This window comes from Vreelandella lionensis, assembly GCF_002087295.1.
GTDB lineage: Bacteria > Pseudomonadota > Gammaproteobacteria > Pseudomonadales > Halomonadaceae > Vreelandella > Vreelandella lionensis.
In genome coordinates this window covers 1-45116 of the sequence record NZ_MWVI01000064.1, presented here as the reverse complement: position 1 = coordinate 45116, position 45116 = coordinate 1, and the positions used below count along the sequence as shown (strand labels likewise).

Here is a 45116-nt window from a genome sequence, read left to right as displayed (position 1 = left end):
TTGGTGTCCGGCTTTATTGAACCACTACAAAGCGACTCGCGCAAAAAAATCTCTACTTCCCCCGGTTAAGTGTCAGTGGCTGCCCTATCTACCTGCGAGGCCCATTAAGGGCACCTATGAGAGAGCACCGCTGGGAGGCGGAATTGAGATGATGGCGATGCGAGGCAGCACGCTTATTGGCGTGGCCATATTAGTTTGGGTCGCATGGATTGTCCTGGCGACCGATTCAGAAGCTCGAATTGAGCGAACCTGTCAGCCCGTTCTTTGGTTTGGCAATGTGGCAACTTCACTGACGCAGCTAACCTTTCCTAAGCAACAGGAATCGGTGCATGAGGCGTTTGAATCAGCTGACTATGCTTGTCGCTTTACCGTGTGGCGCTTGCTGCACGAAGACGCCTGGATAGAAAGCCACCAAGGTAACGAATCTAGTGATCAGTCGGGGGAGAGCGACCAATGATTTCCCCTACCCGCCTGCTACACCCCATCCGTAGAATTCTCGGTGTCACCGTGGCCACCTTGGGGCTCGCTGCTGGCGCTCATGCCGGCAATGATCAGCCTCTGGCGCTGGTTGAGTTTGCCAGCTTCGATTGCCCGCACTGCCAGGCCATGGACAAACACCACTCTTCTATTCAGGCAGCCGTCGAAGCGGCGGGCCTGGAGTACCGCAACGCCCCCCTGCCTTCCCATACCGGCCTTGAACGCGCATGGCGTGAACGCGCCTTTTACGCATCTCGCTCTATTCCAGGGGTTGCCAATGACGTTCGGAAAGCCTTTCTCACGGCTGGCGAAACCGGGGTTCCCCTCAAGGACTATGACGATGTGCTGGCGCACCTCCAATTGCATGTTCCCCAAGTTCGGTGGAACGAGTTTGCGGACGACCATATCAGCGATCCCAGCTCTGTCGAGGCGATTGAGCGAGCAGCGAGGCTTGCTGGTCGGGCAGGTCTTCGTGAGTACCCTGCCTTTGTCGCTGTGTCTCGTTCTGAAGTGAAGCTATTGAGCCTGTCGGGAGACGTTGCCGAGAGGGCCGAGGCGGTAATCAAGTACCTGGAGAACCTTTGATGACACTGCGAAACCCTGTGCTTGCTGTCTCGCTGACAGCTGTTCTTGCTGGCTGTGCAGCACATCCTCCGGCTCTGGAGCACGCACGCACGTCAACGCTACCTGATTCGTATAACACGATGACCAGTCGGCATGTGGTGATCCCTGCCTATACGCTTCAAGGGGTCAACGCGACCCGTACCACCAACTGGTACCACGGGGCTGGCCAGGGGCTTGATCGCTACGCTTACGGCGGCACCGTTTACGACGAGTCCTATTGGCAGCAGCGCCATGCCTCAATGCCGGATGACTACAAGGACGCCATGGAGTCTGTGCCTCTGGCGCCCTTCCATTTCGAGTTCGACTCAACAACGCTGACGCCTACCTCTCAGCGTGAAATGGCTTCCTTCCTGGAAGGAGAAGACCTGGCTGGCCGTGTGCTCATTGTTGGGTACACCGACCATATCGGCCCTGAGTCCTACAACATTTCACTCTCACAGCGCCGCGCTGATGCGATCGCGGGACAGCTCCATTTGGCTTGGCCAAAGGCCCGGTTCCTGACGGAAGGGCATGGCATCTATCCCAAGTTGGTTGACGGCACGACTGAAGAAGCGCGGGCGGCAAACCGTCGCGCCGAGATTTTTTACCTGGAGGCAGACCAATGAACGTCTTTATCGCCCACGCCCAGATTCTACGAAAAGAGACGCCAAAGGAGCGCGGTCGTTCTGGCCTGATGGTGCTCAAGGTTGGTAAGAACAAGCGAAGCACAGAAGCCCTAATCCAATCTGTAAATCAGATCATTGTCCGAATTCCGAATCATCTATCTGATCGCGCAGCCAAGCTGGATGTTGATTCTTACATTGAAATTTTCGGCCATGTTGGCGGCATTGTGCGCCGTGCACACCACACGGGTGAGCAGCACCTGAGTGCCGAGTTGGTGGCCAACAACATCCAGCCGGCTGCCCCGATGATCGAGGGCAACATCGAAAAACATCTTTTCAATCGTTTCATTGCGATTGGCTTGCTGAGGGGGGTGAAAACTCCCGAGAAGGAGGGACCACCCTCCACAGCGTACCTGCAGATCGGCCCTGACCGACCGGACCTGGGGCGCTCCTTTCAGCATACCGGCGTGGTGTCCATGGCTGCTTTTGGGCGCGTTGTCGATCGACTTGTCGAGTACGAGGCCGGCACCGCCCTTCATGTTGAGGGACGAGTTACCGGCCTATTGCGAAAGATCCCCAAACCAGGAGCAGAAGGCGGCTTCGAGGAAAGTCTGGAGGTCGGGCTGGTGATGGATCGTGTCAGCCCCACTGCCATGGTCGCTGAGCGGATGATGACGCCGTTTGATGTGGCCAAGCCTGAAGCGCAGAACACCCCAGAAGAAACCAACGACGAAGCTGGCGCTGGGGAATCCGCGGCAGTGGCTGAAGAACAGCGCTAGGAGGTGGTCAATGATTGCCCTACCTGATTGTGTCCCTGAAATCGCTGATTACTACCAAGTACCCATCGAGATTGTCGCGGCAGTGCGTCTTCAAGAGAGCGGCAGCCGAGGGCAATTAGTGGGTCGCATAGGTCCGAACAAGAATGGCACTTACGACCTAGGCGCTATGCAAGTCAATACATGGTGGCTCGACCAGGAAACCAACCGGAATTACCTCCAGCAATGGGGAATTACCGAGCGTGAGTTGTTGGAAAATGAGTGTACGAATTTCGCTGTAGGGACGTGGATTCTCTACGACAACATCACGCGCTACGGCGAGTGGGAGGCGGCATTGGCCGCTTACAACGCTGGGTCGCCGAATAGTCCGGCAGGCCAGCAATACGCAAACGAAGTCCTCGCGACATTAGGAGAACAGTACCAATGACTACTTCCGTAGATACCCAGGCCACAACCAAGCAGGGCAAGCTCGCTCATCTAGTCGAATGCCTCCGCATGAACAAGAAGCGAGCAGCAGAGCGCTCACTGTTGGTTGCTACTACCGCTTTCCTGGCGATGCCAGCATGGGCACAGGAAGACTTTGAAGACTTCGCTGACAAGGTTGAAGAGCTGGCGCATGGGCCCTTCGGTATCGGCATTTCCATTCTGGCGCTGATCATCGGTTGCCTGGTGGGCCTTGGACGTCAATCTGCTGCCCCTGCGTTCCTGGGTCTAGGGATCGCCGGTGCCTTTGCGGTCGGCCCCTTCATGATCAAGGAAATCTTCAGCTGGTTCTCAGGCACCTGAGTTAGGAGTCGCGGGTCATGTCTAACGAGTCCTATCGGATACCGCAGGATGTTGATGCCCCTATCCCCATCTTCGCCTGGGAGATGACCGAGGTGGTTGTCGCCATCATGGTGATCGGCGTGGGCATCATCATGCGGTTTTTTATCCCAGGCCTATTTGCGGGGATCTTTCTCATGATGATGGCTAAGAAGATGCGTGCCGGCCAGAAGCGGGGACAAGTGCAGCATGTCTTGTGGCGGATGGGGCTCAAGTTAGACCCGCTGCTTGGCAAATACGCACCTAGGCCAATGCGATTGGAGTACATTCGCTGATGAAATACCTCAATGCATTGCGAAATCAGTGGGTCGCTGCCAGGGGCTGGATGTTCTGCACCCTGCTCCTGACTGGGTTGCTGATCTATGTCTTGCAGAGCTATGTCCAGCTCAGCGCCAATATGCCAACCCGGCTGGTTCCCTACAACCTGCACGTCGTGGATGGGCCGGTCGAGGTGGGCGCCAGCGCTGGTTATACCGATGCGAGCTACCTCACTGAGATAGCCATGGCGGATGCCCAGCTGCACAGCTCTTGGACCCCAAGGAACGTGAGAAGCCAATACGCTCGGTTCCAGAACCGGATGACGCCGGCCCTCTATGCCAAGGTCGGCAATGATCTACAAGCACGGATTCCAGACCTGGAGAAATCTGAGCGTACCCAGGCCTTGTTCATTGAAGGGACCCAAGTCCTAGACGGCACAGTGCGAGTTTATGGGCGCTTGCGGGCTTGGCATGGCACCGAACAGATCGAAGACGAACCGATTGCTTACCGTGTCCGCTATTCCTTCAGCGGTGGCGTTCCGTATGTCGCTGGTTTCTCTTTGGAGGACGAATGAAAAAGCCTAAGATGCAGGGGCTGGTCATGGTGGCGGCGCTTGCCGTCGCCACCTTTGTCAGCGCCAGCGATGATGTCCAGAAGGTGGTTGTATCCACCGATGCTTATAACCGGCTGGTATTCCCAGAGCCGTACTCTACGATTGTTATCCCCCCCGAGGCCGAGTTGCGTGACAACCCTGTGCCGACTGATGGCAAACGTGGTCTCCTCATCCGTCCTGCAGACGAAGCCGACCCGTTCTCTATCTTCATCCAGCTGCGAAGCGGCGAGGCCTTCACGGTGAAGCTAGCGCCGGAAAGCGGCATCGATGCCCAGGTGTTCCGGTATCGAAACGCCCCGGACCTATCCGCAGACCCGCAAGGGAAAGCCGGCCCAAGGATCGTTGGATTGCTGACACTATCCTGTCCGCTTTCCAGGGGGCTCGCCCTAGCGGGTTTGAGCCGGCTGGCGCCCCGCCTAGTGCCCGACTTGAAATGCCTAATGGCGGCACGCTCAAGCTCACAGCGGAAACCCAGTACCGTGGTTCCGGCCATGTCGTGAATATTTACCGGCTGTCTTCTGATACCTCCCTTGAAGTCGAGCCTCGTGACTTCTACCGCGATGGCGTCGTTGCTGTTTCCTTGGAAGGGGACACGGTAAGTGAGCGCGATCAGCCCCGAATGATCGTCGTGGAGGTTGACCGTGGCTGAAGATCAGAACAACCAGCAGCCGAATGAATCGGGCCAGGACAAGCCTTCTAGGGTGGCCAAGGCCCGAGCTAAGTCCAAGGTAGTCTCTCAGAGCCTGTTGGAGCGAGCGCAGGGAAGAAAGTGGCTTCTATATGGTGGTGGCGCCTGCCTAGTCATCTGGCTTGTGGCAAGTAACGCTATTAGCGCACGAGACAACAGTAGCAATAAAGCGCCCCCTCCCCCGGAATTTATGGACACCACGCCGGATACACGGCATGGGGAGGAAGTCACTATTTCCCGACTTCAACAACAGTTAAGGGAGGCTCATGAAGAATTGGCAGACCAGCGCGAGAGTCAAGAGCAGAGGGATGCACGACTTCAGGCGCAGCTCGAAGAAATGCAGGCTGGCATGGAATCCGAACGCGAGCAAACGCGGGAAACCATGGAGTCGCTGCGCACACGACTAGCCGATATTTCTAGCGGAGATGATGGCAGCAGTGAGGTTCGCATTGGCACATCTTCAAACAGAAGCACCGACGCCAACCGTGCCCCGTCTGACTATCTTCGCCCCCCCCGAGGCGACGACGCTAGCGCGGTACCTCCGCCCCCGGTAGCGCGTCGAGATGGTGACTCTGGCCGTGCCGGTTTACCCCCGAGGCAACAATCGTCGACACAGGGCGGCGTCATTCCTTCACAGTTTCCACAGCTCCAGAAGGAAGAAGGACCGGCTGACCCGATCGTACTCAATGGCTCAAGTGGTGAGTCCAGCGCTCGCATCTTACGTAATGAAGCGGCTCAGCAGGATGACGAAGAAGAGGATCTGGGGCCACCTAAAGCTGGGTTCCTCCCTATGGGGTCGTTCTCTGATGTGGCAATGTTGACTGGCGCTGACTTTGGCGCTGCCGAGCGTACCCGCAACAACCCTCAGCCGGTGCTATTCCGCATTCAAAACGATGCATTCCTACCTGGCAGTGCGCGGTATCGCCTCGCTGACTGCTTTGGTATGGGCGGTGGCTACGGTGATTTGTCGAGCGAGCGAGCGCATATCAACGTCTCTCGTATTTCCTGTGTCGATACACGGACTGGAATGATGCTTGAGTCTCCAATCAATGGCTACATCGTGGACTCGGATGGCCGTCTGGGGCTTCGCGGCAAAGTTGAGCGACGTGCTGGCGCCCTGCTGGGTAAGGCCATGCTTGCTGGCTTCGGAGAAGGCGCCAGCAGCATTGCTGCAACAGCAGCTCAAGGTGCTGAATCGGCTGTCACAGGCAGCGGCGGTGTCAACACCATCGGCCCGAACAGTGTCGCCGAGGTTGGCATGTACGGCGGTGCAGGCCGCGCGATGGAGATACTGGCAGGGCGTTACATCGAAGAGGCTGAATCCATGTTCCCGGTGATCGAGGTTCCATCAGGGCGCCGTGGCACTGTTGTAATCCAGGAAGGCCAGAAGCTCGAGTGGGAAGCCTACGAGCTGGCCGACAAGATGCCGAGCGAGGGCTAATACGATGAGCTTAAAGTTGATGATCCCCTTGACCGCCCTGCTGTTCCTCGGTGGGTGTGCCACTGTCCAGCATGATTGTGAGCTGGGAAGCGAGTGTGTCGGTACCGGCGATGTTTATGAAGCTGCGGTGGCAAATAGTGGTTCCTCTGAAACAGTGATGGAGGGCCGTAAGGATGGCTCAGAAGCTGAAGAAGAAAAGATCGAGCAATGGCGACCCTATAGCGGGGGAGGCCTAACCGATATGCCTGTCTACCAGCCAGGTAAACCGGTGCGTATCTGGGTGGCGCCATGGCGCGGTGATGACGGCATTCTACGATCGGGCGAGTACCTGTATGTGACTCTGCCCGATGACTGGAGTTATGGCCAGCTGCGTGACGATGGCATTGGGGCAGGCATGATCGGACCTTCTCCGGGTGTTCAACACATCGCGCCGAGAGGGCAAGACGCCAGCGTGAATCCTTATCGCATTCAGCCGCAAATGCAGATCGTCCCGGAGAATTGATATGAAGATAACCGCGATGACTCGTATGCGGCACCAAGTGCGCCGCATGATCCAGCAGGGCGCTCCCGATTATGGCGATCGCGCCCTCCCCCTCCAGGCAGCCGAGGCGCTGACTGAGCGGGATGATCCCGCGAGCCTGCTCCCCTACATCGACTATGAAGATAACTACTGTGTCCGGGATGATGGTAAACATCCTCAGCTTGGCTTCGGCGTCCAGTTTGCGCCATTGATGGTGGCTGGCAAGGACATCGAGGAGCAAATCGAGTCGCTGATTACGCGAGCGCCAGCGGACACGGTTATCCAGTTCGTCGCCCATAGTTCGCCGGCCATTGAGGACCGGATAAATACCTGGCAGGCACGGCGGTTACGTTACTGCAAAGACCCTATGCTCCAAGAGCTGGTAGAGCGCCGTAGCAAGCACATGCTTGACGCCGCGGCCGGGAACAAAAGCCTCCTACCGAATGAGCGTCTATATCCCCGGGAGGTGCATTACTTCGCCTTTTTCACCATGACCTTTGGCGGTGACCCAGAGCATGCTGAAGAGATTCGTTCATGGCGGCACATGTGCGACGAATTCCGGCAGTCGGTGATGGGGACATTCAGCTCTATGGGCCTGTCCCCTGCCCTGATGAACGAATTGGGTACGCGACGTGTGCTGCGCCGCATAGCCAACCCACAAATGGTGCCAGGGGAGCTTCAACGCCTGGAGGAGGAAAGTGGTCACTTCATTGATTCCATTTTCGATAAGCGCACACGCATTCGAGTGAAGTCCTCGGGTGCAGTCCAGTTTAGCGACAATGAAAGGGAGGTGGATGTTGTCCCTTTGACCATCGACACCTACCCGGACTACCTGCGTCTCTACATGACCGGTGACATGCTTGGGGAGTTGAAGTCGGCGACCGATCGGATCGCGCCGGCCTACTGGATGTATACCACCATCTACAAGCCGAACACCGAAAAGGCTCGTGATGACATCACCATGCGAATGGGCATGATCTCAAAGCAGTGCATGAGTGATTCCGAGTGGTATAAGGGGATGATGCCGCATCTCTTCACGCGGCGTAGAGATACCCAGCAGCTGCTCAACGATACTCGCTCGAACTACTGCCCGGTACGTATGTGGTCGGGGATCAACATCATCACCGAGCCTGAGCGAGCAGCTTCGGACGCGGACTATGTTTCCTCGTTGTGGCGGAAAGCAGGCTTCAGAGCCTCGCGTGAACGCTATATCTCGCTGCCTATCTGGTTGTCGTCTTTGCCATGGGGCTACAACCCACGCATGGACAAGCCTACATCAGGCCTTCAGCGGGCACAGATGGTGTCCAGCCTAAACGGCGCTTGCGCCTCAATCTGCCAGGGCGATTGGGGCGGTAACGGGCCAGTAGTACGCAAAGACCCACAGGGGAACCCTTACCTCTACGCAAACCGACTGTTGCTGGTTTCTCGCCGCGGTCAAATGTCGTGTATCGACATTTTTGATTCGGCCACCTCATACAATTTTTCGGTGATCGCGACCTCGGGTGCGGGTAAGTCATTCCTTGCCAACGAATTCGTTACCGACATGCGCTGTCGTGATGGCGTGGTCCGTATCATTGACGTGGGCGGCTCTTATAAGGAGCTGTGTGAACTGCTGGGCGGTCAGGAACTGAGGTTTGATCCTAACCATCCGGTCTCACTTAACCCATTCTGGGGTATCAAAGGCAAGCAGCGTTACGACGATGATGAAGGCGGCAGCGAGATCGCAGAAATGATCCCGGTGCTGAAGGATGCCATATCTCAGATGGCGTTCCCCCTAGCTGAGCCCGACAACTACGAATACCAGTTGATCGAAAAAGGCATCCTTGAGGCGCGATAAACATGGCGAGGTCATGGAAACCAAGCATGTCTATCAGTGGCTTGAGTCCCGGGCAGACAGTGATCCGGTGGCCAAGAGTATTGCGTTGCAGTTGGAGCCGTATGCCGTAGGTCGGCATGCCGCATGGTTCAACGGTGAGCCCCAGCTGGATCTTTCCAATGAGTTCACCATACTCGAGCTGGAAGAGCTAAACGTCGATCGTGAGCTTCGGAATGTGGTCATGACACTCCTGATGGCTCGGACGACGCGGGACATGTATCTGCGCCCACTCAACATCCCGAAAATGATGCTGATCGATGAGGCATGGGATCTACTCGCGGACCCGAAAAGCGGGAAGTTTATCGAAACCGCCTTCCGGCGCATCCGTAAGTATTACGGCAGTGCCGGCTTCATTACTCAGGGCTTTAAGGATACCGACCTGTCGCCGGCCGCTCAGGCTGCCTTCGACAACGCGCCATGGACATTCGTACTCAAGCAGTCTGGTCCCTCGCTGGACTACGCCCAAAAGAACGGTAAATTGGGCGGTGAGGATGAATCCTGTTCGATATGCTGCGCGGTGTGAAGCCCGGTGCCGGCTATTCGGAGGTCTTCGTCAAGCACGAGAGCGGGGGTGGCCTTTTCCGCTTTGTGGTCGATCCTTACTCCTACTTCCTATATTCGACCAATCCCAAGGACCAGGCGCGTCTGATGAAGCTCACCGAGGAGGGCCACAGCACCCAGGAGGCCATCCGCATGCTGGCCGAGGGGAAAGGGTAGGCTTGGCCTATGCTAGCGCTTCTGTCTGCCTTTTCGGCCTGTTTCGCTGGGGCGCTTGGTTTTACTGTGATGGTGGTATTGCCGGTCGTGGTCTTCATTGGCTTGCCCCTGGAGTTGATGCGCCCCCCTGGCGAGCTGATGACTGTCACTTGGCTGGCCAAGGCCACCTTCCGCGCAGGTGGGGGCCTGACTGCCCTCGCCTGGCTAGGGCTTAGGCTGGCGCCAGCCAGTTACCGGATCGGCCGACTATTCCCAGGGGCTCGTGAGATTGCAGATCATGTCTGGGTTTACGAGACCCCTGCCCTTCAGGCCTATGCAATACCGAGCCTTACGGGTGGCGTTGTAATCGTTTCCCGGGGCGCCCTCAATCTGCCTCCTGATGAGCTGGAGTGGCTGCTGGCGCACGAGAGGTCACACCTTCGCCGCGGCGATGCGTCTGCGAGCCTATACTGGTGGGCGCAGCACAGCATTTTGCGGGTGGCGCTTTGGCTGGCGCGGTTGATCTATACAATTTTTCGTCCCATTCCCCTGATTGGCCTGTTGAGCGGCTTGTTACTTTTTTGTGGCGAGCTTGGGGATTCCCTTTGCATTAGGGGTTTTAAAAGTCATGGATCGCCACCTGGGACGCCTCATGGAATATCGTGCCGACCGTGATGCAGCCAGTGTGACCTCACCAATAGCAGGCTGCCGATTTCTCAGTAAGCTCTCCTCGGGTCTTGAGTCGAACTGGGGCTTTTCTCGACACTCCCGCCGACATATCGGCGTATCAAGCGCCTGGAGCGTATGACATGAGTTTGATGGGGTATCGCTCGACCCTGCTAAGTTCCGTTATTGCTCTAACTATCTTCTACAGTCTCGCCGCGGCTACTGCTTTTTACTTCATGGGGCCGGAAACGCTGCAGGAGTGGCTAGCTGGCGCTGGCTTTTGGTTAGAGGGTGACGAAGAGATAAACCCCGCGAACGCGGCATCAGCGGCCACTGAGGTCGTCCTAGCAAGGTTGCGTGTTGTCTGGCCATGGTTAGCCGGGGGAATGGCTGCAGGCTCTGTGATCGTTCTGCTCATAGTGGGAATGGGATTAATAACACGTCGACAGCGCGCTAAATCTCGCGGTGAGTTCCTGGGCATGGATCTCTCAATTACGTACATGCCTTATCCTGATCCGATTAACTTCAAGCCAGTGAAAGCGCAGCTGTCGGGTAACGTTCCGGCACATCACATGCCGCTAATTAACCAGTTGCTCGGCTACCTCCAGGCTCACCCTGATGCTTTTTGCGGTGACGGCCACAGTACGACACTGCTTGAGCACCATCTAGGCGTGATCGATGAGGCCTTCGAGTACGAAGGTGCCGATCCCCTCCTCCCTCTTGCCGCGGCAGCACATGATATTGGCAAGACTGTTTCGCATGCGAAACGGGACGGGCAGTGGGTCCGCCTGTCCTACCACGATAAACAGAGCGGGCGTCTGTTGGCAAAGTTCCCCGCGTGGCGGGAGCTGCCTGAGGATGAGCGAGCCATACTGTTGCTGGCAGTAAAATACGAGCATTCTCCCAACCTCATGCTAGTGGCTTTCCCTGGCCTCAGTAGCAAGGGGGTGCGCCGCGCAGTCACTCTCCTCCAGCAGCTGCGAGAGATAGACGGCCTCGCTACACGAGGCGAGAAACGCAAGGTGCTTGAGAATCTGAATGTCCAGGAGCTGGCGATCGAAACGTTCTTGCGAGTGGTTCCCCAAGTACCCTATCAGGTGAAAGGTTTAGCGAAGCGTGTCAAAGCGGCAGGCTTCCGCGTTGGTGAGCGGCTTTACCTCTCCGAACATCATGTTCGGGAGACAGCCCTTTCCAAGCTGGATGATGACGTTGCCGCGGCCTTTGGCGGTGACTTTCCAGCCCGAGGTAAATCAGGGGAGTTTACACAGGTGCTTTTGGCAGCATTTGCCGATCGCGGCTGGCTCATCACTGAAATCGAGGGAGTGCCAGAGGGGAGCGAAGCGGCGAAGACCTGGACGTTGCCATCTGACCAAGCGTTGTGGCGGGTACGTTCCGGCATAATCGAGTTCAGGGGAATGATCGCGGTGGAGCTGCCAGTAGAACACCAAGGCCTATACCCGCGAGAAACCGCTTATGAGGTAACCGTCCTCGGCCCCCAGGGCAAGCACAGTAGCAACGCTGCGTTGCGCCAACAAAAGACAGTGGTAAGCGGGAAGAGCGCATGACTAAGCCTAAAGGTATTCCAGCGTCAGACGTATGTGATGTCAGCCTGTTTGCTTCAGTGCCTACGGGTACGGGTGATGCAACGAAAACCAGTGGGAATGCTGCACAGAAGAGTTTAGGGGCAGCGAGCAAAACCTCTACATTCAGCCATGAATCACTCACGAATACCGACGTGGCTTCCGCCTGGCTGCTAGATGATTCCCAGGCTGGACGATTCTCATACGGCAGGTGAGAACACTACACAGGAAGGCACGGGCCAGCCAATACCTTGCGGTGGGAATGCTGGACAGAAAGGCAATGATGCCCAGAATCAGCAGGCCTCCGCAATGGTTGAAACAGGCGAAGAAAAAGGATATAGCCGGTGCCAAGCCGATGGATGATCTCCATGCGGCAGGTGGGAATACCTGCACAGGAAGAGACGCGACAGCCCACCCCTTGCGGTGGGAATGCTGGACAGAAAGGCAATGATGCCCAGAATCAGCAGGCCTCAGCCAAAGCTGAAACAGGCGACGAAAAGGCTATAGTTGGCGCTTGGCTGCTAGAGGATGTCCCCGGTGTCGGTGGGGATATTGCACATTATGAGCAGGATGGGATGAGTAATTCCATTCATACTAAGACTCCAGCAGGATTTAAAAGAAAATCAGAGGGAGCTTGGTTACTAAATGAGATTGTTGAGGCGGCCGGTGGGAACGTTGCACAGATAGCGACCAATGACCAAATTTCGCCCACAACAAGCGGGGGGGATGTTGAACTGATCGCTGAGCAAGCCGAACCCACGAATGACTTTTCAGAGATTAGTCAGCTGACGCTAGGGGCTGACGCAGATAACCATAGTGATGTTTCGGCTGAGCTGGGTGACTGGAGCCCAGAGGCCGATAACGCACCGAATGATACCCATATTCAACTTGGCCTGGGGGAGGCAATGCTGGCCACAGCTGAGCATGAGTCCCCAGTGACACAGCCGAGCCATCAGCCAGTCCCTACTGTCATGGTTGATAAAACGACGCAAGGTGCTACAGAACAGCAGAAATCGGCTGTGTCTGGGCAGAAAGATGTACGGACATCCTCACCTATCCAGCGACGCCTGAAGAAGCGAGGTGGGACCTCGGCTGGTCGCCAAAAGGCTTTAAACAACGAAGCGCCAGCGGATAAAAGCGAACAGACAGGCCAAGTGAAAGCGAGCAGAGGGTCATCCAAGCCTGCCGGTGCCAAGGCGGACGTAAAAGGAGTGCCTAAGCTGTTCAGTTGACCAAACATCACCTTGCGGAGATGGACTTCGAAGCGCTGAAGTTATATGATGCATTTATGTAGCAACATCGCTGCATTTTTGCAGGGAAAATAGGCTATGAGCGTTGAAGCAATCATCGAGCCGTCCGATTACGTTGCTCCCGACACTTTCAATCAATTCCTCGCTGACTTGAAAGCTCGGGCACGGCAAACCAAGAGCCCAATCATCAGCCCGAGGATGTTCTGCCTTGCCCTGGGCATGGATGTACAGACGCTGGCCTCGCGGGCGCATGTCCACCGCGTTACTGTAAACCGCGCCCAGGGGGCTGAGAAGCTGCAGACTTACTTACGGGATGCGGTGCGAGTCATGGGAGCAGCGGCTGACATAAATGGTAATTTTCAGGATGCCGCGTTCTGGTTTCGTAATGAACCGATCAGCGCATTCAATTTCAGGACACCAGAGCAGTTGGTCAGCGAGGGACGAGCTGAGGATCTATTGAACTATGTTCAATCACTTCACGCAGGCGCGGCTGGATGATCCTTACCAGCCTGGCAGATCAACCAGCCTATCGTGTCCATGTCCCCCGCTGGGCCATCGCCCCCCACAAGTGGCGCAGGCGCCGCCCAGCATGGCGGTCGCCTCAATCGTATCGGGGTTCCCGCACTCTACCTTGCTCTGGAAGAGCTGACCGCGCTTGGGGAGTGCCGGCAGCTCTCGACCCTGATGCCACCCGGTCTTATTGTGAGCTACGCGGTAGCGTTGGCCACAGTAGTGGACTTCAGCCATGGGTACACGGCTGACTGGGACTCACTCTGGCAGGAACTGGGTTGTGACTGGCGTAGAATTTTGTTTAATGATCGCGTTGAACCGCCCAGCTGGTTGCTCGCTGACCTAGCCTTGGAGGCTGGTGCTAGCGGCATACTGTTCCCGTCGTTGGCCAATCCACGGGGTGTAAACCTCGTAGTCTACACCGACGCCTTCATTTCACGTCACACCGCCCCTACCTCTCTTCGAGACCTGTCATACGGGAATGAGAAGAGAAGGATGCAAAATCATGATGATGTGCTGATTGTCCGAGGCGATGCTGATCTACGTTGCTACTGGCTAGCGATGGAGGGGCAGCCCTTTGCAGATGTCGAGCCAGCGGAGTTCGGGATCGAGCGGCAGAAAGCGCAGGTAAGGTTCCTTACTTGGGACTGATCCTACTCTGCCACAGTAAGGCTATCAATTGATGGCAAACAACCTGCCCGTTAAGCATGGGTTATACGGGCTTGTAGTTCGCCCAGACTGTTGATTTCACGCTTCCCCAGGCTGTCTGCTGAGGGAGGCATTTTCAAAACCGCTTGATCCATCCGGTCAGTCATGCTTTTTGAAAGCTCGAATAATGAGAAAAGCTATGAACAGCGCTAAGTGGAATAAGTTGCTAGCTCGGTGGTGCCTTCTTAAAAATCAGTATCAATTGGGTTCAGGGGACTGCAGCCAGTCCAAGTTCTTACTGGCCTATCCTTAAATGCTCCAAGTTTAATACTATTATGCTTAAACATATCGGCTGATTTTCTGCCATCTTTGATCATAAAGTCGATATAAAGCATCACTATTAGGCTAGAAGTGTCCGGAGAACACAGAGCAGTCCAGTTTTCTTTACACATGAAGCTTGCCCCTCCAGGTGTTATTTTCAGAAGACGATCGCACTGCGTGTCTGAAGTCGGTTGCACTGTGGTCTGGGGCTTCGGACTGGCTGGCCTCCAAAGCGGCGGAGACGGCCGTCTTGCTGACCTTGATGCGTGCGGCGGCCTCGCGGATGCTCAGCCCATTGGCGAGGTGCTCCCTTGCCCGCTTCAGCTTGTCGTCGGTGACAACGGGCTTGCATTCTCCTTTGCGCCCACGGGCGGCGGCAGCGGCCAGCCCCGCCTTGGTGCGATCACGGATCAGATCACGCTCGAACTGCCCCAAGGCGCCGAACACGTGGAAGATCAGCCGCCCACCCGGCGTGGTGGTATCGATGCTTTCGGTCAGCGACCGGAATCCGACGCCACGCGCGTCCAGAGTGCTGACCACTTCGATCAGATGCGGCAGTGAGCGTCCCAGTCGATCCAGTCGCCACACAACCAGCACATCCCCGTCGCGCAGGAACCCCAGCGCGGCTGTTAGGCCGGGTCGTTCTTCCTTGGCCCCGGAGACGGTGTCATCAAAGCTTCGCTCGCACTCCGCCTTGCGAAGCGCATCGGTCTACAAGGCGGTGTTCTGCTCTGCCGTCGGGACCCGCGCATAGCCAATCAGCGCCATTGACTGCCCCTTTTGTCCGCTAATCCGTCCGTTGATCTTATTGTCCCAAAATACATCAAACAAGCTGTTGTCGGACAATGTCCGGATTGGCCGCCTAATGATCGTTTCTCGGACAGGCTGCATTGTGCGCCGCCATGCTGAACCAATTCGAGGATCGTTTGACACGGCTCGTTCACAAGTCCGCTGCACACCGGGCGAACCGCCCAATGTATGGGTACAACCACCTTCTGACAACGACAGGCAATCAATGGGCTCAACACACGCGTTCGACGCGCTGATGAATATGGCGGGTTCATCGTTCCGTCACCATCGCTCGCTGCCCTGACTGCCGGCAGCCGCGGTGCCTCCAGCAGTGCTTCTCTATCCAGCGTTAAAGGGAGTGGTGGCCGATTACGGGTGAATAAAATACGCTTTCAGTGTAACTTCCTTACAGATAAGTTATGAGCTATATCACAGTCTGTTCGCACAAGCGCGACAAGCGACGGGCGACGAAGGCTCTTTGGCGAAAGAGCACGCGGATACTCTTCTTAAGGCTTCGACATGGACAACGTGTAAGTGCACGCCGGACAAGAACGCGGGGATAGCGCCCCTCAGGACGAATTGGCCTCCATCGAGTCCAGTGAACGGCTTATGAGAGCCCCGGGGCGCGGTCTCTTAATCAGCCTGGTCACGATCTTGATCGCCGTGGCCGGGGTCTTCGGGGTGGTGATCCTGTCGTCGCAGTCGCTCGATCGCTATGCCGAAGCGAAGTCGCGGGAGCAGGTGCAGCGACTGCTCGATCTCGAGCTCGAGGAACTGGCCAACCGCAGCCGAGATTATAGCTGGTGGAACGAGGCCGTCGAGCTGGTAATCTACCAGCGAGACACCGACTGGGCCATGGAAAACGTCAGCGGTTATCTGCAGAACCAGTACGGTACCGACTGGGTAGTGAGTCTGGATCGCGAGGCGACACTGATCCACGGCGTACACAAGGGTACGGAACTGGAGGCGCTGCCCGAGGGCCTGCTGACCGCCGAGTTCAAGCAGCTCATGGCCGATGCCATCGACACCGATTTCGCCGACCCCGAGCCCGCATCTGACATCCTGGATATCCAGGGAGCGCCTGCCCTGGTCGCCGTGTCGCCGTATGTGGCCTACGACCCGACCCCGTATGCCACCGATCAGGCGCATGGCTATCTGATCCTGGTCAACTACATCGACGAGGCCATTCTGGGCGCTTGGCGTCGTGATTTTCAGATCGAGGCCCTGCGTCTGCTGCCTGCAGCGGCAGCTCCCCCTCGGGAGACAGGCCAACTGGCGTCCCTCCCCCTGGCAACACCGAGGGGCGAGCCGCTGGGCACCCTTCAATGGCGTCCGGAGCATCCTGGCCAGAGCCTCCTCACACAGCTCCTACCCTGGGTGATTGGAGGCGTGCTACTGATCCTCGCGGGCAGCCTCTTCTTCTATCGACGGCTGGGAGCCTATGTCAGGCTGGCCCATGGTCACCTCATGGAATTGAGCACCAGTCGGGAACTGCTTTTTCGTCAGGCGAACTACGATTTTCTCACCGGATTGGCGAACCGGTCGCTGTTTATAGAGCACCGGCACCACGAGTTGGCGCGCTGCATCCGCCATAAGCTGAAGGCCGGAGTCCTCTACGTTGACCTGGACGGTTTCAAGGCCGTCAACGACACCCTGGGCCATACCGCCGGCGATGAGCTGCTGTGCTGGGTGGCCAAATCCATGGCGAAGCTCGTGCGCACCGAGGACGATGTGGCACGCTTCGGTGGTGATGAATTCTGTCTGTTGCTGACCGACGTCGCCTCTGAGGAAGATGTGTCACGGGTCGTCGACAAGATTCATGCCCTGCTGGCGGGCCCCGTTGAGGTGGGCGGCAAGCACATGCTGGTCGGGGCGAGTATCGGGATCGCGATGATTCCCGACGACACTCAGGATCTCTCCGATGTGTTCCGCTATGCCGATATCGCCATGTACCAAGCCAAGTCGAGGGGCACAAACCTGTTCTGCTTCTATGATGCAACGATGGAGTAGCGCTCGCAGTAACATGCAAGGCTGAAGGGTCTGTTGGCTCATTGCCTGACCCATGAAGAGCTGTACCTGCGCTATCAGCCTATCTATTCTCTGGTGAGCCGTGAGACACCGGCATGGAAGCACTGCTCCGGTGGCGCCACAAGGAACTGGGGGAGGTGTTGCCGGCCGAATTCACTCCCGTGGCGGAAGAAACGGGCCGGAATATCACGGTCTCGATCAATATCTCGGCCAAGCAGCTGCGCGACCTGACGTTTCCGTTCAAACTGAAACAGCTGCTGGAAAAACACGGCGTGGAGTCTTCCAGCATCAAGCTCGAGATCACCGAGAGCCTGTTGATCTTGGAAAGTGACAACTAGCACCGTGTACTGCTCGACCTGGCGAAGCGAGGATACCGCCTGGTGCTGGATGACTTCGGCACGGGGTATTACGGCCTTGGCGACCTGGGCCGCTATCCCCTGGAAACGGTCAAGATCGACAAGTCGTTCGTGTCCGGCCCGAAAGCCTCCTCGCTGAACGCCTCGCTGGTCAAGACCATCGTCTTCATGGCCAACCACTGTGGCATGAAGACCATCGCCGAGGGGATCGACACCCCCGAGCAGGAAGCGTTCGTGCGCGATACCGGCTGCACCCACGGCCAGGGCTTCCTCTTCAGCCGTCCGACCTCGGTGGCCGACATCATTGCCCTGATGGCCCCGCCCTCGCCTTCCCCAACGGCGTCCTGGAACGAGAGCGTCTCGGTCTCGGGGCATGCCCCATCAGGCGCCAGGGAGTCATCCCTGTGTCCGGCCATGCACTATCGTGGTGCATGGTCGAGCATTGTAGTTGCCCGTTGCCCGTTGCCCCGCCCAAGGCCCACTGGCGTGTCGGGCTGGCTGGCCTTCAAAACGGCGGAGACGGCCGTCTTGCTGACCTTGATGCGTGCGGCGGCCTCATGCCCCAATTCAAGTGTCACCAAGGCTCCGATGATGGACGTTCGGAACTGGGCCTGTGCTCAGGTCGGACAGGATGGTCACGCCTTGCTCTGCAATTGGTGATGTATCTGATGCCATGCCTCGACCCGCCCATGGTGCTTAGGAGGACTGAGCATAGTCGAGGTTGGTGAAGGCGATTGCTGAAACAATTCTTTCAGAAGACCACTGCACACCGGGCGGTCCGCTCGATGCGCTGGTGCAGCCGTCTTCTGAAAATGACACCAGGACTTCCTGGAGGGGCAATTTTGCGTAAATAAATTACGTTAAATTTTCTACGTAAAGAAAACGTACCTATTATTCGGATTTATAGAGCCATGGTCACTACTACGCGTCCGCGAATGCGGCCGGCGAGCAGATCATCGACCGCCTCGATGGCGTCGTCGAGGGCGATGGAGCTGGTGATAGCATCCAGCTGCTCGGGAACCAGCAGCTGCCCCAGACGCCGCCAGGACTCGACGCGATCCGCGTAGGCGCGCATCACGCTGTCGATCCCCGCCAGGGGCACGCCGCGCAGGAGAAGGGGCGCGAAGCTGGCGGACAGGTCCATGACCTGGGCCAGACCGCTGACGCCGTGACCACTAGTACAGCCGCTGCCGACTTTTGTCCCGACGCCGACCAATAGACCTGCCAGCAGCATCAGCCCGATATCTCCCGCCGGCTGACCGATGACCTCATCCGGTGCGCCGGAGACATTACCTAGCCCATCTCCCAGTAAAATAAGGATGAGTGGGCCGCTGAACAGACCCAGTAGGAAGGCCAGGCGCCAAGCCGAATCTCCTGCGGGTTGCTCCAGCAATAGTCCGGAGAGGATTCCGCTGACGCCGGAAATACGACCCAGCGTTGCCATCAGCCATACAGCTGCCAGGCCGATCAGCACACCGCCGATCAAACCGGAAAGACTTGCCGCTATGGCCACGTTGTGTCTCCTCTATGTCAGGTATTTGAAATAGGCCGGACAAGCCGTGTCGAAGCATCGTCATTGTCGGGATCGCTCAGCTCTGCAAAAGAATGAGCGTGCAAGGCATGTCAAGCATCGAACGTGTTCAGGAAGACATTACCGCTGAAATTGCGTAGGAATGCTGTCTTCAGCAGGCGGTTCATCTCTGGCCCCTTGACCTCGCAAAGGTGCAGTTGTAACCCCGCATCACTCAAACGCGGGTTGATCGACTGCAAACTATCCAGTGCCGAGGCATCGATCAAGTTGACGGCCTGGCAGCCACTGAGCGATGGGGAAATAGCGGCGCAAACTGGCCATGCCGGTCAGCGGTATTAGTTGTCATTGGCCTGGTTTTCGAGGCTCTCGCGAAGCGGCTCTAGGTCATAGCCGGCCGACTTGGCAGCACCGACGAGTTCCGAAATCGGACGATGCGAGACCTGTGAATAGGCCCAGAGATGAGCGACCCGTGTGCCGGTCCGGCAGAAACCGATCACGGGAGTCGGCGATAACTCCAGGGCATCGGCAAAGGCGGCAATGTCCTGCTGGGAATACTTGCCGGGCTTGACGGGAACTTCATGCCAGACCATACCCAGTGATTCTGCCTTAGCCTTGAGAGCATCGGGATCCGGCTGGTCATCACTTTCCCCACGCGGGCGATTGGAGATAATGGTGCGGAACCCTTGCTCGGCGAGCTGTTCAAGTTCGTCGAGGCGAGGTTGTGCTGTCACATAAAGACGATCATCGAGCGGTTTGATATCCATAGGTTACCTCCTTGGTCGCTTTAGGAGCGCGCCTCATCCCAGGCGGCCCCCGGTAGAGCATCGAGGGGAATCTTTAGGTAACGACGACCATTATCCTCTGGCTCTGGCAGGTCGCCGCCCCGGATATTGACTTGCAAGGCGTGCAGGATCAGTTTAGGCATGGGCAGCTTGGCGTCACGCTCGTTACGCAAGGCGATGAAGCTGTCCGCTGTCGGGCTGTCTCGGAGATGAATATTGGTTTCGCGCTGGACTCTCACCGTGCTTTCCCACTCTGGCTCGCGATCGCCGGGCATGTAGTCGTGACCAGTAAAGAGCCGAGTGTCGTCCGGCAGTGCCAGGATGGCCTGAATGGAATCCCACAGTTTGTGAGCATTGCCCCCGGGGAAATCGGCACGGGCCGTACCACCAACCGGCTGAAACAGTGTGTCGTGCACGCACGCCGCATCGCCGATGACGTAGGTGATCGACGCCTTGGTATGGCCGGGCGAGAACATAATCCGGCCTTCTATCTCGCCCACGTGGAAAGTATCGCCCTCTACAAAAAGGTGATCCCACTGGCGGCCGTCATCCGGAAAGTCGGGCCAGTTGTATATATCCTTCCATATCGCTTGCACTTGTGTAACGTAAGCTCCTATAGCCGTTGGTGCTCCTGTCTTTTCCTTTAGATACTGTGCTGCCGAAAAATGGTCCGCGTGCGGATGGGTATCCAGAATCCATTCGACCTTCAGCCCTTGGCTGGCAACGTAGCCCAGCAATTCATTCGCATGGTGCGTTGCGATAGCGCCGGACTTTTCATCGAAATCTAGGACTGGGTCGATGATTGCGCAGCGCCGAGTCACAGGATCGCTAACAACGTACTGCACGCTAGAGGTCCGCATGTCGTAGAAGCCGACAACATCTGGCTTGCCTGGCGAGTGTCGAAACGTTTGCATGGCATCCTCGGTTGTTGGTAAAAACGTTACTAGGTTAGAACAAAAAAACATATTGTCTAGCATCAGCAACCAAACCGCACAAATCATTTATCGCGGCAGCCTTCAAGGAGAAACACCTACTCTGTTTCGCTGGATTGACCCATTTCAGGGCTTCGTGGACTATAATGATGCGATAGAAATCCTGATGAGGATGAAGTTTGCCGACCTGTGCTAGATCATGCAGGGCCAAGTTGACGATACTTGCAATGGCAAAAATCCCCATTGGTAGGGAGGCTTGTTATAGCTGATCATGGCCGTGTACGGCGGGCTTTGGGTGCGTGCGTAGCTACAAGGGCATGCTCGACAAATACTTTGCCATCCATGGCTTCACGGTTCGCAGCCAACACGGCTGACACAATCAACCGCCAGTCTGGGTATGCGGCTCGACTAAACATGACTGATTTCCTAAGCATTCCTACGCAGGTTTCCGTCGGCCCAACGAACTGGACCGGGAGGAGATATCGAGCATGCACTGAAGCAAACGTCGCAAAGCTTAGATTGGCTGGGGTCTTCCTAGGAGAAACAGTGCTGACTTCTGCCACCTGTGACCATTAGATATCTAGCGTGATTTTTGTCCATTTACCCTTCTGCAGCGTGGAATTCGGGCTCAACGAGCTCGAGGAGTATGCGCTATAGGAGGGTCGGCAACGATTCTGACGAAATCCTCCAAAAAGCGCATTAACCATCTGTTTTACAAGCCTTAAATTAACTATTTCATCACGTGCAGACGATGCGTTACCTGCTGTATTCCCACACCCAGTAGCCAAAAGCCGTGGCACATAAAAGCCATGTGCCAATAACGACTGCGGCCGCAACGTGGCTGATCGGCTTGATTGCCACTTTAGCTGCTTTCGAGCGACTTGCTTCTATCACATTCGATGGCGTCAGCTTGATGACAAGGACGATGCCCCGCGGGACCAAGATAATGTCGTCAAGATAGCCCAGGATCGGCATGAAGTCCGGAATGAGATCAATTGGACTCATGGCGTACGCTGCGATTGCGAGCAGCCGAACGACTATGGGGGGTATTCGGGTCTCGCGCCACAAAATAACCGTCAGCGCATCATGCTGAATGCGTTTTGCCGCAGCTCGCAGCCTGCCAAAGATCACTGTAGACATCTAACTACTCCTTGCGCGATTGGCATCACTCGCAACTCTCAGGGATGATCAGGCCGAGACAATAGCGGGCTATTTAGCCAGGCTTGTTTGTAGTTGTTGCAACTGACCCTGGAGGACAGCTTTTTCCTGCAGTAATTCGCGATTCTGATCGTTGAGGAACTGGTTTCGGTCGTCAGCCGCTGCCACGCGCTCTCTGAGGTCGGAGATCCGCTGCTGGCAGGCCGCGAGATGTTTTTCAGAATCCGTTAGGGCCGCACCAAGTTTCTCCCTGTGTTCGGCGTCGCTATCTCGCTCCAGCTGGAGGCGGTCGACTGTCGCTTCCAGCGTTTCTGTTCGCGTTGCCCATTGTGTTATGACGGCCTGGCTCGCGTGCAATTTTTCTTTCAAGTTTTCAGCGTGATCCTGACTGGCCTCATAGCGCTGGTTTATTTGGTCGCGATGTTGTCTCAGCGTGTCGCGGTCCTGTTCGCTGGAACGGAGCTGCTGCGTCAGCTGATCCACCTGACCCTCCAGCCCTGACTGGGTCCTGTGGAACTGGTCCCGTTCATGACGGCGATCCTCGGCAATCTCCTGCTGGTAGTGCTCGAAATGGCTGCGGATATCGCGGTTTTCCTGCTTCATCTCTTGGACGGTTGCAGTGGTCTCACTGAGTTTCTCCTGACTTGCCTCCAGTTTGGACGTGAGTGAGGCCGCCCGGAGCTGTTCCTGTTGAAGAGCGTGGGCCTGGGCATCGCTTTCGTTGCGAAGCGCTTCATTGGCCTTCTCCAGCCCGCAGCGTTGCTCTTCCAGTGACTCGCACCGCTGCCGCACCTCTTCCAGCTCGCTGCGCCATTGCTGTTCCAGCGTCTGGTGCGCTTCGCGCTCCTGCGTAATACGTTCATCGGCCGCGTATTGAGCTCGCTCATGCAGGGCTTTCACGGCGGCCACCAAGTCAGCCGGGAGTCCGTTCAGATCCGCTGCGGCTTCGCTGCCTGATTTCCAACGTTTCAGCATTGGCCCGAGAGTGCTGCGACTGCCGGTACCGAGTTCCGATCGCACCCGGTCGACAGTGGGCTCGTCACCGCGTTGGCGGACGCGTTGCGCAGCGTTGGCGACATCCTGGTAAGTAATTCCGGCGCGGGCCATGACATGCCTCATTTTATCATATAACGTGATATGTAATATTACATTATTTATTCGATAATTAACAAAATTTATTTAAGATGCCTAACGCACGTTAAAGCGCGTTAACGTGCGTTAGTGTGTGGTCTGTTCTATCCTGCTCCTGTAACGCCGGTACATCAGCGGCTCTTGAAAGCACGCCTCGAATTGGAGCGGTCATGGATCCAAAACCCACCGTCAAGTCCACATTACGTAACGCGGAAAAGACCGTATTAGCCGATACGGCTAATCGGTACATCCACATGGCCACCACCGACAACACGCGGCGGACCTACCGTGCGGCCATTCGCAGCTTTGAGCGCTGGGGTGGACGTCTCCCGACACAGCCGGCGACCCTTGCGGCCTATCTGTCCGATCAGGCAGACGCGCTTAATCCTCGCACGCTGGATGTTTACCTGACGGCCCTGGGGCGCTGGCACCAGACTCAGGGATTGCGTGATCCCGCTCGAGACCCCGGCGTGCGCAAAACGTTGGAAGGGCTTCGGCGCGCCCATGGTCGGCCGAAACGGCAAGCCCGGGCGCTGCGCCTCGAACACATTGCGGCCTTCCTGGAAACACTCCAGCAACAGCCTGACTCGCTCAAGAAGCATCGTGACTGGGCCCTGCTGCAGGTCGGTTTTTTTGGGGCGTTTCGCCGCAGTGAATTGGTAGCGATTGAGGTGAAGCACTTGTCGTGGGAGCCGGAAGGGCTGGTGGTGACCCTGCCGCGCTCTAAAACAGACCCTCACGGTGAAGGCCTGAAGCGGGCCCTGCCTCGGGGCAACGAGCTGGTCTGCCCGGTCAGCGCCCTCGAAACCTGGCTAGAGCATGCCGGCATTCACGAAGGCCCCGTCTTCCGCGCCGTCAACCGCTGGGATCGGTTGCAATCCCAGGCCCTTTCAGGCGGGTCGGCGAACCGAATCCTGAAAGCGCTTGGGGAAACCTGCGGCCTGGACTTCGTGCCGACCCTGAGCAGTCACAGCTTCCGGCGCGGTCTATCCACCGCCGCCGCGCGGGAAAAGGTCGACTTTGCGCAGATCAAGCGCCAGGGTGGCTGGAAGCATGACGGGACGGTGCGGGGCTACATCGAGGAAGGACAGCAATTTACGGACAACGCCGCAAACACCTTACTGACCAAAGTCGCCAGGTTGATCCGGGAAACCGACTAATGGTGAGTGTGGTCGCGGCTGGCTACGCTGCCCGGAAGCACTCAGAATACGATGAACAGGTATCTGTAGTGGCTCACAAAGCTAATCTGTTGGGCCCGCAATTATCCTGAGCAGTGGGACCACATTGGGTGAGAAAGGGCGCCCGGTTGGGCCCAGATTAGCTACGAACCGACCAACCCCTGACCGTCATACTCGACGGTTCCGCAAGGCAGCTGTTCCCGCACCTGCACCACCTGGTCCGTCGTCCAGTTGAGCGACGCTGCAAGCCGCTTAAGAGTGACAGGACGACCCTGGACCAGCTCACGCAATAGCGCCACATGAAGCGTGGCCTCCGCTTCTCCGGTCAGGCCCAGCCGATTCACGATTTCTCGCATATCATTCACGGGGCCTTGCCTTATCCCGCGCAGCAGGATAGTTGTTTGACATCCTTGGTAAACGTTTGAGCGCACAGCTTCAACCCTTCTACCATCGTCAGGTACGGGAACAGCTCATCGGCAATCTCGTTGACGGTCATGCGGGCGCGGAGCGCCATCACCGCGGTCTGGATCGGTCGCCCGGCCTCACCCGCCACGGATTGCACACCCAGTAACCGCCCGCTTTCACGTTCCGCGACCATTTTAATGAAGCCTCCGGTATCAAAGTTGACCAGGGCCCGTGGCACATTGTCGAGGGTCAGGGTACGGCTGTCGGTGACGTAGCCACTTGCCTCGGCGTCGGCCTCGGATAAACCGACGGTTGCAATCTGTGGCTCGGTAAAGACCACCTCCGGCATGGCGCTGAGATCCAGGCGGGCATCGCCGCCGGTCATATTGATCGCGGCCCGGCTACCACCCGCTGCCGCCACATAAACAAACTGGGGCTGATTGGTACAGTCGCCGGAAGCGTAAATGCCCGGCACCCGGGTCTCGCGTTGCTCATTGACGATAACGGACCCGCGATCAGTCTCGACGCCGATAGACTCCAGGTTCAGCCTGTCTGTGTTCGGTGTGCGTCCCACGGCCACCAGCAGCTGATCGGCCCGCAGTTCCCCGGCGTTCGTGTCGAGCACGAATTCCTCGTTGGTATAACTGATCTGGCTCGCCTGGGTGTCATTCAGAACCTTGACCCCTCGGCTTTGAACGCGGTTTGAATGGCCTCGTCAACAGCCGGGTCCTGCCGGGATAACAGTCGACTGCGCGCCAGGATGGTCACCTCGCTGCCCAGTCGGGCAAACGCCTGTGCCAGCTCCACTGCCACGACGGATGCCCCAATGACAATTAGTCGATCCGGAATGGTGTCACTGGCCAGTGCCGTGGCGGACGTCCAGTACGGCGTATCGGACAGGCCCGGAACCGGGGGGATGGTAGGCCGCGCACCGGTACCAAGGAACGCTCTGTCAAAGCGTACCTCGCGTTCCGTACCATCAGGTGTAGTAACCTGCACTGTATTGGCATCGATAAAACGGGCCTCACCCCGCAGGACAGTAATCGCCGAATTGTCGTCGAGAATGCCCTCATACTTGTCGCGACGAAGCTCATCGACCCGGGCCTGTTGCTGGGCCAGCAACCGGGGCCGGTCAATGGCCGGCTCGACTTCCGCCATGCCCTCGTCGAACGGACTGCGGCGGCGCAGATGGGCCACGTGAGCGGCGCGGATCATGATCTTCGAGGGCACGCAGCCGACATTGACGCAAGTGCCACCGATGGTACCACGCTCGATCAGCGTCACTCGGGCTCCGCGTTCCGCCGACTTCAAAGCGGCGGCCATGGCACTGCCACCACTGCCAATCACGGCAATGTGCAGATCGTTATCACTCATAAACACTACTCCTGTTTCGCCCCGGACTGTATCAGTGTGGACGGGTAGCCCGCGTTGGTCGTGGCTTGAGTTATTTGCGTCGACAGAGGTTTTGTCATCGTAGGAAGTAACCGTCGCATCACGTTCCTCATAGCGGACCTGGACAGAACTCACCCCATCAACTCTCTTGAGAGCGGCTTTGACGGTAATCGGGCAAGCCGAACAGGTCATTCCGGGAACAGACAGGGTCACCGTCTTTTGCTCCGCCAAGGCAGGCATGCTGAACAGCGTAAACAGTACGGCAGTGATCAGGGACTTTCTCATGGTGTATGGACTCTCAGTAAAATAACGGTAAGACGAAAGGCAATGACAACGCGATCAGTACGAGCAACGCGACGATCCAGAAAGTGATCTTGTAAGCGGTGCGCACTTGCGGTACTGCGCAGACCTCGCCCGGCTCGCAATCCTGTGCAGGCCGGTATATCCGACGCCAGGCAAAGACCATCGCCACCAGAGCAGCACCAATAAACCACGGCCGGTAAGGCTCCAGAGCGGCAAGATTGCCGATCCAGGCACCGGAAACACCAAGGGCGATCAGGACCAGGGGGCCAAGACAGAAGGCCGATGCGAGCAATGCTGCGACCCCGCCTGCAATTAATGACCCGCGACCGGATTTGGACTCTGATTTCAACTCTGACATTGCGACGGTTCCTTTCATGACTTTGCTGGCTATCTTCAAAATACTTCCGTAGTCGGCTACGGAGTCAAGCCCCACACTCCTATAAAATGTTCAGCACTCTTGACCCCGTACCGTGGTACGGGCACTAATCTTATTATTCGGATCTACTGGGTGGGAGTTCTGCCATGACAGACATGACCATTGGCAAAGTGGCTGACGTGGTGGGTGTTGGTGTCGAGACGATTCGTTTTTACGAACGCCGCAAGCTCATTGAACAGCCGCCACGTCCCAGGGAAGGTGGCTATCGGATTTACTCGGACGCCACGGTAAGGCGACTGCATTTTATTCGTCGAGCGCAAGAGCTGGGCTTCTCACTGCGTGAGATCGCTGAGCTGCTCGCGTTGCGTGATGCCGAAAGCAACCAGGCAGACGCAAGTGATGTACGCCAGCGGGCGATGGCAAAGCTGCACGACGTAGACCAGAAAATTGAACAGTTACGGCGAATCCGCCAGGGGCTGGCGGCACTTGTGGACTGTTGTCCCGGACAGGGGCCGTTGCAGTGTTGTTCCATATTTGACGCCCTGGAGCAGAATGCGGGGCCTACAGGCGAGCCGATCATAAGTGAGGAGACAGACATGCAGACAATCAGGCTTTCAATCGGCGGCATGCACTGCGGTGGGTGCGAGGAAATTGTTCGTCATGTTCTCGAACAGCAAACCGGCGTCAAGGGGTGTTCCGTCTCCCATGAAAGCGGTGAAGCCCGGGTGGCAGTTGACGAATCAAGGATTTCGGACGAACAACTTGCGGAGGCTGTGCGTGGTGCGGGGTACTCCGCAAACATCATGAACACGACAGAATAACCCCTTGGAATTCTCGGCGGCCTTGCCCTTGGCCGCGAGCCTCGGGTTACTGGCCTTCGTTGAGCCTTGGTCCGCGGGTAGGGGGCCGGGCCGAAAGTTTCGGGAATAAATCCCGGCCCGGTGACGCCTTTGGCTTCACAGATCGTTTTCGACCGGTGCTTTGCTGGCAAGAGGTCTTGCCAGCACATGAGTCCGGCCGAACTTCTTTTAGCCTTTGGAGTTTGTAATATGCGTCCACCGATCCCCCATGCCATCACATCATTCGTCGCCGCAACCCTGCTCAGTGTCAGTGTGCCCGTGAGCGCGGCGGAAAACACCCGCTTTGAGCGCGGCAGCGAGGTGTACAACCAGCAGTGCGCTGCCTGCCATCAGGCTCAGGGTCAAGGCATACCGGGGTCGTTTCCCCCGCAAAAAAACCACACCGCTCAAATGTACAATGCCACTGACGGTATCGGTGGCCGCCGCTATCTGGGGCATGTGCTGCAGTACGGCCTGACCGGCCCCATCAAAGTCGACGGCACAAGCTACAACGGCAACATGCCGGCCTGGGGCGGTGCGCTCACTAACCAGCAAATGGCGGATGTGCTGAATTACGTGCTGACGGCGTTCGGCAATGAAAAGCGGGTTGCTGGTGAGTTTCAGCCCTACACCCCTGAAGAAATCGAAGCGATTGCGGGTAAGGACCTGTCCGGCAAGGATGTTTACCAGCTGCGGCAGACCCTGCTGGGCCAATCGCCTGAGCAGTCGCGGACCAAAGCCACTCCCGTGCGGTCGGCGCCCGAACTAAGCCTGGAAAAGTCCATTCGCGACCCTCTGTATGTGGCGGTCCAGAACAGCGGCATCGTGAAAGTCCTACCCTCAAAGCAGGCCTGGCCCGGCGTCGCGGGCGCTCACTACAATGCCCTGAGTCCTGATGGTTCCCGGCTGATGGTGTCCGGCTTCAAAACCGGCAATGTCTACGTTTTGAATACCGCCAGCGGTGAGGTGATGGCCAGCGTACCGATCGGTGAGGTGGCCCAGGGCGTAAAAATCTCACCGGATGGCCGTTACGGCCTCGCCGTGGCGCCGACCCAAGGCGACGTTGCGGTGATCGATATGAATACCCTTGAACTGGTCAGGAAAATTCCAGTGGGCAAGGTACCCCACATCCTCGTTTACAGCGCCGACGGCACACTCGCCTACGTCACGCTGCAGGGCGAAGGCGCGCTGGCGGTAGTGGATATGCGGGCCCTGGGAAAACAGCGTCAGATCCCCACTCCGGGTCTCAAGACGCCTCACAACATTGACATCAGCGCCAACGGTCAACGGCTATGGCTGCGCGACTTTACCGGCAACGTGGGGGTACTGGACCTGGCTAGCGAAACCATGCTGAAAACTTTTAAAGTGGGTAGTGGCCATGGCGGCATCGACGTGGTGCCCGGCGAGCAATACGTCGCAACCGGTGCGATTTCTGCGTCCGTGGTCACTATAATCGACTCCGAGAGCCTTAAAATTGTCAAAAATGTCGACGTGGGCGTTGGCCCCCACGGCGTTCGGGCAAGCCGCGATGGCCAGTTCATTTACGCGTCGGTCACGGCGGATAACCACATTGCCGTTATTGATACCCAGTCCCTCGAGGTGGTCCGCCGGGAGCCGGTTGGAGGCCAGTTCCCCTTCTTGGCTCGCGGTACCGGGCAATCCATAAAAAAGTCGGGAATAAAAGGCGACCCGGTGACGTCCTCCAGTGAAGTGACCATAAATAGGTAGCGGGCAGCCCCATGCGCAGCACCGGAAGCAGGCAGCAATTCGACACACTGGTACGGCCCTGGCGCTACCGCCTGTACGGTGTTGCGCAACGCCAGGCCCCCTCACAGGAAATGGCGGAGGACTGGACCCAGGAGACCTTGCTCCGGGCCTGGCGGGACTTTGACCAACTGGACGATCACGTGGCGGCCTACGCCTGGCTGCTAAGGATTCTCAACCGGGTGGTTGCCGATGACTATCGGCGGGATGGGCGCCGGCAGCAACTGGCTCCGGTGCTGACCACCGGTGACGCGGTGTTGAATGAGTATCCCTGCAGTGCCCCGGGCCCCTTCGATCAGCTCCTGAAAAACCAGAGCGATGCGCAGGTCATGGCTGCGGTTCACGCCCTGCCGGACAGCTTTCAGCAGGTCATTCTGTTGCGGGACTTTGAGGAGCTGAGCTATCAGGATATCGCACAAATTCTGGACCTGGCACCGGGGACGGTCATGAGTCGCCTGTCACGCGCGCGGCGCCTGCTCGCTAAGCGACTGATCAAGGCAAGCCCGAGGTCCCTGGCTGCCAGCCACACAAAATACACATCGGTGAATTCCCATGAGTGATCTCAAAAACACAGACGCCCACGAATGGTCCGACCTGCACGCCGAAATCCAGGATTGGCTGGCGGGCTATGCCGATGGTGAGTTGGATGAGCATCACACCGCCCTGGTCGAGGCCCATCTTGCTGGATGCGAGACCTGCCAACAGATGTTGAACGTCAGCGAATTCTTTCCGAACGACTGCAGATGATACCCCCCCCGGGACTGTCCGCCGATTTTGACGGGCGGCTCGATATCGCCCTTGCGACCGCCCCCGCCGGTGGCAAGCGCCCATCCGGTCGTCGCCGCATGACGAATCTGAAACGCTGGCTGAGCAGCCTTCGCCCGTCGGTTGTGATTGGCAGCGGCGGTTGGGCCGTTTCCCTGGTACTGGCAGCGGTACTGCTGATGCCCAGCCTGACGCCGGATAATATCAACAGGATTCCCATGGTCAGTGACGTGCTGAGCGATTATCAGCGTGTCGCCCTTGAGGAACTGCCTCGCCAGGCCGGCGGCTCGGAAGTGTCTCCGCCATCGCCGTGGGCAAACAGCCGGGTGCTGGCAACCTGGATGACCCGAGTGGGGGGCGAGCCTGCCCAGGCGTACGCCATGCGCCAGGGTAACAGCCTAGTCATCCAGTATCGTATCTCGGAGCGCGTATTCTTCCGGGATCCGGATGTGCGACAGGCGGTGGCCCGAGCCGGCGACTTTCGTACCCGGTGCCGATCAGTTGGAGGTGCTCGGGCTACCCATGGAGGACTCGGGATTGCTGGTGGTTGCGCCAGCCGGGAATATGCCGGCGGTAAGCGAAGCCACGACGGGGCCTCCTGACACGCTGTCAACGGTGATTATTTGACCATGACCTACTACACTGAATCAAAATCAGGTTTGTCACGAATTCATGGCACCGATGACCACCGTCGGCAAGTGCAGGTCGAGATGTCCTACCCGGTCGGCGCTATGGCGGATCGCCGTCGGCCATCTCCCCATGCTGGTCGGCGGGTATGTTCTGGGAACGCTCACGGCCGTTTTGACAGCACTGGCCTTCTGGCTTTCGGTAGACAGCGTGCCGCTGCTCGCCGTCATCTTCTTCGTCGCTGGCTTGTACGTCACTGTCGAGGAAGCGTTGGAGTCCACGGTGACAGCCGAAATGGTGCAGGCCGACACCCTGATGATCAGCTATGGTGCGCTGGGGACGGTCAACGGGACGGCCAAGTTCGTCTCCAGCGCCACGGTCGGTTTGGTGTGGACCGCAGTCTCGCCGACTCTCGGCTTTGGCTTGGCGGCCCTGCTGATGGCGGCCGGGACATTGGCTATGCTCCGCGTCCGTAATGCGTAGCGTACAGAGACACTTACTATGACAATAAAGCTGGTTTCGAACGCCAAGCAATGGGCACGAACCATCAAGCGTGACGTACACGCGGTCTGGCTTTCCGCTCGTGATCCCTGCACCCCGTGGTTCGCAAAGGCGCTTGCGGTGGTTGTCGCGGCCTATGCTGTCTCGCCCATCGACTTGATCCCCGACTTCATTCCCGTGCTCGGCTACGTGGATGACATCATCATCGCGCCGCTCGGAATCATGCTGGTCGTGAGGCTTATCCCGCCAGAGGTAATAAGCGAGCACCGAGAAACCGCCGCCAAAGCCACCGAGCGTCCGGTAAGCCGCATGGCAGCGGGGGTATTTATCACCCTATGGATCGTCTGTGCAGCCCTTCTAAGCGCCATCTACTTGTGATTAATTATAAACACCGTAGGGCGAGTTGTACTTGGCGGATGACGCTGGCCACTGCCCAATTCTGGGGGCCGCGCACGCTCTCCAAGAATTTACCCCGGAGAACATCATCCAGGCCAGCACATACAATGGTGACCGCATAATTGTTGCTCACCTTCGTCCTCCGTTACCCAGCATTGAAGTGTGAGCCATGATAAATTATCCGAGTGTCATACATGACGCTATTGCGCATCTCATTTGAGATACGGTCAAGCTGTCGCCATTAGAAAATGGGTATCCGGATTAATTGGTTGACGATCCCTGTAGGCCCACCGATATCTTAATTTTCCCAGAAGGTTGATAGATCGACACCGAAGTTCTTCTCGGGCTCGGGTAGACCCATGCCGTAGGTCATGGTGGCCTTGCCCAGGAAGGGGGATTCCTTGGTCTGCGGCACCTTCTTCTTGTGCTTGGTAGAGCATCCGGGCCCGCATCACCTCGAATGAGTAGCCCCGGCCATCGCGGTTCTTGTCCTTGGCCAGCCGGTTGATCGACTCCGTGAAGGCATTGGTGACTGGGATGTCGTCAATCCAGGCAGCCAGCGCCTGCTCAGCATCTCGCCGGCTGGCACAGTCCCAGATGTGGTAGAACCGCTCCTTGTGCTCGTAGGCTGCCAGGAGCTGGGGGAAGGCCCCCATTCAGGTTTCCATGATGAGACGTTCGCGGTCGGAGACGTCGTGAGCCCGCTTCAGCAAGGTCTTCCGGTCACCCTTGAGGGTTCGGCGTTGGTTGGCCTTCAGCTCCTTCCTGAGCCCCTTGCGGACCTTCTCCAGGGCTTCGTTGGCCATACGCACAACATGGAACTTATCGACCACGATGCGGGCCTGTGGCAGCGCCGCCTGGACGGCACGGCGATATGGCTTCCACATGTCCATGCTGACGATCTCGATCTTGTCGCGCTCGGTCATGCTCATGAGCCGCTTCGTCACTGCCTCCTGCTGACGACCGGGCAGCAGGTCTAACAAGGTACGCTCCTCCAGGTTGGTCAGGATGCAGAGGTAGCGGCGGTTCAGGTACAGCTCGTCGATACCTAGGTAGCGGGGTGTCTCGAAGCGGTGCGCACTTGCGGTACCTCGCAGACTTCGCCAGGTTGCCGATCCAGGCACCGGAACCCCCCAGGGCGATCAGGGCCAAGGTGCCCAGACAGCAGGCCGACGCGAGCAGGCTGCAACCCCGCCTGCGATTAACGACTCGCGACCGGATTGTGACTCGGAATTCAACTCTGATATTGCAATTACACCTTCTACGGCCTTGTTCGATAGGTTAAGCTTGAGGCCGTAGTCAACTACGGAGTCAAGGCAAATGCCGGATGAAATGAACTCATTGACCATCGGGGGGCTGGCTAAGGCGGCGAACGTCTCAGTTGAGACCATCCGCTACTACCAGCGACGTGGGTTAATACCTGAGCCCCAGCGTCCTCTCGGGGGTATTCGACGCTACGGTCCCAGCGATATCGGCAGGTTGAGCTTTGTGAAAACATCGCAGCAGTTAGGCTTCAGTCTCGATGAGGTTAGCGACCTGCTCCGACTCGAAGACGGCACCCACTGCCAGGAAGCCAGCACTCTCGCGGAGCGCAAAGTTGCACGACGTACGTGGGAAGATCGAAAAGCTACAGCAAATTGAGGTTTTACTGAGCGCCATGGTTGATCGGTGCTGCGCCCAAGAGGGCAATATCTCGTGCCCCTTAATTGCGTCATTACATGAAGGGGTTGGGCGAAAATTTTGTACCTACCCTAGCCAGAGTGGGCCCCCTGCCAAACCTCAGTGACAAAGGGCAACCCCGCAGGCCCTCAGAATGTCCAGTGTGACCAGCAGAGTACGGCGGGGAAGTTTTTGGGCAACAGCCCCAAACAGAGGTGCTATTAGGGCGTAGGCAATCATCTTCAGGGCCAGCGCAATGCCGAGCACCTGGCCCGCACTGCCGCCCGTCAGTCATGGGCCAGCGGCGCCAGCGCCACCGTCGTTAGCCCGGTCCCTGCCAGAGCGATTAGCTGGGCACTAGAAAGGCGTTGGTAGGTGTGAATGATCAGTGGGGGGGGAAAGATGCTCAATGGCCATAGCTCGAATCAGTCTGCGGTGTGGTGTAACGATTCAATAAATCGGGGAACCGGCGATCGATGACCGAATAATCCCGTAACGTAAAGCGAGCGTGGCGTTCACAAAATAACGGGCGGTTCCTTTGGTCTTGACGAATTGCTGCCTACTATAAGCAATGCCCCCCTCAAGAGCGAAAGTACTGTGGGCTAATGCCTTTCACTGGAACCCCATAGCGAAGGACTGCGTATGAGTAGCCTCCATGAAACCGCCTATCCGCGATTGAAGGCGGTGGTCTCGGATCAAGAACTGGCAGAAATTTATACACCCTCTACCCAGGAACGATCCTTTGCCCGAAAGCACGGTCGAACTCCGGCTGCTCGTGGCGCCCTACTCATTCTCCTGAAAACAGTGCAGCGTCTGGGCTACTTTGTCCATCTCAAAGCCGTTCCCCAATCCATTACAACGCACATTCTGGCGTGCGACGACCTTTCACATCTCGCATTGAGCCAGCTCAGGGTCTACGACCGCAATGGCGGCGCCCGTCAGCGGATGCTGGAGACGGTTCGTCAACAGGTGGGCATCAAGGCGTTCACCGTTGAAGGCAAGGCAATTGTACGGGAACTAGCGCGTGAAGCGGCCACCACCAAGCAGGACCTGGCGGACATCATCAATGTGGTGATTGAAGAGCTGGTGCGCCAGCGTTTTGAGTTACCGGGTTTTTCAACGTTGCAACGGACCGCGCGTCAGGCTCGCAGCACGGTCAATACCGGTTACTTTCGGACGCTCAATGTGGGTTTGACAGCGCATCAAAAAAACGAATTTGACCAGTTGCTGCAAGTGCCGGATGATTCCCCTCATACCAGTTGGCATAAGTTGAAACAGGAACCCAAAAAGCCGACCAATACGGAAGTGAAGAAGTATCTTCAGCACCTGGAATGGCTTCAGGGTTGGTGTCAACAATTGCCCGCTGTTGATCACATTCCCGCCGCCAAATATCACCACTTCATACTGGAAGCACGAGCGCTGGGCGCGGCCAACATCAAGGCCATGCAAAGCACCAAACGCTACGCTTTGATGGTTCTGCTGGTCCATGCCCAATTGCGTCGCGCGATGGACGATGCGGTCGACATCTTTGTTCGCAAGATGCGCAACATCAAGACCAAGGCAGAAGCCAACCTGAACCAGTATCACCTGGATCACATGAAACGCATGGACAGGCTGGTGGCTCAACTGCGTGACGTACTGACCGCCGTCCAGGAAGCGCCAACGGACTCCGAGCGAGGTGCCCGAGTGGCGGCTGCCATCCAGAGCGATCCTGATGAATTACTGGCAGAGTGTGAGGAACACATGGCCTATGCTGGCAATAACTTCATCCCGTTCATGCTGCAACCCTACCGCCCGTTACGCCCCCTGTTATTCAATTGCCTTGAACTACTGGATCTGGCGGCAACCAGCCACGATCAATCTTTGATTGAGGCGATTGCGACTCTGAAAAAGCACCGGCACAGCCGTAAGGAATGCCTTGTGCTCAGTACTCAACCCGTCGACGTGTCTTGGCTACCGGAGCGTTGGCGCCGTTTGGTATTGGGGTCGGGGCCAAGCCAGCTACCGCCCGGCATGGTCTACCGGAAGTATTTCGAGCTGGGCGTACTGACACAGGTGAAGCGTGAACTGATTTCCGGCGATCTCGCGGTCGCGAACAGCGACCAGTATAGTGACTACCGCGATCAGCTGGTGGATTGGAAAGTCTATGATGCCCAGATAGCGGACTACAGTGCGATGATTGATATCGAATCCGATCCAGCCGCTTTTGTGGCACAAGCCCACTCTCGGTTGAGCGAAACGGCCGACCGCATTGACCGTGGCTTCCCGGAGAATGAATACGCCGTCTTCCATGGTGAAGAGCTGGTGATCCGGAAGCACCGTCGTACGGCGCCTCCGGATGGGTTAGCTGAGATCGACAAGCAGTTATCCCAGAATTTGCCCGAAAAGAATATCCTCGACATCCTGGTGGAAGCCGAAAAATGGCTGGGCCTCCACAAACGCTTTGGACCACTTTCCGGGTTTGAGAGCAAGCTGGAAGACCCCCGTACCCGCTTTGTTTCGACCTTGTTTTGCTATGGCTGCAATCTCGGGCCAACTCAGACCGCCCGATCCATCACGACACTTAATCGCCGGCAGGTGTCCTGGCTCAACCTGCGGCATGTCACCGAAGAGCGCTTGGAGCAGGCCATTGTGCAGGTTATCAATGCCTACAACCGCTACCGGCTGCCGCGACACTGGGGAACTGGCCAGCGGGCTGCCGCCGATGGCACAAAATGGAACCTGTACGAACAGAATCTGCTATCGGAATACCACATACGGTACGGTGGCTACGGCGGGGTGGGCTACTACCACGTCTCCGACAAATACATCCGCCTGTTCAGCCACTTCATCCCTTGCGGCGTTTATGAGGCCATTTACATCCTTGACGGGCTAATCAAAAACGATTCCGATATCCAGCCTGACACCTTGCATGGCGATACTCAGGCGCAAAGTGCGCCCGTCTTCGGGTTGGCTTACCTGCTGGGTATCAACCTGATGCCCCGCATCCGGAATCTGAAGCAGCTGGTGTTCTACAAGTCTGACAAACGCCAACGGTATGAGCACATCAATGCTTTGTTCAGCGAGACTATCAACTGGAAACTGATTGAAACCCATGTGCCGGACATGCTCCGGGTGGCGCTATCGATTAAGGCTGGAAAAATCGCACCGTCCACGGTACTGCGACGTTTAGGTACCGCAAGCCTCAAGAACAAACTCTACTTTGCTTTCCGGGAACTGGGGAGGGTCGTTCGGACAACCTTTCTTCTGGACTACATTGGCAGCGTGGAGTTGCGGCGAACCATTCATGCGGAGACGAACAAAACGGAAGAGTTCAACCAGTTCGTGAAATGGCTGTTCTTCGGCGGCGAGGGGGTGATCGCCGAGAATATCCGTCACGAGCAACGGAAGGTGATCAAATATAACCACTTGGTGGCCAACCTGGTCATTCTTCACAATGTGGAGTCGATGACGTTAACCCTTAAAGATCTCAAAGAGCGCGGTCATCATATTGATCACGATATTCTCAAAGGGCTGGCCCCATACCGCACGGACCATATCAACCGATTTGGCGATTATACGCTTGATTTTGATCGGCAGGTTTCACCCATGAGCTACAACGCCAAAATAATTTAAATACAATAGGTTAAGGCACATTTTGGAGGATTTCGTCAGAATCGTTGCCGACCCTCTATAGGTGCTGTACAGGGACTGAAGTACTGACTTTGTAACAATCAGCCCACGAGGAAAGGGTAAGAAGATAGCTCGTGCAAATCGACAAAAAGCGAATCCAAGTCAGGATGAAATTCAAGGCGTGGCGTTATCGGCAGGAAAAGCTAAGCGAGGTGTGCTTAACGTAACCATTACTGTAAATGAGATAGAAAGGGAGAGAAACAATGATGGATGGAATGATGAACGGTGATGCAATGATGTGGGGGATGGGGCTGATAGGGCTTCTTGTCCTAATACTGCTTGTGCTCGGTATTGGGGCTCTCGTTAAGTATCTATTTAAAAAATAAGCGAGACCTTAAAAGCGGTGAGGATACTGAGGGCTCTCAGTGAGTACAACCATTTGCTTCCCAAGTTCACACAAGGGCAGATAGCCGGCATATACGAGTGCCATGTTATTCCAACTGAGGCGCGGGACATCCGCAGCCACTCATTGCCTGTTGCTAAAGAACAAGTACTATACGAGTGCGGCAACCCCAAGCACGAGGAGCAGGATTACAAGCAGACAGAGCAGGTCCATCCCACCACATCATCAATCCGCCGCAAGCCACCATTTCGCCCATCGTCAGTTCTTCTCCCTGTAGTGTCGGTTTCTCCTGCATTTCTATCTGCACCGGATGTCCGGCGGCTTTCCACTGCGGATAGCCCTCGGTAAGGCTTATCGCCTTAGAAAAGATTGGTATTCTGACAGCGATATACCCCGCCGTCTGGAGCATCGGTAAGCTCTTTACCGGTGCCTGGTCAGACCGGGTGGGGCGTCAGGGGCTCATCGTCTGCCAGCAGTGGTCATTGTGGTGTTTGCTGTCTCCGTAGGGTTTTCGGGATTTGCGACGGGCGCGTTCCTATTGGGATAGGTAAAGCGATGGTTTATCCTACCCTGTTCGTCGTCATCGGTGATGTCGTGCATCCAGCGTGGTGATCCTCGGTTGGCATCTATCGCCTCTGGCGTGATCTTGGCTATTTCTTAGGCGCTATTATCGCAGGGGTGGTAGCGGATACACTGGGACTGGCTGCGGCGTTGTGAGTGGTGGTGGCTTTGACGTTCGCCTCGGGCCTATTCTCGACGCTGCGCATGAAGGAGGTACTCCAGATCACCGCACGGTCTCAGCGCAGCTGGATCCCTAACCAAGCTGGGAAGTGATTTACCGACCATCTCCTTGCCCATAGGCCCGGTCACGCCCGCGCCAAAAAGGAGAAAGACATGACGAGCATCACTCCTTCTTCTTGCCCGATGGGTCTTGGGCGCAATAGTCGTAGCAGTAGACATTGCCGGAAAGTTCAACACCTAGGACGGGAAAGAGCGCGTTGTAGTGCCCCAGAGATGGAGGGCAACAAAGGGCACAAGCTGGCTTAGCGGGGGTGCTATAGGCTTACAACACAATGATATGAGTTTTATCCCTATCGAATGTGGAGGAAGTGCCATGGGTTTTTATAGCCGCCACATACTGCCGCATCTGATCAACCTGACGATGGGAGCGGGGATGCTTAAGAAATATCGTCAACGTACCGTGGCCAAAGCTCGGGGGAGTGTCTTAGAACTTGGATTTGGATCTGGAGTTAACCTACCTTATTACAACCCTGAGCTTATAGAGAAGTACTATGCAGTGGAGCCGGATGGTGGCCTTTTAAAGCTTGCGCAAAAGCGTATTAACAAAGCCCCTTTCAAGGTGGAAGTGCTGCAAATGGGCGCAGAGCAGATAATACTACCTGATGACAGCATAGACACGGGCCTGAGTACTTGGACACTCTGCACGATTCCGGACATAGAAGCGGCTCTAGCCCAGGCGCGAAGGGTGCTCAAGCCCGGGGGACAATTGATTTTTGTCGAGCATGGACTCGCGCCAGAAACCCGCGTTGCCAGCTGGCAGCAACGGCTGACTCCGTATTGGAAGCGTTGCGCCGGTGGCTGCCATCTGGATCGGCAGACAGATGTGTTGCTTCTCAATGCCGGCTTTGTACTCCAGGATCTGGCTACAGGCTATCTCGGTCGTCCCAAGACCATGACGTTCATGTATGAAGGCGCGGCCAAGCCTCCCGCTGTCGGGTGAGTGAACTGGGTTCGCTGGCGGTAGATGGCGAACTCCGGGGCGCGAGATGTGAAAAAAATCAATTACATGCTACATAGCTGCTGGTGTAGCCCAGCATGCATGGCGGAGCCAGCGGCCCAGTAACGTGATCGCCAGCATGTTATGTCTCTCCACCCCTGTCTCGGTACGGTCACCCTCGGCTCTATCTCGGAGTGACATTCTGGTTTTTATCTTGAGCCCAGGTAATGAGGTCTCGGGTTCAACAGTGGTTTACGAGGCTCAACAGGCCCAGTACCCGGCAAACTATCGGCATTATGGTGCTTTTCTTAATTGGCATTGCCCTAATCGCCAGTGTGGTCTTTCGCTAGGCCACTGCTTTTGCATCTGCCGTTCTGCATGTTAAGGACGGTAGGTCTATGCTATCGCTGGATCGGCGATGTGTGCGGCCTCGGCCTGCTGTGGGGGGGTGAAACTGGTCATGGGCCCCGTAGTGCGAACGCCTTTCCCCGCCGCCTCTAATCTCTTCGCCAAGGTAACGGTGGTGGCCAAGGAGAAGGGTCTGTTGATCTACCTTCGGCGCACTCTGAACGGCCTGCTCGATGAACTGCTGACGCAGACCAGTCTCACCTGACGCTGGTCAAGAACGACGCAACGAGCCGGACATTGGCATCGGCAGGCGGAACCGCGCTAGTCGAGTCGCCCGCGTGATAGCTATCGTTCACGGAAAATTCGCTGTGCACCCTATTTACGAACCTGAGTGTCACCCTGCCCCCCTATCTCCTCTTGAGACCTGTAATCCAGCAGGAATGAGAGGAGTAGGATCATGAGCGTAAAGTTTCAACAATGGGTCGCCACGGTACGACGAAGGATGCAGGATGGCCAGCCTCTGCTGGGGCCGGACAGCCTGCAGGCACTGACAGACGATGTACGAAAACTCGGTCTTGGCGCTATGGGTGCCGGAGTTCTGGGTTTCTTCGCTCCTAGCGAGAAAATCACTCTTGGTGCATCAGTTGCCATGTTTTTCGTAGGTGCTATCATTTGGGTAACAGGTATTGCGTTTCTTGTAAGAATTGAGCGCAACAGTGCAGAAAAGGATTGAATTTATGAGCCCTTTTGGATGGTTAGTTACAGCTTTTGCAGTCTTTATGGCGGCCGTGTGTTTATTCACGTTCGTTCAAATTGAACGCAGCAAGCATCATCACCATCAGGACGGCAGCAGCAGTTAGCTGAATTCTGGCGATTGTCATTCTCGTCAGAACAAGAGACATTGATCTCACATTCAACAAGCTCTTCCTTCGCGAAGAGCTTTTTTATTTCCGGTTACCAGAGGCTGGCGGATGGTTCAGCTAACCACTTCCTTGGCGAGGGAAAAGGCCACAGCCACCAGTGCAAGGCAGCCCAACGCCAGAGGATTGGTAAGAAAACGACACACTGCATAGCGGTATGGATGGGCTTCAATGCGGTCTTTCGTGGTCTGCAGGCTTGCAGCCTTTCGCTTGAGCTTCGCTATCTGCCCTTCCTGTTCTTCCAGCTTTCGCTGCTGATCAACTAGCCAGTCACTCGCATTCACCTTTTGGATATTCAATCGCCAGGCACGCTCGGCATCGTCAGTCGTCAGGTTTTCAGCAAGCATGTATTTTGATCGAGCGGTTATCTGCGATTCGGTTTCACTAGGGATGAATTCAATACCGAACTGCTCATAGAACCGATCACGCCTAACCTTGTTATTTCCATCGTGTGCGCCTGGCTTTTCATCTTGCCACGACAGCTCGATCTTCATTACCTCTGCCAACGGCCACTGCCTGGCCCAAGTGACGATCTCTGCCATCAGGTAGGTGCCGATACGAAACCCGCGTAAACCGTTAAGAATCATTTGAATATCTGCGGGACCTCTGCATTCACCGTGAGTGAGTCTGACCCGCTCCCTATCTGTTGAGCTTGAAGGCGAATATGCAGCTGACCATTCGAGTTCATTTCCCTCAGGAGGCCGCTGGGTATCGATCCGTTTGACTCTAAGCGTGAGTCGAGCGCCCTGGCCAACAATTTGTTCTATCCGCTGGATCATCAAAATCGCGTCTGGGGTCTCGCTGTTGGGTGTCTCTCGGTGGCGAACCTGGATAACACGCAGATTCTCTCTGGGCGCTCCCTCAGTAGTGCTGTCCTGGGCTGTTGCTTTACCGACCATAGGCATCTCCTGAATTGATTGTTTCGCATGCGAAACAGGTAGGGGGCTACCAATACCATACTTTTCAACGTCAGCAAGGCCCCTATCTCTTCTTGAGACCTGCTTTGCAGGAATGTGAGAGAGAGAAGAGAGAGAATCCCAATGGAAACATTTGGCGAGCGTTTGGAAACGATCATCTACAGCCGTCGCGGCGGTAACTTCGGTGAATACTTAGGCGTTGAAGGTCTGAGCCGGAGGGTGCGAATAAGCGAGCAGGTGTTCAAAGTCCGCTCATGTGTGGATGTGGATTCTGACTGGATGTGGGAGGTTACGCACGAACCAAGCGGCTTGTCTGAGCGTTCTAATGAACGCTGGGGGCTATGCTTTGCTGCTGATCGACTGGCTCGCGTTGTTAGACGTGAGAGCGCCTGGAAGTTGCCGACTGGGCCTGAGGTTACACCCATCCCAATGGCTGCTTTTTTGGCGTCACGCCAACAGGGGGCTACAGCTCATGTTTGATGAAACTGACATGATCCATAGCTATTCCCGTGCGGATGCCATCGAAGATGGCAATTTGGTAGATGTCAGCGAACGTGCTGAGCACGCCGCCGGCAACATGATGGGTTTCAAGGTGCCTGTTGCCATGACTGCTGCAGCCTGGGAGGCTTTGGTGGCGTGGCATGACGGTAGAAGCCCTCATGAGATGCAGCAGCAAGAGGATAAGCGGTTAGGCGATGTATTGCTTGTCGCCCTTGAGGCTGCTGCGAGAGAGCGCAACGAGAGATATATCGACTTCATCGTTGATGTGATTGAGCAATCCGAAACCGGCTCTATCGTTGTGCCAAAACATGTTGTTATGACTATAGGTCCTGGGGATACCCCTAAGCCTGTGATAACGATCATGCTACCCGAGGAGGACTGACGCGATCGCGCAGTTATCACTCCTCTTTCTAAGCCCCTAGTCAGCCTTGTGCTGCCTGGGGGTTTTTCTATTTATGATGCCCATGAGCCAGGATCATGATTTTGCGGCTTCGATCCTATATGGCACTGCAATGGGAGCTAGACGCTATGTTTCGCATGCGTAACATTTTCTGTCAGTTTCACCCCTATCCCCTCCTGAGACCTGCAATACCGCAGGAATGAGAGAGGAGTAAGATTATGGGTACTTTATGCGTACCAAAGCCGTCCGACCGTAAAGCCTACCTGGACAAGGAATACACCAACCAGGATGGATCTAACGAAGTGCTGAAGTCGAGTTTCGTGGGCTCTACCTATTACGCTGCGATTAAGGTCCAGCGGAGGGGAGAGGCCACGGATCATGCGTCTATTGAGTACACGATAGCGGCGGTCGTGAAAACTAGCTGTTCGCAGGGAGAGTTTTGCTACAAGTCGATGGATGAAACCATGGGGCCAGCCTTGTCACAGTGCCCTGCATCGATTCTCAAACTGCTATCTCCGCTTGAGGAGCTGGAGCAGTTGGGGGTAGTAGTGGGAGTCGGACTGAAGTATGCCAGCGAATGGCGTGAGAGATGCCTAAAGCATGCTGAATCGAAAAAGCAGCGTGTGCGTCTGCAAAATGGCGATCGGATAAAACTACCGTACACAGTACGGTTCGTTGGAGGCCTGGAGTGCGACACATTCACCAAGGTGGACTTGCCGCGCAAACGCAATGTTTTCAGGCCAGATGGCTCGTCCAGCTTGGTAAGGCTTCAGGCCCGCCACCTGGATGATGCTGTAGTGCTCGCGTAGTATTTCAAGCCCTCTCTGCTGTTCTCAGCATGGGGCTTTTTCACGCTGGCGCCAGCCGCGCTATACCACCTGACACACAAGCCCTATCACTTCCTGAGGCTTTGGCCGTGTTCGTGTTCACCTCATGAAGCCCCTTTGCATCACCCTCCCCTCCCCCCCGATACTGAAACTCACCTTAGCCAAATGGAAGCCGTTATGACTGACTTAACGCATGAAGACCGCTTGTTTCTTCGAGAGCTACAGAAAAATATCGCTGCTAGTTTGGCCGGCTATTTTGATCAAGCGTTCGGCACTAATGTGCTGCCCGCAACCGGCGCCTCGATCACCATTGAGGGTGAGGTGAAGATGAACATGTACGATCACGCGCCAGGGCTCGCATTCTTTGAGAAGGAAACCTCACGTTCTGTGGCTGTACCTCCATACACTGAGTATTACAAACTGCGTGAGCTGGCTGAGGCTGGTTTTGCTGAGTTTTATCAGGCATCGAGTGAAGCCGAAGACGTATATGAAGGATTGTTTAGGCCTTTGATCATGCGTATCTGCAATAGTGGTGGGGTTGTTATAGACCTTTACGAACGAGGGGGCTGGCTCGTGGACACAATGCCTCCTAGCCAATGGACCGAAACGGCAGTTCAGATTGAGGAGCTGAATCGAGAGGGTAGCTTTCAGTCAGGATGGGACAATTTTTCGACAGCCCAAAGGCTGCATCGGCAGGCCTCTCGGCTACAGCAGTTGCTCACCCGTGCTCGTCACAGGACGAAATGCGCTGCCTGACACAGCCATAGCGACAGTACTATGAACCCTCTTTGTTTCGCGTGCGAAACACTTAGCTCGTCAGTTACTCCCCTACCTCATCTTGAGTCCTGCATTTACGCAGGAATGAGAGAGGAGTAAGGATCATGACGACACAGACAGACAAGACCACCTGCTGGATACCGAAGTGCCAACTTCCCGCACTGCGCGAAATGGTAGAACGGCTCGATCGCAAGGCAAAGAAACTTGGCATGGCGCCCTTCTAGATCAACGTGCTGGAAGAGGCTGTAAAGCCCTGGGCTCGTGAGAAGTTGGATCTTGAAGATCGACTGTCGCACTTTAAGCTGGAGCAGATCGTTGCCGTGAAAGTCGCAGTCAGTGGCGAACCTCCGAAGCTGGACGGGTATCGCTTGCTGGCGCGAATCGACATGGCAGCGAACCAGGCAGCACGGGGCACTCCCTTGGAGTGGGCATATAGCCGATTGCCCGAGCCATACAGATCGGGCGACGCCACGGGCGACTGCAGCCACTGCAACAAACGGCGTGAGCGGCGTTATCTCTTTCTGATGGAAGAGATGGCAATTGGCGTTGTCCTAGAGGTCGGAAAGACATGCCTCAAGGACTATCTTGGCCACCAAGGCGCTGAGTCGATGATGGCCCGTGCTCAACTATTGGTCTCTGTTATCAATATGATGGAAGAGATCGATGAGGTGGGCATATGGGGCGGTCGCCCTCCAGATGCTGTTGTCGAGCTGCGATGGCTGGTTGCCGCGGCAGTAAGGCAGATTCGGGAGCGAGGCTTCGTGTCTCGTGCTCGAGCAGAAGAAACTGGCGACCTGGCCACAGCAGAAATTGTGGGTGAGATGGCTCGTTCAGTCCCGATGGTCAGCAAGCGAATGAAGGCGTGTGTCTCTGAGGACGTGGCGTAGGCTGATGCGGTAATAGCTTGGGCACGGCAAGTGATCCCTCTGCAGACTGAGCATAACGATTTCGAGACGATGATTGTTCATCATGCTCGTTTCGACTTGGTTAAGCTTAAACGCGGAGTCGGCGTTATGACGGCGGCTGTCACTGCCTACGATCGACATGTGGAGTCAGCTGTTAACACCGAGTCAATGATGGCTCTCGGCTATGCTGGAGGTCCTGGCGATCAGTTGGAGATGGAAGTTGTGCGTAAGCGGTCCTTTTCATCAGATACCGATGGGAGCTGATGTGGAAGCACATATTCTGCGACCCCGAAGGTCGGTACATTGTCTGGAAAACAGGTAAGGCCCTTGAGGGGAGTAAGGTTGTACTGAAGGGGCGAGTCAAGGAACACGGCGAGTACCGCGGGATTTCCCAGACTGTCGTGACACGCTGCTCAATTAGACCTACATGATTCACTAGCCCCTGAACCTTTCGGTCAGGGGCTTTTTTATGGTGCGCCAGGCATGGC

51 protein-coding genes and 4 pseudogenes are annotated in these 45116 nt (G+C 56.5%); 41 read left to right on the top strand and 14 right to left on the bottom strand.

The genetic code is table 11. From position 1 onward, the window contains the following. The 21 genes from B4967_RS08715 to B4967_RS19100 all read left to right on the top strand — a co-directional run. Nucleotides 1–457, top strand: a 457-nt coding sequence (locus B4967_RS08715) for a hypothetical protein (RefSeq protein WP_207953604.1), incomplete at its 5' end; no start/stop codon positions are given. Then, the gene (locus B4967_RS08710) at nucleotides 454–1062 is read left to right on the top strand and encodes a thioredoxin domain-containing protein (protein ID WP_083024745.1); all 609 of its coding nucleotides are present in this window, start codon (nucleotides 454–456) and stop codon (nucleotides 1060–1062) included. The genes B4967_RS08715 and B4967_RS08710, both read left to right, overlap by 4 nt. Then, on the top strand, nucleotides 1062–1706 hold the full coding sequence (locus B4967_RS08705; RefSeq protein ID WP_083024744.1) for an OmpA family protein: 645 nt from the start codon (nucleotides 1062–1064) through the stop codon (nucleotides 1704–1706). Before B4967_RS08710 ends, B4967_RS08705 begins: the two co-directional genes overlap by 1 nt. Next, complete coding sequence (locus B4967_RS08700) at nucleotides 1703–2482, top strand: hypothetical protein (protein WP_035557823.1); 780 nt, start codon at nucleotides 1703–1705, stop codon at nucleotides 2480–2482. Before B4967_RS08705 ends, B4967_RS08700 begins: the two co-directional genes overlap by 4 nt. A 10-nt stretch (nucleotides 2483–2492) precedes the next feature. Beyond that, on the top strand, nucleotides 2493–2906 hold the full coding sequence (locus B4967_RS08695; RefSeq protein ID WP_161491495.1) for a lytic transglycosylase domain-containing protein: 414 nt from the start codon (nucleotides 2493–2495) through the stop codon (nucleotides 2904–2906). Then, nucleotides 2903–3265, top strand: coding sequence for a TrbC/VirB2 family protein (locus tag B4967_RS08690; protein ID WP_035557825.1), 363 nt, complete (start codon nucleotides 2903–2905; stop codon nucleotides 3263–3265). The genes B4967_RS08695 and B4967_RS08690 overlap by 4 nt, the downstream gene beginning before the upstream one ends. Before the next feature lie 17 nt (nucleotides 3266–3282). After that, a complete protein-coding gene (gene traL, locus B4967_RS08685) occupies nucleotides 3283–3576 on the top strand; it encodes a type IV conjugative transfer system protein TraL (RefSeq protein ID WP_008958346.1) in 294 nt (97 codons plus the stop codon). After that, nucleotides 3576–4133 carry a TraE/TraK family type IV conjugative transfer system protein gene (locus tag B4967_RS08680; RefSeq protein ID WP_035557829.1) on the top strand — a complete coding sequence of 186 codons (558 nt, stop codon included), beginning with the start codon at nucleotides 3576–3578 and terminating at the stop codon, nucleotides 4131–4133. The genes traL and B4967_RS08680 overlap by 1 nt, the downstream gene beginning before the upstream one ends. After that, entirely contained in the window at nucleotides 4130–4672 is a 543-nt protein-coding gene (locus B4967_RS21500; protein ID WP_479694225.1) for a hypothetical protein, read from the top strand. Before B4967_RS08680 ends, B4967_RS21500 begins: the two co-directional genes overlap by 4 nt. After that, nucleotides 4669–4821, top strand: coding sequence for a hypothetical protein (locus B4967_RS21495; protein WP_479694224.1), 153 nt, complete (start codon nucleotides 4669–4671; stop codon nucleotides 4819–4821). The genes B4967_RS21500 and B4967_RS21495 overlap by 4 nt, the downstream gene beginning before the upstream one ends. Next, the gene (locus tag B4967_RS08670; protein WP_083024738.1) at nucleotides 4814–6301 is read left to right on the top strand and encodes a TraB/TrbI/VirB10 family type IV secretion system protein; all 1488 of its coding nucleotides are present in this window, start codon (nucleotides 4814–4816) and stop codon (nucleotides 6299–6301) included. Before B4967_RS21495 ends, B4967_RS08670 begins: the two co-directional genes overlap by 8 nt. Before the next feature lie 4 nt (nucleotides 6302–6305). Next, entirely contained in the window at nucleotides 6306–6803 is a 498-nt protein-coding gene (locus tag B4967_RS08665) for a TraV family lipoprotein (protein ID WP_035557838.1), read from the top strand. 1 nt (nucleotide 6804) lies between these two features. Beyond that, complete coding sequence (locus B4967_RS08660; protein ID WP_083024736.1) at nucleotides 6805–8658, top strand: TraC family protein; 1854 nt, start codon at nucleotides 6805–6807, stop codon at nucleotides 8656–8658. A gap of 13 nt (nucleotides 8659–8671) precedes the next feature. Then, nucleotides 8672–9220, top strand: a complete 549-nt coding sequence (locus B4967_RS08655; RefSeq protein ID WP_083024734.1) for a TraG/VirB4 family ATPase — start codon at nucleotides 8672–8674, stop codon at nucleotides 9218–9220. Next, nucleotides 9205–9414 (top strand): hypothetical protein, encoded by a 210-nt coding sequence (locus tag B4967_RS08650; protein WP_083024732.1) that lies wholly within the window; start codon nucleotides 9205–9207, stop codon nucleotides 9412–9414. The genes B4967_RS08655 and B4967_RS08650 overlap by 16 nt, the downstream gene beginning before the upstream one ends. A gap of 9 nt (nucleotides 9415–9423) precedes the next feature. Beyond that, on the top strand, nucleotides 9424–10068 hold the full coding sequence (locus tag B4967_RS21300) for a M48 family metalloprotease (RefSeq protein ID WP_083024730.1): 645 nt from the start codon (nucleotides 9424–9426) through the stop codon (nucleotides 10066–10068). After that, on the top strand, nucleotides 10022–10201 hold the full coding sequence (locus B4967_RS18145; RefSeq protein ID WP_192859205.1) for a hypothetical protein: 180 nt from the start codon (nucleotides 10022–10024) through the stop codon (nucleotides 10199–10201). Before B4967_RS21300 ends, B4967_RS18145 begins: the two co-directional genes overlap by 47 nt. Before the next feature lies 1 nt (nucleotide 10202). Then, complete coding sequence (locus tag B4967_RS08640) at nucleotides 10203–11624, top strand: hypothetical protein (RefSeq protein ID WP_083024728.1); 1422 nt, start codon at nucleotides 10203–10205, stop codon at nucleotides 11622–11624. Nucleotides 11625–11983: 359 nt separating this feature from the next. Then, nucleotides 11984–12871, top strand: coding sequence for a hypothetical protein (locus tag B4967_RS08635; RefSeq protein ID WP_207953603.1), 888 nt, complete (start codon nucleotides 11984–11986; stop codon nucleotides 12869–12871). A 96-nt stretch (nucleotides 12872–12967) separates the two neighbouring features. After that, a complete protein-coding gene (locus B4967_RS08630; protein WP_035557849.1) occupies nucleotides 12968–13387 on the top strand; it encodes a hypothetical protein in 420 nt (139 codons plus the stop codon). Between the two features lie 39 nt (nucleotides 13388–13426). Next, nucleotides 13427–14050 carry an RES family NAD+ phosphorylase gene (locus tag B4967_RS19100; protein WP_243470423.1) on the top strand — a complete coding sequence of 208 codons (624 nt, stop codon included), beginning with the start codon at nucleotides 13427–13429 and terminating at the stop codon, nucleotides 14048–14050. Between the two features lie 441 nt (nucleotides 14051–14491). Here B4967_RS19100 and B4967_RS08615 read toward each other — a convergent pair. Continuing rightward, nucleotides 14492–15061: pseudogene (locus B4967_RS08615) on the bottom strand (recombinase family protein); the annotation flags it as partial. A gap of 759 nt (nucleotides 15062–15820) precedes the next feature. Between B4967_RS08615 and B4967_RS08610 the strand changes: the two are divergent. The 3 genes from B4967_RS08610 (at nucleotide 15821) to B4967_RS08600 (ending at nucleotide 18201) form a co-directional block, all read left to right on the top strand. Continuing rightward, the gene (locus B4967_RS08610; RefSeq protein WP_243470422.1) at nucleotides 15821–17167 is read left to right on the top strand and encodes a sensor domain-containing diguanylate cyclase; all 1347 of its coding nucleotides are present in this window, start codon (nucleotides 15821–15823) and stop codon (nucleotides 17165–17167) included. A gap of 113 nt (nucleotides 17168–17280) precedes the next feature. Then, on the top strand, nucleotides 17281–17523 hold the full coding sequence (locus B4967_RS20815) for an EAL domain-containing protein (protein WP_083024720.1): 243 nt from the start codon (nucleotides 17281–17283) through the stop codon (nucleotides 17521–17523). Nucleotides 17524–17532: 9 nt separating this feature from the next. Beyond that, the gene (locus B4967_RS08600) at nucleotides 17533–18201 is read left to right on the top strand and encodes an EAL domain-containing protein (RefSeq protein ID WP_083024718.1); all 669 of its coding nucleotides are present in this window, start codon (nucleotides 17533–17535) and stop codon (nucleotides 18199–18201) included. Nucleotides 18202–18649: 448 nt separating this feature from the next. On the opposite strand, the pseudogene B4967_RS18140 reads toward B4967_RS08600, so the two are convergent. From B4967_RS18140 to B4967_RS08565, 6 genes and pseudogenes are all read right to left on the bottom strand, one after another. Then, nucleotides 18650–18985 (bottom strand): annotated as a pseudogene (locus tag B4967_RS18140) (YeeE/YedE family protein); the annotation flags it as partial. A 179-nt stretch (nucleotides 18986–19164) separates the two neighbouring features. Further along, nucleotides 19165–19338: a hypothetical protein gene (locus tag B4967_RS08590; protein WP_176304696.1), complete on the bottom strand. Its 174-nt coding sequence runs from the start codon at nucleotides 19336–19338 to the stop codon at nucleotides 19165–19167. Between the two features lie 69 nt (nucleotides 19339–19407). Continuing rightward, nucleotides 19408–19836, bottom strand: a complete 429-nt coding sequence (locus B4967_RS08585) for a protein tyrosine phosphatase family protein (RefSeq protein ID WP_035557861.1) — start codon at nucleotides 19834–19836, stop codon at nucleotides 19408–19410. Nucleotides 19837–19856: 20 nt separating this feature from the next. Next, the gene (locus tag B4967_RS08580; RefSeq protein ID WP_083024715.1) at nucleotides 19857–20768 is read right to left on the bottom strand and encodes an MBL fold metallo-hydrolase; all 912 of its coding nucleotides are present in this window, start codon (nucleotides 20766–20768) and stop codon (nucleotides 19857–19859) included. Nucleotides 20769–21542: 774 nt separating this feature from the next. Next, nucleotides 21543–21926 carry a YkvA family protein gene (locus B4967_RS08570; RefSeq protein ID WP_083024712.1) on the bottom strand — a complete coding sequence of 128 codons (384 nt, stop codon included), beginning with the start codon at nucleotides 21924–21926 and terminating at the stop codon, nucleotides 21543–21545. Between the two features lie 69 nt (nucleotides 21927–21995). Then, nucleotides 21996–23051 carry a DNA-binding protein gene (locus B4967_RS08565; RefSeq protein ID WP_161491492.1) on the bottom strand — a complete coding sequence of 352 codons (1056 nt, stop codon included), beginning with the start codon at nucleotides 23049–23051 and terminating at the stop codon, nucleotides 21996–21998. 194 nt (nucleotides 23052–23245) lie between these two features. Between B4967_RS08565 and B4967_RS08560 the strand changes: the two genes are divergently transcribed. After that, entirely contained in the window at nucleotides 23246–24235 is a 990-nt protein-coding gene (locus B4967_RS08560) for a site-specific integrase (RefSeq protein ID WP_083024709.1), read from the top strand. Between the two features lie 161 nt (nucleotides 24236–24396). Here B4967_RS08560 and B4967_RS08555 read toward each other — a convergent pair whose 3' ends face one another. From B4967_RS08555 to merT, 3 genes and pseudogenes are all read right to left on the bottom strand, one after another. After that, nucleotides 24397–24609 (bottom strand): hypothetical protein, encoded by a 213-nt coding sequence (locus B4967_RS08555; protein WP_223305241.1) that lies wholly within the window; start codon nucleotides 24607–24609, stop codon nucleotides 24397–24399. Nucleotides 24610–24629: 20 nt separating this feature from the next. After that, a pseudogene (locus B4967_RS08550) lies at nucleotides 24630–26342 on the bottom strand (FAD-dependent oxidoreductase). 6 nt (nucleotides 26343–26348) lie between these two features. Further along, nucleotides 26349–26711, bottom strand: a complete 363-nt coding sequence (gene merT / locus B4967_RS08540) for a mercuric ion transporter MerT (RefSeq protein ID WP_083024749.1) — start codon at nucleotides 26709–26711, stop codon at nucleotides 26349–26351. Nucleotides 26712–26875: 164 nt separating this feature from the next. Here merT and B4967_RS08535 point away from each other — a divergent pair, with 164 nt between their 5' ends. The 7 genes from B4967_RS08535 to B4967_RS08505 all read left to right on the top strand — a co-directional run bounded on the left by B4967_RS08535 (nucleotide 26876) and on the right by B4967_RS08505 (nucleotide 31603). Continuing rightward, on the top strand, nucleotides 26876–27550 hold the full coding sequence (locus B4967_RS08535; RefSeq protein WP_198556035.1) for a MerR family transcriptional regulator: 675 nt from the start codon (nucleotides 26876–26878) through the stop codon (nucleotides 27548–27550). Nucleotides 27551–27778: 228 nt separating this feature from the next. Then, the gene (locus B4967_RS08530; protein ID WP_083024705.1) at nucleotides 27779–29296 is read left to right on the top strand and encodes a cytochrome D1 domain-containing protein; all 1518 of its coding nucleotides are present in this window, start codon (nucleotides 27779–27781) and stop codon (nucleotides 29294–29296) included. Nucleotides 29297–29307: 11 nt separating this feature from the next. Next, nucleotides 29308–29892, top strand: a complete 585-nt coding sequence (locus B4967_RS08525; RefSeq protein WP_083024703.1) for an RNA polymerase sigma factor — start codon at nucleotides 29308–29310, stop codon at nucleotides 29890–29892. Beyond that, the gene (locus B4967_RS08520; protein WP_083024702.1) at nucleotides 29885–30079 is read left to right on the top strand and encodes an anti-sigma factor family protein; all 195 of its coding nucleotides are present in this window, start codon (nucleotides 29885–29887) and stop codon (nucleotides 30077–30079) included. The genes B4967_RS08525 and B4967_RS08520 overlap by 8 nt, the downstream gene beginning before the upstream one ends. Further along, entirely contained in the window at nucleotides 30076–30699 is a 624-nt protein-coding gene (locus B4967_RS08515; RefSeq protein WP_083024700.1) for a hypothetical protein, read from the top strand. The genes B4967_RS08520 and B4967_RS08515 overlap by 4 nt, the downstream gene beginning before the upstream one ends. Nucleotides 30700–30769: 70 nt before the next feature. Beyond that, a complete protein-coding gene (locus B4967_RS08510; RefSeq protein WP_207953602.1) occupies nucleotides 30770–31207 on the top strand; it encodes an MFS transporter in 438 nt (145 codons plus the stop codon). An 18-nt stretch (nucleotides 31208–31225) separates the two neighbouring features. Next, a complete protein-coding gene (locus tag B4967_RS08505) occupies nucleotides 31226–31603 on the top strand; it encodes a YkvA family protein (protein ID WP_083024698.1) in 378 nt (125 codons plus the stop codon). Nucleotides 31604–31607: 4 nt separating this feature from the next. Here the strand turns inward: B4967_RS08505 and B4967_RS18045 are convergent, their stop codons facing one another. Both B4967_RS18045 and B4967_RS08500 read right to left on the bottom strand, forming a co-directional pair. After that, a complete protein-coding gene (locus B4967_RS18045) occupies nucleotides 31608–31754 on the bottom strand; it encodes a hypothetical protein (RefSeq protein ID WP_161491491.1) in 147 nt (48 codons plus the stop codon). Nucleotides 31755–31919: 165 nt separating this feature from the next. Beyond that, nucleotides 31920–32697: pseudogene (locus B4967_RS08500) on the bottom strand (ISL3 family transposase); the annotation flags it as partial. 244 nt (nucleotides 32698–32941) lie between these two features. Here B4967_RS08500 and B4967_RS08490 point away from each other — a divergent pair. Then, nucleotides 32942–33262 (top strand): MerR family transcriptional regulator, encoded by a 321-nt coding sequence (locus B4967_RS08490; protein WP_479694223.1) that lies wholly within the window; start codon nucleotides 32942–32944, stop codon nucleotides 33260–33262. A 305-nt stretch (nucleotides 33263–33567) separates the two neighbouring features. On the opposite strand, the gene B4967_RS21490 is transcribed toward B4967_RS08490, so the two are convergent. Then, nucleotides 33568–33690: a hypothetical protein gene (locus B4967_RS21490; protein ID WP_422822249.1), complete on the bottom strand. Its 123-nt coding sequence runs from the start codon at nucleotides 33688–33690 to the stop codon at nucleotides 33568–33570. A gap of 232 nt (nucleotides 33691–33922) precedes the next feature. On the opposite strand from B4967_RS21490, the gene B4967_RS08480 reads away from it, so the two are divergent. From B4967_RS08480 to B4967_RS08460, 4 genes are all read left to right on the top strand, one after another. Beyond that, complete coding sequence (locus tag B4967_RS08480) at nucleotides 33923–36895, top strand: Tn3 family transposase (protein WP_083024696.1); 2973 nt, start codon at nucleotides 33923–33925, stop codon at nucleotides 36893–36895. Nucleotides 36896–38409: 1514 nt separating this feature from the next. Beyond that, nucleotides 38410–39036 carry a class I SAM-dependent methyltransferase gene (locus B4967_RS08470; protein ID WP_083024695.1) on the top strand — a complete coding sequence of 209 codons (627 nt, stop codon included), beginning with the start codon at nucleotides 38410–38412 and terminating at the stop codon, nucleotides 39034–39036. 457 nt (nucleotides 39037–39493) lie between these two features. After that, nucleotides 39494–39646, top strand: a complete 153-nt coding sequence (locus B4967_RS18040; RefSeq protein ID WP_157826462.1) for a hypothetical protein — start codon at nucleotides 39494–39496, stop codon at nucleotides 39644–39646. A gap of 192 nt (nucleotides 39647–39838) precedes the next feature. Next, entirely contained in the window at nucleotides 39839–40114 is a 276-nt protein-coding gene (locus B4967_RS08460; protein ID WP_035557873.1) for a hypothetical protein, read from the top strand. A 243-nt stretch (nucleotides 40115–40357) separates the two neighbouring features. Here the strand turns inward: B4967_RS08460 and B4967_RS08455 are convergent, their stop codons facing one another. Continuing rightward, a complete protein-coding gene (locus B4967_RS08455; RefSeq protein WP_083024693.1) occupies nucleotides 40358–41200 on the bottom strand; it encodes a hypothetical protein in 843 nt (280 codons plus the stop codon). Nucleotides 41201–41690: 490 nt separating this feature from the next. Here B4967_RS08455 and B4967_RS08450 point away from each other — a divergent pair, with 490 nt between their 5' ends. The 4 genes from B4967_RS08450 (at nucleotide 41691) to B4967_RS08435 (ending at nucleotide 44610) form a co-directional block, all read left to right on the top strand. Beyond that, a complete protein-coding gene (locus B4967_RS08450; protein WP_035557880.1) occupies nucleotides 41691–42101 on the top strand; it encodes a DUF6573 family protein in 411 nt (136 codons plus the stop codon). A 236-nt stretch (nucleotides 42102–42337) separates the two neighbouring features. Further along, nucleotides 42338–42928: a DUF6927 domain-containing protein gene (locus tag B4967_RS08445; RefSeq protein WP_052703853.1), complete on the top strand. Its 591-nt coding sequence runs from the start codon at nucleotides 42338–42340 to the stop codon at nucleotides 42926–42928. 195 nt (nucleotides 42929–43123) lie between these two features. Next, the gene (locus B4967_RS08440) at nucleotides 43124–43702 is read left to right on the top strand and encodes a hypothetical protein (protein WP_083024689.1); all 579 of its coding nucleotides are present in this window, start codon (nucleotides 43124–43126) and stop codon (nucleotides 43700–43702) included. 251 nt (nucleotides 43703–43953) lie between these two features. Further along, complete coding sequence (locus tag B4967_RS08435; protein ID WP_083024687.1) at nucleotides 43954–44610, top strand: hypothetical protein; 657 nt, start codon at nucleotides 43954–43956, stop codon at nucleotides 44608–44610. The last annotated feature ends 506 nt before the right edge of the window (nucleotides 44611–45116 follow it).

Bases quoted from the DNA above. Each gene is read 5' to 3' on its own strand.
- B4967_RS08710 (WP_083024745.1), top strand. From the start codon at position 454: ATGATTTCCCCTACCCGCCTGCTACACCCCATCCGTAGAATTCTCGGT.
- B4967_RS08705 (WP_083024744.1), top strand. From the start codon at position 1,062: ATGACACTGCGAAACCCTGTGCTTGCTGTCTCGCTGACAGCTGTTCTT.
- B4967_RS08700 (WP_035557823.1), top strand. From the start codon at position 1,703: ATGAACGTCTTTATCGCCCACGCCCAGATTCTACGAAAAGAGACGCCA.
- B4967_RS08695 (WP_161491495.1), top strand. From the start codon at position 2,493: ATGATTGCCCTACCTGATTGTGTCCCTGAAATCGCTGATTACTACCAA.
- B4967_RS08690 (WP_035557825.1), top strand. From the start codon at position 2,903: ATGACTACTTCCGTAGATACCCAGGCCACAACCAAGCAGGGCAAGCTC.
- traL (WP_008958346.1), top strand. From the start codon at position 3,283: ATGTCTAACGAGTCCTATCGGATACCGCAGGATGTTGATGCCCCTATC.
- B4967_RS08680 (WP_035557829.1), top strand. From the start codon at position 3,576: ATGAAATACCTCAATGCATTGCGAAATCAGTGGGTCGCTGCCAGGGGC.
- B4967_RS21500 (WP_479694225.1), top strand. From the start codon at position 4,130: ATGAAAAAGCCTAAGATGCAGGGGCTGGTCATGGTGGCGGCGCTTGCC.
- B4967_RS08665 (WP_035557838.1), top strand. From the start codon at position 6,306: ATGAGCTTAAAGTTGATGATCCCCTTGACCGCCCTGCTGTTCCTCGGT.
- B4967_RS08660 (WP_083024736.1), top strand. From the start codon at position 6,805: ATGAAGATAACCGCGATGACTCGTATGCGGCACCAAGTGCGCCGCATG.
- B4967_RS08655 (WP_083024734.1), top strand. From the start codon at position 8,672: ATGGAAACCAAGCATGTCTATCAGTGGCTTGAGTCCCGGGCAGACAGT.
- B4967_RS08650 (WP_083024732.1), top strand. From the start codon at position 9,205: ATGCTGCGCGGTGTGAAGCCCGGTGCCGGCTATTCGGAGGTCTTCGTC.
- B4967_RS21300 (WP_083024730.1), top strand. From the start codon at position 9,424: ATGCTAGCGCTTCTGTCTGCCTTTTCGGCCTGTTTCGCTGGGGCGCTT.
- B4967_RS18145 (WP_192859205.1), top strand. From the start codon at position 10,022: ATGGATCGCCACCTGGGACGCCTCATGGAATATCGTGCCGACCGTGAT.
- B4967_RS08640 (WP_083024728.1), top strand. From the start codon at position 10,203: ATGAGTTTGATGGGGTATCGCTCGACCCTGCTAAGTTCCGTTATTGCT.
- B4967_RS08630 (WP_035557849.1), top strand. From the start codon at position 12,968: ATGAGCGTTGAAGCAATCATCGAGCCGTCCGATTACGTTGCTCCCGAC.
- B4967_RS19100 (WP_243470423.1), top strand. From the start codon at position 13,427: ATGTCCCCCGCTGGGCCATCGCCCCCCACAAGTGGCGCAGGCGCCGCC.
- B4967_RS20815 (WP_083024720.1), top strand. From the start codon at position 17,281: ATGGAAGCACTGCTCCGGTGGCGCCACAAGGAACTGGGGGAGGTGTTG.
- B4967_RS08585 (WP_035557861.1), bottom strand. From the start codon at position 19,836: ATGGATATCAAACCGCTCGATGATCGTCTTTATGTGACAGCACAACCT.
- B4967_RS08580 (WP_083024715.1), bottom strand. From the start codon at position 20,768: ATGCAAACGTTTCGACACTCGCCAGGCAAGCCAGATGTTGTCGGCTTC.
- B4967_RS08570 (WP_083024712.1), bottom strand. From the start codon at position 21,926: ATGTCTACAGTGATCTTTGGCAGGCTGCGAGCTGCGGCAAAACGCATT.
- B4967_RS08565 (WP_161491492.1), bottom strand. From the start codon at position 23,051: ATGGCCCGCGCCGGAATTACTTACCAGGATGTCGCCAACGCTGCGCAA.
- B4967_RS08560 (WP_083024709.1), top strand. From the start codon at position 23,246: ATGGATCCAAAACCCACCGTCAAGTCCACATTACGTAACGCGGAAAAG.
- B4967_RS08555 (WP_223305241.1), bottom strand. From the start codon at position 24,609: ATGCGAGAAATCGTGAATCGGCTGGGCCTGACCGGAGAAGCGGAGGCC.
- merT (WP_083024749.1), bottom strand. From the start codon at position 26,711: ATGTCAGAGTTGAAATCAGAGTCCAAATCCGGTCGCGGGTCATTAATT.
- B4967_RS08535 (WP_198556035.1), top strand. From the start codon at position 26,876: ATGACAGACATGACCATTGGCAAAGTGGCTGACGTGGTGGGTGTTGGT.
- B4967_RS08530 (WP_083024705.1), top strand. From the start codon at position 27,779: ATGCGTCCACCGATCCCCCATGCCATCACATCATTCGTCGCCGCAACC.
- B4967_RS08525 (WP_083024703.1), top strand. From the start codon at position 29,308: ATGCGCAGCACCGGAAGCAGGCAGCAATTCGACACACTGGTACGGCCC.
- B4967_RS08520 (WP_083024702.1), top strand. From the start codon at position 29,885: ATGAGTGATCTCAAAAACACAGACGCCCACGAATGGTCCGACCTGCAC.
- B4967_RS08515 (WP_083024700.1), top strand. From the start codon at position 30,076: ATGATACCCCCCCCGGGACTGTCCGCCGATTTTGACGGGCGGCTCGAT.
- B4967_RS08510 (WP_207953602.1), top strand. From the start codon at position 30,770: ATGGCACCGATGACCACCGTCGGCAAGTGCAGGTCGAGATGTCCTACC.
- B4967_RS08505 (WP_083024698.1), top strand. From the start codon at position 31,226: ATGACAATAAAGCTGGTTTCGAACGCCAAGCAATGGGCACGAACCATC.
- B4967_RS08490 (WP_479694223.1), top strand. From the start codon at position 32,942: ATGCCGGATGAAATGAACTCATTGACCATCGGGGGGCTGGCTAAGGCG.
- B4967_RS08480 (WP_083024696.1), top strand. From the start codon at position 33,923: ATGAGTAGCCTCCATGAAACCGCCTATCCGCGATTGAAGGCGGTGGTC.
- B4967_RS08470 (WP_083024695.1), top strand. From the start codon at position 38,410: ATGGGTTTTTATAGCCGCCACATACTGCCGCATCTGATCAACCTGACG.
- B4967_RS18040 (WP_157826462.1), top strand. From the start codon at position 39,494: ATGGGCCCCGTAGTGCGAACGCCTTTCCCCGCCGCCTCTAATCTCTTC.
- B4967_RS08460 (WP_035557873.1), top strand. From the start codon at position 39,839: ATGAGCGTAAAGTTTCAACAATGGGTCGCCACGGTACGACGAAGGATG.
- B4967_RS08455 (WP_083024693.1), bottom strand. From the start codon at position 41,200: ATGGTCGGTAAAGCAACAGCCCAGGACAGCACTACTGAGGGAGCGCCC.
- B4967_RS08450 (WP_035557880.1), top strand. From the start codon at position 41,691: ATGTTTGATGAAACTGACATGATCCATAGCTATTCCCGTGCGGATGCC.
- B4967_RS08445 (WP_052703853.1), top strand. From the start codon at position 42,338: ATGGGTACTTTATGCGTACCAAAGCCGTCCGACCGTAAAGCCTACCTG.
- B4967_RS08440 (WP_083024689.1), top strand. From the start codon at position 43,124: ATGACTGACTTAACGCATGAAGACCGCTTGTTTCTTCGAGAGCTACAG.